The sequence below is a fragment of the Bacillus sp. HU-1818 genome, from assembly GCF_022695965.1.
Classification (GTDB): Bacteria; Bacillota; Bacilli; order Bacillales; family Bacillaceae; genus Bacillus; species Bacillus atrophaeus.
The window spans coordinates 115344-173014 of the sequence record NZ_JAAPBE010000005.1 but is presented as its reverse complement, the minus strand read 5'-3'; the positions used below and the strand labels follow the sequence as shown (position 1 = coordinate 173014).

Here is a 57671-nt window from a genome sequence, read left to right as displayed (position 1 = left end):
GCATACATCGAGTCGATTTATTTGTACGATAAGAACGGTACTGAGTATGCGGCCGGCAGCAGTTCAGCCGATCTTGGGAAGCAAAAAAGCGCCGTCTTTGAAAAAGCAAAAGCGAAGAAAGGAGCTAATCTGTGGCTGACACTTGGCGATTCACAGCCTCTTTTGATATCAGCCAGGCAAATTAGATCTTATCACCAGTTAAGCTTGGAGAATTTAGGCATGATCGTGATCCAGGTGAATTTGAAACAGATCATCCATGACCTGCCGAAGGATTGGGGCGACTCGGTCGGAGATATCGCCATTGCGGATCAGCGAAGCATCGTTTATTCAGTAAATTCCTCCGCCCTTATGAAAGATATCAAAAACCATATTCCCGCGCTTCCGGGTTATGAAATTAAGAAAGAGAATGGCAAGCGCTATTTTATCTCATCCCTTCCATCATCCTACCAAAATTGGAGCTATTACAATGTCATCCCGTTTGACGATATGTTCGCGAAAATCACTTTTATGAAAACGGTGCTTGGGATTTTCTTTCTGTTGTTTTTCAGTATAGTACTGCTTCTTGGCAGAAGAATCGCCAACAGCATCACAGGGCCGATTGAACAGCTTGTCTCGGCAATGAAGGCGGTGCAATCCGGCGGTCTTGAGGCGGGAGCATCTTTGGCGCTGCCTGAGGATACCCAGGATGAGGCGGGCATGCTGAATCGTCATTTTACGATGATGATGAAGCGGATTAATGAGTTAATCGAAGAAAATGTCGAGAAACAATTGATAATTAAAGAAACGGAATGCAAAGCGCTTCAAGCTCAAATCAATCCCCACTTTTTATACAACACGCTTGAGTCGATCAACTGGCTGGCAAAGGCTAACCAGCAGAAGCAAATATCAAAAATGGTGGAATCGCTCGGTTATTTGCTAAGGAACAGCATTAATATGAAAAAAGATACGGTCACGATTGAGGAGGAGGCAGAGATTGTTCTTCATTATATGACCATTCAGCGGTTCCGGTTTGAAGAGCGTTTGAACTTTACACTGGATATTGATGAGGAGGTAAAGCATTGCCTGATCCCCAAGCTCTCCCTCCAGCCTCTTATGGAAAATGCGATTCAGTATGCGCTTGAGCCCTTTACCCGTCCGTGCGCCATCCGGCTTCGTGCAAAACTGGAGGCGGGGCATGTGGTTTTGACTGTAGAAGACAACGGCCCGGGAATGGATAACCGCATTCTTGAAAAAACAGGCGGACGGGGGATCGGGCTTCAAAATATTCATGACCGGATCAGGCTGACATTTGGCGGCCAATACGGGCTGGCCATACAAAGCGGGGAAGGAAAGGGCACAACAATCCTTATAAAAATACCATGTCAAAGGGGGATGGCGTGATGTATAAGGTTCTTCTGGCAGATGATGAAAGAATCATTCTTGACGGAATCGCCGGCATTATCGAATGGGATTCCATCGGAACCTCTTTAATCGGCAAAGCGCAAAACGGGCTGGACGCCTATGACTTTATCATGCGGTATAAGCCTGATATCGTCATCAGTGATATTAAAATGCCCGGCATGAACGGGCTTGAATTGATCGAAAAAGTTTCATCTGAATGTCCGTCTGTTCAATTTATATTGCTGTCGGGTTTCGGCGAATTTGAATATGCGAAGCAAGCCATGAAGTACGGCGTCAAGCACTATTTAGTGAAGCCTTGCAATGAACAGCAAATTATCAGTTCGCTGAAGGAGATCATTGCCGAATTCAAACAGAAAGAGCGGCGGGAGAAGGCGGCCGAGTGTTTGAAAAACGAGCTTGAGCATATTCAGTCATACGCAGCCAATCAGTATTTGGAGGGCCTTTTAACAGGTGTGAAGAATCAAGCGCCTCCGCTTGCGGTGCAGGATAAGACAATCAATTTGATTCTCGTAAAAACAGACGCAGCCACACAAAGTTATCAAACGGCTAAAGAGGCGTTCGGTTCTGGTCTGACGGCTTTTTGCCATCTAGGGGACTATGCGATTTTGGCTGTGGAGACACAAGGAAACGAAGAGGTTTTGGAAAAAAAGCTGGCGGTGTGTTTTGAGGGCTGTCAGCTGACTATCAGCCGCGCGGGTGAGCTCCGTCATGCAAAGGACCTGTTTGAGGAAATAACGGACGCTTACAACGAGTCGAAGCATTCTGCCTTGATATCTAAAATGGTTAAGCTTGTGCGCGGTGAATTGGGCAATCCGCATCTTTCTCTGAAATGGGCGGCGAAGGAGATGCTTTATATGAATCCCGATTATCTCGGGAAATTATTTAAGCAGGAAACGGGCGAGAAATTTTCCGCTTACGTCACCAGAATCCGGATTGAACATGCGATGAAGCGGATGAAAAGCCGCAAAGATGTGAGTGTCTCTGACATAGCGGAAGAGATTGGCTTTGGGGATAATCCGAAGTATTTCAGTCTTGTGTTTAAAAAATATACCGGCTTGACGCCGTCAAAATATCGTAAAAAACAGAGAGGCGCTTCTGTCAGATAGCCATCTCTGTTTTTTTAACTTTTCTCACTGTTTTTTGAGTGTTTCGCTTGACCGGGACGCTTTACAATAAAATGTAAGCACTTACATAAAAGGGGGGATAGGGTTTGAAAAAGATTGCTATCGTTTTTCTTACAATTGTGTGCGCCTTTGTTTTCAGCGGATGCAGTTCAGCAGGTGAAGAGGCTTCAGGAAAAAAAGAAGACATTACACTCAGGATCGCTTGGTGGGGCGGCCAGCCGCGTCATGATTATACAACGAAGGTCATTGAATTGTATGAAAAAAAGAATCCGCATATCCATATTGAAGCGGAGTTTGCCAACTGGGATGATTATTGGAAAAAGCTTGCGCCGATGTCCGCAGCCGGCCAGCTTCCTGACGTGATTCAAATGGATACGGCTTATCTGTCCCAGTACGGCAAAAAGGGGCAGCTTGAGGATTTGACGCCATATACGAAGGACGGAACGATTGATGTCAGTTCGATCAAACAAAATAAGATGTCGGGCGGCATGTTAGACGGAAAGCTGTACGGATTTACGCTTGGGGTTAACGTCCTGTCGGTCATCGCCAATGACGAACTTTTGAAGAAAACGGGCGTTGAGATTGACAGTGAAAACTGGACATGGAGCGATTATGAAAAACTGGCTTATCAAGTGCAGGAAAAAACAGGCGTGTACGGGTCAAATGGCATGCATCCGCCGGATATTTTCTTCCCTTATTATTTACGAACAAAGGGCGAGCGTTTTTATAAAGAGGACGGCACGGGCCTCGCCTATCAGGATGATCAGCTATTTGTTGATTATTTTGAACGGCAGGTGAGGCTTGTCAATCAGAAAACCTCTCCGACACCGGATGAAAGCGCGCAGATTAAAGGGATGGAAGATGATTTTATTGTGAAAAACAAGTCGGCGGCAACATGGAATTATTCCAATCAATATGCGGCATTTGCCCAGTTGACTGACGCCCCGCTTTCACTCTATCTGCCGCCTGAGCAAATGAAGGAAAAGGCGCTGACGCTGAAGCCGAGTATGCTGTTTTCAGTACCGAAAAGTTCAGAGCATAAAAAAGAGGCCGCGAAATTCATTGATTTCTTTATTAATAGTGAAGAAGCAAACCTTCTGATCAAAGGGGAGCGGGGCGTTCCGGTGTCCGACAAGGTGGCAGAAGCGATTAAACCAAAGCTGAATGAAGAGGAGACAAAAATCGTGGAGTATGTCGAAGCCGCTTCGAAAAACATCAGCAAGGCGGACCCGCCGGAGCCTGTGGGGAGCGCTGAGGTCATTAAGCTGTTAAAGGATACGTCTGATCAGATTCTCTACCAAAAAGTGACGCCTGAAAAAGCGGCGAAGACATTCAGAAAGCAAGCAAACGACATTTTAAAGAGAAATAATTAACGGGGAATGGGGATGACGGCCATGACAAAAAGCCGGAGTATCAGAAAAGACAATCTGGCGGGATACGCGTTTATTTCTCCGTTTATTATTGGGTTCTTATGTTTTACGGTGATTCCGATGGGCGCGTCTTTGTTTCTGTCGTTTACAAGCTATGACTTGTTTACAACGCCGAAGTGGATTGGGCTCTCCAATTATAAAGAAATGTTCACAGGAGATGAAAAGTACTGGCAATCGCTGAAGGTCACCTTTACGTACGTGCTCGCCGGGGTTCCGCTCCGCCTCGGCTTCGCCCTCTTTATCGCCGTGATTTTAAACAATGCAGCGAAAGGGACGGCGGTGTACAGGACGCTCTTTTATCTGCCTTCGATCATCGGCGGAAGTGTTGCTGTTGCGATTATGTGGCGCAATATTTTTGGAAATGACGGGGTCATCAATGCGCTTCTGTTTTTTGTCGGTATTGATCAGAAAATTCTCTGGTATCAAGATCCGGCGAGCGCCTTATGGACGCTGATTCTGCTGTCCGTCTGGCAGTTCGGTTCCTCCATGCTGATCTTCTTAGCTGGGCTGAAGAACATTCCGCCTTCCTACTTGGAGGCGGCGAGTGTCGACGGGGCCAATCGGGTGCAGTGTTTTGTGAAAATCACGCTTCCCATGCTGACGCCGATTATTTTCTTTAACCTGGTGATGCAGACGATTTCTGCGTTTATGACCTTTACGCCAGCCTATATTATTTCAAAGGGCGAGGGCGGGCCGCTTGACGGGACGCTGCTGTATTCCCTGTATTTGTTCCAGCGGGCGTTTAACTATTTTCAAATGGGCTACGCTTCTGCCATGGCATGGGTCATGCTTCTCATTGTCGGGCTGATTACGCTCATTTTGTTCAAGACCTCTTCATATTGGGTGCATTACGAATCGAAGGAGGAATAACAGATGGAGCCGGTCAACCAGCCTGTCAAGAAAGCCCCGGCGTTGTATAAAAGAAAAAAATCCGGAGGCATCAGGCCCAAACGCATACTGTTCCATGTTTTCACGGCATCATTGGCGGTTGTATTGCTGTATCCCGTCATTTGGCTGTTTATCAGCTCATTTAAGGAAAGCTCCAGTATCTTTGCAACTTCTCATTCTCTCATTCCCGATCCTTTTATTCTCAGAAATTATGCAGAGGGGTGGAAGGGAATCGCCGGCCAGCCGTTTCTGACTTTTATTAAAAACTCGGCCATTCTTGTCGGGCTGTCAACGATCGGCGCCGTTTTGTCATCCGCTGTCATTGCGTACGGATTTGCGCGGATTCCGTTTAAAGGAAAAGCTTTTTGGTTTGCTTGCATGATGGGCACGTTAATGCTGCCCCATGAAGTGCTGATGATTCCGCAATATATTATGTTCGCGAAGCTTGATTGGCTGAATTCGTTTAAACCGATTGTTGTTCCCCAATTTTTCGGGCATGCGTTTTTTATCTTTTTAATGATTCAATTTATCAGGACGATTCCGAAGGAGCTTGATGAAGCCGCCCGTATTGACGGGTGCGGGCGGTTCGCTTGTTTTTGGAGGATCATTCTGCCGCTCATTGCCCCGGCGCTTGCAACGTCAGCGATTTTTTCTTTCTATTGGAAATGGGAGGAACTGATCCAGCCGCTGCTTTATTTGAATAAACCGGAGCTGTATCCCGTTTCTCTCGCTTTGAAACTCTTCTTAGATACTGAAACGGCTTCAAACTGGGGGGCGATGTTTGCGATGTCCGCCGTCTCGTTATTGCCCGTCATACTCGTATTCTTTCTGTTTCAAAAATATATCGTCCAAGGCATCAGCACAAGCGGATTAAAATAAAAGGGAGTGGAATTCATGGCACAGCTTATGTTTGATGAAGAAAGGGTAACATCTGTCATTGACCGGATCGTCAAGCGGACGTTTCAGATGGATTTCGGCTGGGATTGGCCCGGGGGCGTAGCTTTTTATGGAGTGGCGGAAGCTTATGAAGCCACTGAAAATGAGGAATATATTCATCTCTTAAAAACGTGGGTGGATGAACAGCTTGAGGATGGGCTGCCGCCGCTTTCGATCAACGGGGTGTCCATCGGCCACACGCTGCTGTTTCTGCATCAGGTGACAGGGGATGATGTGTATCTCGAAACGGCAAGTGAGATGGCTGAATATGTTCTCCATAAAGCACCGCGCTTTGGCGAAGGCATCCTTCAGCATACGGTCAACTCGGCGGATTATGTGTTTCCTGAGCAGGCGTGGGCGGATACGCTGATGATGGCGGGGCTGTTTATGCTGAGAATCGGCCGGGTGATGGAGAGGGAGGATTATTTTGAAGACGGCTTGCGCCAATTTCACGGGCATGAAGACGTGTTGCAGGACCCGCTGACAAATCTTTACTATCATGCTTGGGACAATAAGGCGAAAAACCACCTGTCCGGGATTTTTTGGGGCAGGGCGAACGGCTGGGCTGCGCTGACGATGGCAAAAGCGCTGTCGCTTATCGAAGTGACACATCCGTCATTTATGATCATTGACGGATCGCTGAGGGACCAGCTGAGCGCGCTTGTCAGGCTTCAGGATGATTCAGGATTATGGCATACGATCGTAAATGACCCGGATTCTTATTTGGAGGTATCGGCTTCCGCAGGTATTGCCTCCGCATTGTTATCAAGCGGAAAGTTATATACGAAATACATCCAAAAGTCGCTTGCGGCCATTCTTGATGCAGTGGAAGAGGACGGCCGGGTCGGCAGAGTATCCGCCGGAACGGCTGTCATGAAGGATGCCGGCGGGTACAAACAGGTGCCTTATAAGAGAATTCAAGGGTGGGGGCAGGGCCTTGCGCTGACGTTTCTCGCTGATGTTCTCAAAACGAAAAAGCACGCTTATCAGTAAAAGACGGCAGCGGGGGGACAGAGATGAAAAAGCAGCCTCAAAACAAAGAACAGGTTTCACGCTGGAAGGGATCATATTTTAAGAGAAACTTTGTTTTAATTTTGCTGATTGCATGTATTCCCGGATTGCTGACAGGCGGAGCCATTTACTTTTTATCCATCGCCAAGGTGGAAGATGAGCTGCAGCGTTCACATGAAGCGCAGGTGGTGCGTGAAGTGAACCGGATTGACGAGAAGCTGGAGGGGCTGGAACTGACGCTCACCCAGCTTGCTTTTGATTCAGCGCTTATGAACGGATTAACCGAAAAAGATGTAGAGAAAGATTTCAAGCTCTCCTATCAGCTAACGAAAAGACTGTTTCTCCTGCGGGATCAGCAGCCCTTGATCGAGCAGGCTTCTGTCTTTTTGAACAGCCCCCGGCCCCTTTTGCTGAACCCCGAATACAGCCGGATCACAGAAGCGGAGGCGCTTCGTGAGTATCGATCAGTGTTAGCCTCAGACAGCAATATTTATTGGAGGGACACAGGCGGCAATTTTGGTTCAGCTTCAAAAGCGATGCTAGTCCAGCTCATTCCGGGGTCAGCCGAAAAGCCGTTTGGCGCTGTGATGCTGACAGTGAATCCAAAAGAGATGAAGGCCATGCTGCAAAGTCTGTCTCCTTATCCCGACGGGCGGGCGCTCCTCTTGAATCAAAAAAATAACGTCTTATTCCAAGCAGGGAAAAAGGGAGCGGCAGATTTTAAAAACGCTTTAATACATGAGGTGAAAAATCAGCAAAAGGCGGACGGGAATTTTCAAATGAAATGGGACGGCACAGTATACTCTGTCTCCTATGGAAACATAAAGCGAATGCATCAGGAGTGGACATACGCATCAGCCGCTCCATTATCCTCTGTTACAGCTCCGATGGTTTTTTTATCAAAATTGATTATTGCAATGATCGTCATATGCCTTGGCTTGGCACTGTTTATGACGTGGTACGCTACTAAAAAAATTTATCACCCCGTTCAGCATCTGCTCAGCCTGTTTACAGGAGAAGAGAAAAAAGCGTGGAAAGCGGCTGAGCAGGATGAGTTCAAATGGCTCGAAAAAAGGTGGAATGATTTGTCTTCTGAAAGCCGGACGCTTCAGCAACGTATCTCTTTACAAACGCCTCAAATGAAAAAAAGCTTTTTACAGCAGCTCATCCAAGGCGATTTTTACTATCACACAGAAGAAAGCCTCAGGTCACGGATGGAAGACGCCGGGTGGGATATTAAAGATAAATTGTTTCACGTGCTGGATATTCAGATGACGGGGCTTGGAAGTCAGGAAAGCGAATTTTCCGCTGAAGATGAACATTTGGCCGCCTTTATGCTGGCCAACATAACGGAAGAACTGGCAGCCTCCCGATTTCCCCATTTTTCATTAATTGATATCGGACGGCTTTCATTAACCGTTCTTCTCGTGCGGGAACACGGGTCTTCTGTCCGGGATGATATCAGGCCGTTTGCTGGCGACCTGACAAAAGCTATCAATAGGGCAGGAGGATTAAAGGTAACCGGGACGATATCCAGGAAGGCCGGGCATGTGAAGGATATTCCCGCTCTGTATAAGGATGTAAAAATCGGCAAATCACACAGGCATTTCGCTAATCGCCATCAGATCATTGATTTGCATGACGAGAATCAGATGGCACAACACCCTGCGCCTTATTATCCTTTTGAGCTTGAAAAACAGATTCTGCAGGCAATCCGGCTTGAGAGAAAAGAGGAGGCGGCGCGGCTTATTAGCTTATTTATTGATGAACTGGAGGAAAAAGCGGTCAAAGATATGCACGTCCACCCAGCGCTGGCCCAGCTGTTTTCCCGTATTCAAGAGGATATCCTGCATTCAGGGCTGTATCCGTCCGAATTGTTCCCAAATAGAGATATGCTTCGTGACATTTCTGAATTGCGCCATCCGTCCCAGGCGGTCTCATGGCTCATGGAAACCGTGGTCAGCCCTTATTTGGCAAAGCTTGACGGCAGGAAAAACAGACAGCAGAAACAGCTGACTGAACATGTCATCGCGATGATTCATGATCAGTATATGGCTGATCTTTCTCTTGAAAGCTGTGCGGACGCTGCGGGTACCAATTCGTACACGTTAAGCAAGGCGTTTAAACAAGTGACTGGCACGAATTTTATTGATTATGTCACAGACATCAGAATTGAAAAGGCGAAAGAGCTGCTGGTCAGCACAAATAAAAAAATCCACGACGTTTCGGAAGAAGTCGGCTATCGGCACAACTATTTTAACCGGATTTTTAAAAAGCAGGTGGGCATGCCGCCCGGTGTCTATCGGCAAATGTATCAGGAAACGTCATGAAGGGAGAGGGATGAACGATGGAAAAGCAGATTCAAGTGTTTTTAGCGGGAGATTCCACAGTGAGCGATTGTCCGCCGCACGAAGCGCCGATGGCGGGCTGGGGGCAAGTCTTGGGCCGATTGTTTTCTCAGGATGTAAAGGTGCAAAATCATGCGAAAGGAGGCGCGAGTACGAATTCTTTTGTTGAGGAAGGCAGGCTGAAAGCGATTGCCGAGAAGATTTCACCGGGAGATTACTTGCTCGTTCAATTCGGCCACAATGACCAAAAACCGCGCGGCACAGAGCCGTATTCCACGTATCAGCAATACCTCAGGCAATTTGCGGAAACAGCGCGCGGTAAAGGGGCAGTGCCTGTTTTTGTTACCTCAGTCCAGCGCCGCCGGTTTGATGCGGACGGGCGAATCGAGCATACATTGGGCGAGTATCCGGAAGCAATGAAGGCTTTGGCGAGTGAATTAGATGTGCCGGTCATTGATCTGTTATTGAAAACAAAGGCACTTTATGAAGCATATGGAGTTGAAGAGTCAAAGCGTTTGTTCGTCTGGTTTGAGCCGAATGTACACCCGAATTATCCAGAGGGCATTCAGGACAATACGCATTTTTCGGAAGAAGGGGCCTTAGAGGTGGCAAAGCTTGTCGCAGAAGGCATCGCAGAATGTAAGCTTCCGCTGAGCCGCCACCTTTTGAGTGTGGAGGAAAACAGCGATGTATAAGGAAGGTGTTTGTCTGTACCGGAATCCTTTACGCACACCTGAGGATGTAAAAGACTGGCGGATGGAGGGCGGCGGAAGGCTTTCTTTTGAAAACGGCTCGTTGAACCTGTCACATGAAGACGACGGAGCGCATTTTGTTTTATGGTGTCCGGAAACATTTCCCGACGGCATCGTTGTGGAATGGAACTTTTACCCAATCGAACAGCCCGGCCTTTGTATGCTGTTTTTTGCGGCAGCGGGAGGTAAAGGGGAGGACCTCTTTGACAGCGGTTTGAACAAACGAACGGGAAGCTATCAAGAGTATCATTCAGGTGATATTAACGCGCTGCACTTGTCTTATTTTCGCAGAAAGTATGCGGAAGAAAGGGCGTTTCGCACCTGTAATTTAAGAAAAAGCCGGGGCTTCCATCTCGTCGCCATGGGAGCCGATCCGCTGCCCTCGCCGGAGGACGCCGATTCTCCATATCGCATGAAGCTTATAAAAGTGAAGGATTACGTGCATTTTTCAATCAATGATCTTCCCGTTATAGAATGGCGGGATGACGGCAAAACATACGGGCCTGTCTTACACGGCGGGAAAATCGGGCTGCGGCAGATGGCGCCAATGAAAGCCGCTTATCACGATCTGTCTGTGCATCAAGCGGTGAGAAGATGAAGACGAATGTGGCGGATGCTCTTTATGCAGGCTGCGAGGCTGTTGTGAAAATCGCGTGGCTGAACGGCTTGTGGCTTTTGTTTACACTGGCGGGCGGTATTGTTTTTGGGTGGGCGCCGAGCACAGCCGCCATGTTTGCCGTGATCAGAAAATGGCTGATGGGACAAAAGGATGTACCGGTTTTTGCGACCTTTCTTGGCGCATATAAAAAAGAGTTTCTAAAAGTAAATGTGATTGGTTTGACATTTATGGCCCTGTTATTTGTTTTGGCTGCCAATTATCATTATTTTTCAGCGAGTGCAGACTGGCTGTCGTTTATGATTACAAGCTGTACATTAATGGCAGGTCTCATTTATATGGTGGCGCTGATGTATGTCTTTCCCCTCTATGTTCATTATGAGCTGCCTTTATTGAAATATTTGTCCCAAGCCGTTTTGTTCGGCGTCATGCGCCCGCTGACCACGGCCTGCATGCTTTTAGGGAGTGCGTTTGTCCTTTATGTGTTATATACGCTTCCGGGGTTGATCCCCTTTTACGGTCCCAGTTTATTCGGGCTTGTGCTGATGTTTTTTGCTTATCGGGGGTTTGTAAAGACGGAAGCGCAACACCATCAGGCTCCATAAACAAAAAAGTGATAAAAACGCAAAAAAGTTCAGTCCCTCAATACCTCTTTTGCAAAAAAGTGCAATTGATGGCAGCACGCCCAGCGCATACAATCCAATTTGGGTAAGCGTTTACAACAAATGGGAAGGGGCTGTCTGATGAGTATGCAAAAGAAAAGCATGTTGTCCATTTTCACTGTATTGACACTGTTATTGATGATCGGTGCATCAGTATTTCCGGCTAAGGCCGAGGGGGCGGCAAGACAGATGGAGGCTTTGAACCGAGGGCTTGTGGCTGTAAAGACAGAGAGCGGAGTATTTATCAGTTGGAGGCTTCTGGGCACAGAGAATGCTTCTGTTTCGTTCAATGTGTACAGAAACGGGCAGAAACTGAATGCTTCACCCATTGCCTCAAGCACAAATTATTTGGATAAAGGCGGTTCAACGAGCGCTGTTTACCAGGTGAAGGCCGTTGTAAACGGAACCGAGCAGGCAGCGTCTGAAAAAGCGGCGGTATGGGGAAAGCAGTATCATTCTGTTCCTCTGAAAAAGCCGGCCGGCGGCCAGACGCCAAAAGGCGAATCGTACACATACAGCGCCAATGATGCAAGTGCAGGCGATGTGGATGGGGACGGAGAATATGAGCTGATTCTCAAGTGGGACCCATCCAATTCAAAAGACAATTCTCAGGACGGCTATACCGGTGAAGTTTTCATTGACGCATATAAGCTTGACGGGACATTGCTGTGGCGGATCGGGCTTGGAAAAAACATCAGAGCGGGCGCGCATTATACTCAATTTATGGTATATGACCTGGATGGTGACGGTAAAGCGGAAGTGGCCATGAAGACAGCAGACGGAACAAAGGACGGGACAGGAAAAGTGATTGGCGATGCAAATGCCGACTATCGCAATGAGCAAGGGCGCATCCTTTCCGGGCCGGAATATGTAACCGTGTTCAAAGGGGATACGGGAAAAGAGCTTGTCACCGCGAAATTTGAACCGGCGAGAGGGAATGTTTCCGATTGGGGCGACAGTTACGGAAACAGAGTCGATCGTTTTCTGGCTGGAGTAGCGTACCTCGACGGACAAAGGCCGAGCCTGATAATGACGAGAGGATATTATGCGAAAACGATGCTTGTCGCTTATAACTTCAGAGACGGAAAGCTGTCAAAACTTTGGACTTTTGATTCAACAAAGTCGGGAAATGAAACGTTTGCCGGGCAGGGCAACCACAATCTAAGCATAGCGGATGTCGACAATGATGGAAAAGATGAAATCATGTATGGCTCAATGGCTGTCGATCATGACGGAAAAGGGCTGTATTCCACAGGACTTGGGCACGGGGACGCGCTGCATACGGGCGATCTCGATCCAAGCCGTCCGGGCCTTGAAGTGTTTCAGGTTCATGAAGATAAAAACTCTCCTTATGGCTTATCCTTCCGAGACGCGGCAACAGGAAAAATCATATGGGGGGTGCATGCCGGCAAAGATGTAGGCCGGGGGATGGCCGCTGATATTGATCCGCGCTATCCGGGACAGGAGGTATGGGCAAACGGTTCGCTTTACACGGCAAAAGGCGTGAAGATCGGAAGCACTGTTCCTTCATCGACCAACTTCGGCATCTGGTGGGACGGAGATCTCCTGCGAGAACAGCTTGACAGTAACAGGATAGATAAATGGGATTACCAAAATGGCGTATCAAAAACATTGTTAACAGCCTCGGGCGCCGCTTCCAATAATTCCACGAAAGCGACGCCGAGTCTTCAGGCGGATTTGCTCGGCGACTGGAGGGAGGAAGCTGTATGGCGGAATGAAGACAGCAGCGAACTTCGGATCTATACAACGACAGATATCACGGAGCACCGTGTGTATACACTGATGCATGATTCCGTTTACCGCCTCGGGATCGCTTGGCAGAATGTCGCCTACAATCAGCCGCCTCATACAAGCTTCTTTTTAGGAAACGGGATGGCTTCACCGGAAAAGCCAAACATGTACACGCCCTAATGCGGAATGAAAGGGGGAAGGAACGGGCGTTTTCCACGCCCGTTCCAATCAAATGAAACAAAAAAAGAGACAGATGGAATATCTGACAAGAGGTCTCATCGCAGTGAAAACCGAAGGCGGCGTATTTGTCAGCTGGCGTTTTCTCGGCACCGATGATGAGGATACAGCTTTTCATCTTTACAGGAATGGGCAGCGGGTGAGTAAAAAGCCGATCACAGAGAGCACCAATTTTCTTGACCCGGCGGGAACGTTAGCTTCTGTTTATCGTGTATCGGTTGTGAAAAAGGGCTTTGAAATCAGCCGTACACCGAAAGCCGCGGTCTGGCCTGAACGGTTCCTTACGATTCCGCTCAAAAAACCGGAAGGCGGCACCACGCCGGACGGACAGCCGTACACCTACAGCGCAAACGATGCAAGTGTCGGGGATGTGGACGGTGACGGTGAATATGAAATCATCTTAAAATGGGACCCGTCAAATTCAAAAGACAACGCCCATAATGGCTATACAGGCGAGGTATTGATTGATGCATATAAACTGGACGGCACATTTTTATGGAGAATCAATCTCGGAAAAAACATCAGAGCAGGCGCCCATTACACCCAGTTCATGGTGTATGACCTTGACGGGGACGGGAAGGCCGAAATCGCGATGAAAACAGCGGACGGAACAACAGACGGGATAGGCAATATTATCGGAAATAAAGATGCTGATTTCAGGAACGAACAAGGCAGAATCTTATCCGGCCCCGAATATTTGACTGTGTTTAAGGGAGAAACCGGTGAAGCGCTCTCGACCGTTGATTATGATCCGCCCCGCGGCACACTTGAGGATTGGGGGGACGGATATGGAAACCGGATGGACCGTTTTCTGGCGGGAATCGCTTATCTCGACGGTGAGCGGCCGAGTCTTGTGATGGCACGCGGCTATTATACGAGAACGGTTCTTGCCGCATACAATTTTAGAAACGGCAGGCTGGAAAAACGGTGGATATTTGATTCGGATGTACCGGGACATGAACGGTACGCCGGACAGGGGAACCATAGCTTAAGCGTGGCGGATGTGGACGGTGACGGAAAGGATGAAATCATTTACGGCGCCATGGCTGTCGATCATGACGGCACCGGTCTGTATACAACGGGGCTTGGACACGGTGATGCGATGCATGTCGGCAATCTTGATCCCTCACGCAAAGGGCTGGAGGTTTTTCAAGTGCATGAAGATCATTATTCGCCGTATGGATTGTCCTTCCGGGATGCCAGAACCGGCGATATATTGTGGGGAGTCCATGCCGGCACAGACGTGGGGAGAGGCATGGCGGCCCACATTGACCCTCAGTATGAAGGCTCGCTCGTTTGGGGCATCGACCCGCCGGGGAACGAGGGAATTTCATATGGCCTGTTCACCAGTAAAGGAGAAAAGGTCAGTGACAAAGCGCCCGCATCAGCCAACTTTGCCATCTGGTGGGACGGCGACTTGGTACGAGAACTGCTGGATCACGACTGGAATGGAACGATCGGCCGGCCGAAAATTGATAAATGGGACGCTGAAAACCGATGCCTGAAGACGGTTTTTCAGCCGGAGGGAGTGCTGTCCAACAATGGAACAAAAGGAAACCCGGTACTCCAAGCTAACCTGTTCGGGGACTGGCGGGAAGAGGTCATTTGGAGAACGGAAGAAAGTGATGCGCTCCGCATCTATACAACGACCGACGTCACACGCCACCGCCTTTATACACTGATGCACGACCCGGTATACCGACTCGGGATTGCCTGGCAGAACACAGCTTATAATCAGCCGCCGCACACAGGCTACTATCTCGGCACGGGAATGAAAAAGCCGCCGAAGCCTGCGATATATCTGGCGGGCAACAAAGCACAAATGCCGCTTTAGGAGGGGAAGTATAAAATGTCCGCATGCTCCAATCACTGCCTTTTTCAGATGAAGAGCTTGCCGCTATTGAAGCGATTTTAATGAAACCATTAAGGGGGAATGATTGATGCCAAATCATATTTATCTTGCCGGTGATTCCACTGTTCAGACATACGGCCAAAGCACGAATCAAGGAGGCTGGGGTCAATTTCTCGGCGGACATGTGCCGGATCACATTCAGGTGATCAACAAAGCGATCGGCGGCAGAAGCTCGAAAACGTTTGTAGAGGAAGGAAGACTTCAAGCAATCTTGGATGTAATTGAACCGGACGATTGGCTGTTTGTCCAAATGGGCCATAATGACGCGTCCAAGGATAAGCCGGAACGCTACACAGAACCATATACAACTTATAAACAATACCTGAAGCAATATGTCACAGGCGCGCGGGAAAAAGGCGCCCACCCGCTTCTGATCACACCGGTGGCCCGGTTCCATTATCAAAATGGCGTATTTTTAAATGATTTCCCTGATTATTGCACCGCAATGAAACAAACGGCTGCTGAGGAGAACGTACGGCTGATTGATTTAATGGAGAAAAGCCTGGCCTTCTTTACAGCGCAAGGCGAGGAAACGGTTTATTCCTACTTTATGGTGTCAGAAGGGGTCAATGATTACACGCATTTCACCAAAACAGGCGCAAATGAGATGGCGAAACTCGTTGCAGAAGGCATAAAAGAACTGGGTCTTCCCTTAACGGAATCGACTTTAAAAAAAGGATGAGATGACATGGCAAAAAAGCTATACCACGGCGCGTGCTACTATCCGGAACTATGGGATGAGGAAACGATTCAGCAGGACATTTCTATTATGCGTGAAACAGGCATTAACGTCGTTCGAATCGGCGAGTTCGCCTGGTCTGTCATGGAGCCTGAAGAAGGAAATATAAATGTCAATTTTTTTAAAGAAATCATCGGCCGTCTGTACGAAAACGGCATCGAAACCATCATGTGCACGCCGACGCCGACACCGCCCATTTGGCTCTCGCATGGCCGCCCGGAGCGAATGTATGTAAATGAAAACGGAGCGATCATGGGGCACGGATCGCGTCAGCACGCTTGTACCAATCACCCTTATTTCAGAAAAAAAGCAGCGCTGATCACGACAAGTCTCGCGAAGGAATTGGGGAGGCTGCCCGGCGTGATCGGCTGGCAGCTCGATAATGAGTTTAAATGCCATGTGGGAGAATGCATGTGTGAAACATGTTTGGGGCTGTGGCATGAATGGCTCAAGAATCGCTATGGTATGATTGACCGTTTGAATGAAGCGTGGGGGACTGATGTGTGGAGCGAAACGTATCAATCGTTCGAACAAGTGCCGCAGCCGGGCCCGGCTCCATTTTTGCACCACGCTTCTCTGCGCACGATGTATCAGCTGTTTTCTATGGAAAAGATTGCTGCATTTGCTGATGAGCAGGCAAGAATCATCAGAATCTATTCAGATGCGCCGATTTCCCATAACAGCACCGTCATGTTCAGTGTTGACAATGAACGGCTGTTTCAGGGGCTGGATGTCGCGTCATTCGATACGTACGCTACACAGGAAAACGCCTCCGCGTTCTTATTCAATTGTGATTTGTGGAGACATTTCAAAAAAGACCGGCCCTTCTGGATATTGGAAACAAGCCCTTCTTACGCCGCATCGCTTGAAAGCTACGCCTTGCCGCACGCAGACGGCTATTTAAAAGCGGAAGCGGTATCCTCTTACGCGTTAGGCGGCGAAGCGTTTTGCTATTGGCTGTGGAGACAGCAGCGTTCAGGCAGCGAGATTCCTCACGGTTCTGTTCTCAGCGCTTGGGGAGAGAAAACGATCGGCTATAAGAACGTGCTTGACGTTGAGCGGGCAAGGAAGGAAATCGAGCCGTTCATCATTTCGACCGTGCCGGCACAGGCGGAAGCAGCAATGACATACTCCGACAGAGCGAAAGCGTTTTTCAGAACGGAGCCTCATCGAGAACTGGATCATCGCTCTTTGGTTACCTCTTTTTACGAACGGATTCTGAAAGCCGGCATTCATCGGGATGTGATTCCCGAACATCATCCGCTAGACGGCTACAAGCTGCTTTTTACGCCGTATGTGCCTTACCTTTCTTCTGACTATATCAAAAAAGCTTCAGCGTTTGCCGAAGCGGGAGGGATTTGGATCGCGGGGCCGATGACGGGCGGACGTACAAAAGAGCATACGATCCATACGGATTACGCGCTGGGCGAGCTTGAAAAAACGGCGGGTATCAAAACGCTTTTCACCTTCCCTATGGATGAAGACACCGATTCCGGAAGAGCATTTGGCGTTTCTGCACCGCTTGGCTTATGGAGCGCGGTTTTTGATGCAAATTCAGGAGAAACCGTCGGCATCATTGAAAAGGGCCCGGCCTCAGGCAAGGCGTTTTTGACGGAACAAAAGCACGGGGCGGGCAAAATTGTCTTGCTCGGATCAACGCCTTCCGGAAAAGACGGAGAGGTTATGCTTGAAGCGCTTATTGCCCATTATGCCGAAGAAGCCGGTCTTACCTTCCGAACGAATGTTACACCAGGAACCATTGTGGCGCCAAGAATAGGCGACACCGGTTTGATATGGGTGATCGTAAATATGGATGGAAAAGGGGGGAGCGTCACACTCCCGGAAGCGGGAACTGACATGCTGTCAGCGCTTGCTGTTGATGCGGGAAGTTTGTCCATTGGCGAGTATGAGTACCGAATCATTCAGTTTGACAGACCATAGCTGATTCTTGACGGAGTCAGCTTTTTTAAATGGAAGGAGCGGACAAATGGCGAAACTGAAATGGCTGAGCAAACAGCCCCCGATGGCGGGCGGAGTGACCTGGGGGATGCCTTGGAAAAAAGGAGGCTTAAAAAAAGGAGAGTCTCTGACACTTTTGGATTCACAGGGAAATAGCTTATGTACGCAAAGCGAACCGTCGGCCTATTGGCCGGACGGGAGCGTCAAATGGACAAAGCATGCGGCTGTGTTCAGCGGACAGGCGGACTGCTGTTACGTTCTGCAAAAAGGCGAAGCTGCGGCACCCGACCAAACTGTCACTGTAAACGAGTCAGCGGATGTGATTAAGGCGGATACCGGACCGCTTACATGCACCATCCATACATCGGGGCAGGAGATATTTCAATCACTGGCCATTCACGGAAAGACAATTGCCGCGGGCGGGCGGCTGACTGCGATAAAAGAAACGAGAAGCGGGACAGAAGAAAGAATGATCCATGAGTATGAAAGCTCAGGCAGTTTCATCAAACAAGCAGCAGTTGAAACTAGCGGGCCTGTTAAAGCGGTTATTAAACTGGAGGGCGTCCATCTGAATAGGAGCACAAAAGAAGAGCGGCTCCCTTTTATCCTCAGGCTGACTTTTTACGCGGGCGTTTCCGAGGTTAACATCAAACACACGCTGCTGATTGACCGTCAATTTAAAGCGGAATTTTTGAAAGGAATCGGTATGGAATTCGACCTGTTTTTACAGGGAGAACCGTACAACCGCCATTTTCGTTTTGCAGGAGACACCGGTATTTATAAAGAACCGGCCCAGCTGTTTGCGACGCGTGCATTCAATGAACACAATGCCCTTTATCAGCGGCAGATCAACGGAGAAACGCTTACTCCTGAAGAAAAACACCAGAAACTGTTCTGCCACGGAAGACAGAACGCGGTCTGGAATGATGTGAAGCTCGTTCAGAATTCCTCCGATCATTACAGTCTGTATAAACGGACCGGAAAGGACTTTGCGTGGGTGAACATATTGCACGGAAAACGGTCTAAGGGGCTTTTTTATGCGGGCGGCGAGAATGGCGGCATGGCGGCCGGGCTGCGGCACTTTTTTGAAAAATATCCTTCAGCATTGGAAATCAGCGGCCTGGGCAGCAGCGATACAAAAATGACTGTCTGGCTGTGGCCGCCGGACGCCGAAGCGATGGATTTCCGCCATTATTCAAAAGGTACTCACGTTGTCAGCGCTTATGAAGGATTTGCGGAAATGAGGTCAGATCCGACTGGAATCGCAAATACAAATGAGATAAATCTGGCTTGCTTTTCACAAACGCCTGCGGATGCTGAGCTGAATCAGTTAACCGACCAATGGCAGTCTCCGCCGCTGCTCGTGTGTGAACCGAAGCATTATTACAGTTCACGGGCGCTTGGCGTCTGGAGCTTACAAAACACGGCCAATCCGTTAAAAAAAGAGCTGGAAGAACAGCTCAACGCCGCTTTTATGTTTTACAAACAAGAAGTGGAGCAGCGCAAATGGTACGGTTTCTGGAATTACGGGGATGTGATGCACACGTATGATCCGATCCGGCACATGTGGCGGTATGATCTTGGCGGATACGCGTGGCAAAACAATGAGCTTGTTCCTACTTTGTGGCTGTGGCAGGCGTTTTTTCGCTCGGGAAGAGAAGACATTTTTCGAATGGCCGAAGCTATGACCCGCCACACAAGCGAGACCGACTGCTTTCATCTCGGTGACTACGCGGGACTGGGATCAAGGCATAACGTCGTCCATTGGGGCTGCGGCTGCAAGGAAGCGAGAATCAGCATGGCGGGGCTTTATAAATGGTATTACTTTCTGACAGGCGATGAGCGTATGGGAGATGTGCTGACAGAGGTGAAAGATGCGGACTTTGCCCTCGTAAAAACAGATCCGATGAGAGAATTTTATTCGAAAGGAGAGCACCCGACGCACGTCAGAACAGGACCGGATTGGGCGGCTTTTTGCTCCAACTGGCTCGCGGAATGGGAACGAACGGGAAATCCTGATTATTTGAAAAAAATCACCACGGGCATCAGCTGTCTGAAACGCCTGCCGCTCCGTTTATTATCCGGTCCGACATTCGAGTACGATCCGGCGGCCTCGATGCTTCATCATATGGGCGACGGCACGGCTGGCGGCTATCACATGATTATCGCGTTCGGCGCGCCGCAAGTCTGGATGGAGCTGGCCGAGCTTCTTGAGGATGCGGAATGGGAGGAAATGCTGAGTGAATTCGGTGAATTTTACATGCTGACAGATGAAGAAAAACGGCAAAAAAGCGGAGACGCGCTCCATGACGGGCATTTTCATTGGCCGATGTTCGCCGCCTCGATGACAGCCTACGCTGCAAGAAAAAAACAAGACAAACAGCTGGCGGCCAAAGCATGGAATCTTTTGCTTGATCACCGAATGAGCCATACCCCGCTGCCGATCCAACCATCTCAGATCAACACATGGACACAGCTTGAGGAGCTCCCCTGGGTGACGACGAACACCGTATCTCAATGGTGTTTAAATGTCATGGCGGCACTGGAATTGATCGGAGATGAGCTGCCTGCAAGAAAAGAGAAACCCGGCAAAAAAGGATAACAGACAGAAAATCATAGGATAAAGGGAGCAAAAAATGAAGATTGCAAGATTTTATGTAAGCGCTTTATATTGAATAGGCAAAGGGAAAATCAAGCAGCAAAATGATAAAAAGGGGGACTTCGCGCATCATGAAACAATACGAGAAAAAAAGATTGCGAAAAAAATGGCTGGCCGTTCCGCTCGCTGTTTCCATCATAGCCGGATGCAGCCATTCAGAGACATCCAATCCTGAAAACAGCTCCAAAGACACGATCAACATTATGGCTCCTCTGCTTTCGCCGGAAAGCCCAGGCAGTAAAAGCCCGTCACTAAAAGCGCTGGAGACCTATACAGATGAAAACATTAATGTAACATGGGTGCCGGACTCGTCCTATAATGACAAATTCAATATCGTCATGGCTTCCGGAGACCTCCCGCAAGCGATTGTCATCAAAGATAAATCAGCCGGTTTCATTAAATCTGTTAAAGCGGGGGCGTTTTGGGAGCTGTCTCCCTATTTAAAAGACTACAAGAATTTAAGCCAGGCAGATGAAAAGATTGTCAATAACAGCTCTGTCAACGGAGAGGTTTACGGCATTTACCGATCCAGAGACCTCATCCGTGCCTGCATGATCATCCGGACGGATTGGCTTGAGAAAGTAGGACTTGATATGCCGGAAACGCTTGATGATTTCTATGAAGTGCTGAAGGCGTTTAAAGAAAAAGACCCTGACGGAAACGGCAAAGATGATACGTACGGCATGGTGGTGCCGAAATGGCTCGGACTCGGCAACGGAAGCCCGTGGGATATCCTCCAAATTTGGTTCGGAGCGCCAAACCGCTACGGCATCGAGAACGGAAAGCTCGTCCCTGACTTTACAACGAAGGAATACATGGACGCTCTGACCTTTTTTAAGAAGCTTTATGATGAAGGGCTGATCAACAAGGACTTTGCCGTCATGGATTCGGCGAAGTGGAATGATCCGGTGGTCAAAGGAAAAGCGGGTGTCATCGTCGATACAGGGTCAAGGGCGTCACAGATTCAAAGCGCGATGGAAGAGTCGGATGAGTCGGCGAAAGAGATCATTGATATTATCGGCACAGTCGAAGGCCCCAAAGGCAAGAGGACGTTTCCGACCTCAGGCTATTCCGGCATGATCGCCATTCCGAAATCAGGCGTTAAAACAGAGAAAGAGCTGAAGAGGGTGCTGACCTTCCTCGATAAGCTGAATGATAAAGAGGCGCAGATATTAACGAACAACGGAGTAGAAGGCCGCAATTACGAGCTGAAAGACGGCAAGTTCACCTCTCTCGAAAAAAACAACAAGGCTCTTCTCTATGAGCACGAAGGTCTCGCCCAGTTCAGCATGTCCATCCCTAAGAGCGAGTATTATATCGAAGAACAAAAAACGAAGCTTTTCCAGCACCGGAAAGATATCATTACTGCGGGCGAAAAAATAGCTGTATTCAACCCGGCGGAATCCTTGGTATCCGATGTTTATACCCAAAAGGGAGCACAGCTTGACAATATTATTCTTGATGCAAGAACGCAGTTTATCATCGGAGAAATCGACGAAAAAGGATTCCGGGATGCTGTCCGGCTTTGGGAGAACAGCGGCGGGACTGAACTTTTGAAAGACTTGAACAAACTGTATAAAGCATCATCCAAATAAACCAAGGCGCCTGTCTAAAACGGCGGGCGCCCTGTGTAAAGAAAGGAGAGCGGAGATGGAAACAGTGCCAAAGAGCAGGAAAAACCCCGTTCTTCATGCTGCCAATAAAACGGGCTGGCAGGCGGCCTTTAAAAGAGACAAGTGGCTTTATATTCTTCTTGTTCCCGGTATTTTATATTTTTTGATCTTCAAATATTTGCCGATGTGGGGTGTGTTAATCGCTTTTAAAGATTATTCTCCCTACCTTGGATTTTGGAAAAGCGAATGGGTCGGTTTGGAGTATTTTAAAGATTTTTTTATGAATCCAGATTTCTTCCGCCTCTTGCGGAATACGCTGATGCTGGCAAGCCTTGATTTGATTTTTGCCTTTCCCACGCCTCTTATTTTGGCATTGCTGTTAAACGAGCTGAGAAAAGCAGTTTATAAACGATGCATTCAGACGTTTATTTACGTGCCGCACTTTGTATCATGGACAATCGTTGTCAGCATTACCTTTGTCTTCTTTACGGTAGATACGGGGGTAATCAATAAGATTACTGAAAGCATTACGGGGCAGCAAATCTCGTTTTTGTCTGATGCCGATTGGTTCCGTCCGATGATTGTGATGCAAAGCATCTGGAAGGAAACGGGCTGGGGAACGATTTTATTTTTGGCCGCGCTGGCGACAGTCGATCAGGAGCAGTATGAAGCGGCCATCATGGACGGAGCGGGCCGGTTCAAACGCATATGGCATATTACGCTCCCGGCCATCAGAAGCACCATTATTGTCCTGTTGATATTACGAATCGGCAGCTTCTTAAATATCGGTTTTGAACAGGTGTTTTTGATGACGAATTCCCTGAACCGCAGCGTCGCCGATATATTCGACACCTACGTTTATATGGTGGGGATTACCCAGGGCGCTTATAGTTACAGCACTGCGGTCGGTCTTTTTAAATCTGTTGTCGGGATTATTTTGATTTTCGGAGCGAACTACATTGCGAAAAAATTCGATCAGGAAGGCTTGTTTTAAGAACAGAGAGAAGGAGGGGATTTCGCGTGGCTGATATCCAATCAAAGCACAATACAAAGGCCGGACGGGTGTTTGACGTATGCAATATTCTTTTTCTGGGCGGCGTCGGAGCCATCACGATTTTGCCTTTTTTGTATATTATCGCGGGCTCATTTGCAACTGAAGCGGAGCTTGCGCAGCGGAGTTTTTTTATTTTTCCGAAAACCTTTACGCTGGATGCGTATCGGTACGTGTTTTCAACGCCGACATTTATCAGAAGCATGGGCGTGTCAATCTTCATCACGATTGTCGGAACAGCGGTTCAATTGTTTTTCACCTTCACGATGGCTTATCCGCTTGCCAAACGGCATGTAAAGGGACGAAACCTTTTATTAAATCTCGTCATTTTTTCGATGCTGTTTTCCGGCGGAATGATTCCGACATACATTGTGGTGAAATCGCTCGGACTGCTTGATTCCTATTGGGCCCTGATTTTGCCGATGGCGATTAATCCATTTAACCTGATCATTATTAAGAACTTCTTTCAGCAGCTTCCGCGTGAGCTTGAAGAATCTGCGAAAATTGACGGCTGTTCAGAAATCGGCGTCTTTTGGCGGATTGCGCTCCCGCTTTCAAAACCGGTCATCGCGACCTTTGCGCTGTTTTACGCAGTCGGAATTTGGAATGATTTCTTCCACGCGCTCTTATATATCAATGACAGTGCAAAATGGCCGCTGCAAATGGTTCTCCGCCAAGTGACGATTTTGTCGGACTTAACGGCGGCAAACGGTGATATGGTGCAAAACACGGTGCCGCCGGAGCAAGGCATTAAGCTTGCCGTCATTGTCATTGCCACGATACCGATTTTAGCGGTTTATCCATTTTTGCAAAAGCATTTCGCAAAAGGAATACTAATAGGCTCTGTGAAAGGCTGACGAAAAGGAGTGTTCAATATCGAAACGGTAAAACAGATAAAAATCGCTTATATCGGCGGCGGTTCCAAAGGGTGGGCCAGAAGCTTGATGAGCGATCTGGCTCTTGATGAACGCATGTCAGGCATGGTTGCCCTGTATGATCTTGATTTTGAAGCGGCTCTGCAAAATGAAGCGATCGGCAATCTCAGCGGAAACGGAAAATGGAGATATGAAGCCGTTTCTTCTTTGAAAAAAGCATTATCAGGAGCGGATGTGACCGTCATCTCAATCCTGCCGGGACCGTTAGACCATATGGAAATGGATGTCCATTTGCCCGAACAGTTCGGCATTTATCAATCAGTGGGTGACACAGTCGGACCGGGCGGAATCATTAGAGGTCTGCGGGCTGCGCCGATGTTTGCGGATATCGCCTGTGCGATCAGAGACTATGCCCCGGACTCATGGGTCATGAATTATACAAACCCGATGTCTGTCTGTACGAGGATGCTGTATAAAGTGTTTCCCGATATTAAGGCATTCGGCTGCTGTCATGAGGTATTCGGCACACAAAAGCTGCTTTGTGAAATGGTAAAAGAAAGACTGGGATTGGATGTGAAACAGCGGGAAGATATCAAAGTCAATGTGCTCGGCATTAACCACTTTACATGGGTGACGGAAGCCTCGTTCCGTCACATTGATTTGGTTCCCGCTTTTCAAGAGTTTGCGGCGCAATACGCCGAGACGGGGTATGAATCCTCGGGGGAGAGCTGGCGGGACAGCGTATTTCATTCCGCTCACCGTGTGGCCTTTCATTTATTTGAAACGTACGGCGCGATCCCGGCCGCGGGCGACCGCCATCTTGCGGAATTTTTCCCCACCTTTTATTTGAAAGATCCGGAGAAATGGAAGTTTCATCTGACCTCCGTCGGCTATCGGAAACAAGAATCGGTAAGGAGAAAAAAAGAAACCGCCCATATGATAAAACAAAAACAAGGTCCCGCGCTGAAAGCATCGGGTGAAGAAGGAGTCAATATAATTGCGGCCTTGCTGGGACTGGGTGATCTGATGACAAATGTGAACCTCCCCAATGAAGGCCAGGCAGCCAATCTGCCTATGAGGGCAATTGTGGAAACGAACGCGTATATCACCCGCAACAGGGTGCAGCCGATCTTTTCAGGAACATTGCCGAAGCGTTTGGAAATGCTGGCAAACAGGCACATATCAAATCAGGAGGCGGTGGCGGAAGCCGGTTTCACTCAGGATGACAGTCTTGCTTTTCAAGCATTCATCAACGATCCTCTCATCACGCTAGACCGAGCAGATGCCGAGCGTCTCTTTCGTGAAATGCTGTCCTGCAATCAAATAGGGGCACGATAACAAGCAGCCTGCATATAAGGGCTGTTTTTTCTTACGGTGAAATCTTGATAACGCAGTATATAAAAGGTTTGATTGACAATAATGGTAGTGACTTTGAAGAAGTAGGTGCTAATGTATATGGAACATTATCTGGCAGTGGCGGTTGAACTGATTTGCGGACTTGGTATATTATTTCTCATTTTAAAATGTTTGGGAAAAACACAATTCTCACAAATTACTCCGTTTGACTTCATATCTGCCTTAATATTGGGGGAATTGGTCGGAAACGCGGTGTACGATCATGAAGTTAGGATAAAAGAGATTATTTTTTCCTCTCTATTATGGGGGCTGCTGATCTATATCATAGAATTTATCACTCAAAAGCTGAAAGGAACGAGAAAGTTTTTAGAGGGCGAACCGAATATTGTAATTCAAAAAGGGATATTAAAATATGAAGTGCTGAAGAAGAATAAGCTGGACATCAATCAATTGCAAAGCCTTTTAAGACAGCAGGGCTGCTTTTCTATTAAGGAGGCGGAATACGCGATACTAGAAACCAACGGGATGATCAGTGTCCTGCTGAAATCCAAATATGACACTCCGAAAATGCAGGATGTAGAGCTGACGCCAAAACAGGTTTATCTGCCGATTACACTTATTCTTGATGGCGAAGTCGTATATGATAATCTCCAAGAGGCGGGAGTGGATGAAGAATGGCTGAAACAAGAGCTGGCGTCCCAGGGAGTAAATGAATGCAAGGAGGTGCTGTTTGCAGAATGGCATGCAGGCCAGCCGCTGTTTTTCATCAAGTATGACAGCGGATCAGATGAATGATAAAAAAAGTGCTTTTGCGTAATGAAGTGCCTCAAAATTTTAACATTTGAGGGTCACTTCATAACCGCGAGGCTCTTTTTTATTCTTGAATACCTTTTTTCACAGCTTTTACATGATACATACTGACTTCCGTGCCGAGCATATAATCAGGCTGGGCTTTGCCTTTGTTTGCTTTATGGGCGGCAATGTGTGCGTCGCTCTTCTCCCACTGCTTCCAATGGTCCTCTGATTCCCAGCGAATCATCACGACTACCTCTTCATCTCCGCGGCGGACTCTTTTCTCAAGAACCGTTACGTCAATTAAGCCTTCCTGTTTTTCAATGATGCCTTCCGCGCTGAACCGTTCGATCACTTTATCCGCGTGGCCTTCTTTTACCGTCATTTTTCTTAATTGTACAAACATGTGCACCTCTCCAATCAATATGTCTCTTCTTTCATATTAAATGATAATGATTATCAAAGTCAAAGAATAAAGATAGCAGATTTAATCCTGAATCTGCCTTCACGTTATCCCTTCAATAAAAACTCGTTGCCGTCCTCATCCTTAAATTGAACAAACGTGCCCCAATGCATCTCATTAGGCTCACTTAAAAATTCCACACCGTTCGTTTTCATTTTTTCATAGGTGCCAAATAAGTCTTCACATTCAAACACGATGGATGCTTTCATATGCTCCGAGCCCTGCATCATGGACTTTGGATAGATGACCAAACGTGTTTGCGCTCCGCTTGGCGCGACTTCAAGCCAGCTGGCATCCGGACCCATCGGACGTTCCGCGGTTACCTCGAACCCCGCTTTTTCTGTCCAAAAAAGTTTCGCTTTTTGTTGATCTTCTGCATATACGGCTACCGTGGCGATCTGTTTAATCATAGGGGGAAACCTCCATTTACGATAAGATAGCTCTATTTTATCCTGCTATCATGAAAAATAACATTAAAATACATATGCTGTTAAAAGAGATCCAGCCTGCTGTGTCTCGCGGCTTTTTGACGATGAAGAGAAATCACACCTTTTTCTCTATTCCCCGGCTACTAAACAATTTATAATAGAGAGGCTTCCATCATAAAAAAGGAGACCCGTAGCGTGAATAAAGATCAATTATTATATGAATATATTATAGAGCACTCAAGCGATATTACCGAAAAATGGTTCAGTCTGAGATACGAATTGAAAGGAGAATTTTATTCCTCCGATCAGTTAAGCGCAGAGATGAAAAAACTTTTGGCGGAACAGCACACCCTTACAAATAAAACGATCGCAAGCTCATTTTTGGAAGATCAAAACGTCTTTGAAGAAAACGTGTCAGAATGGGCAGTGACTGTGGCGAAAAATAGGGTGGAACAAGACGCGAAAATTCATGAGGTTGTGGAAGCGATCTCAAACTCAAGAGTGACATTTTGGGACGCGGTTATTCAGTTCAGCAAAGAACAAGAAAACATGGTGACAAATGAGGATATCCATCGCTGGAACCGGATTGTAAACCAAGCGTTTGATAAGCTAATCACCGAGTTTTGCAAGCAATATCAAAAATTTATGCTGCTTCGATTGACTTCCCAGCAGGAATTAATTGGCGAATTAGGCTGCCCGGTGATTTCAATTGCAGATGAAATCGGCATATTGCCGCTCATCGGTTCAATTGATACAAGGCGCGCGCAGGTGATGTTAGAATCGGTGCCCGCAAAGTGTATTAAACTGCAAATCACCAGCCTTGTCATAGATTTATCCGGTGTTCCGATTGTGGACACAATGGTTGCTAGGCAATTATTCAACCTGTCTCAAACGCTGTACTTGTTAGGAGTCAAAGCTGTGTTTTCCGGCATTCGTCCGGATGTGGCGCAAACTTCAATCCAGTTGGGGCTTGATTTTGATGATTACGAAACGTACGGCTCCCTGAAGCAGGCTTTGGCTCGCATGGGTGTCCAATGTATTATTGAAGAGAACATTCAGCCATAACATCAGCTCCCGCCTTTATAGCGGGGGCTTTTTTTAATTGATAACAAATATGAAAGAGTGAATTTTCGATATTTCAGAAATATACAAAAGTTATTGATTTATTGAATAAAAGGTAATATTATAATGTTATATTTCCTATAGGATTAGTAAGGATTGTATTTGGTAATCCAAGTGTATTCGTGATGAAAAGACTCCAGCGCTTGAAAAGAGTAAAGGGGGGAGAATGTCATTGACTTCCAAAGCAACCGTTGATCCAGAGGTGCTCAAAAAAATTATCAGTGCGCTAGAAACATTAGATTTTGGAACCGTGCAAATCACCGTCCACAATTCACAAGTCACCCAAATTGATAAAGTTGAAAAATACCGCTTTTCACTGCAAAGCAAGGAACCCAAATCTAAACCTTAAAACAGCCTGTAAAACCAATGTTAGGAGACATCGATTATGCAAACCACACCATATCCGCATCATTCACTGGCCGAAAGAAATCACCTGAATTTTCCTGAAGCACGTTTCTCCATTGGTGCCGCAATCAATATGGATTAAATAAAGGGGTGCTGAATACGATTGATAATTGGTTTTACGATTCGGGCATCATCAATATCGCCAGCCGCCGGATTCATGTATTGGCTTTTTTGGAATTTGCAAAAGCTTCCGGAATGAAATCTGACAAACACAAATTTATGAAATTCGGAAACGGCGGACTGGCCAGAAAGCTTTCTAAATTTATGGAGTCACAGGAAAAAGTCTGTTCCTAATCCCTAAAATGAAAAATTACCTTAAAATCCTCTTGCGTATATACAAATTCTCCTAAATTTTTATATAATAGAATTTTAATATCAATTTCTGGGAGGATTTTTGACATGCAAGCTACGGTTCATGAAAATAAGCATTCTATCATGCAGCGCATCCTAACGGTCTTTGTTTTCACTTTGCTGGTCGCGACCATCGGGCTTTGTGCCGGCCAATTTGTGCCTGCGGCCTTGATGCTGCCCCTGTCCATCGTGGAAGTGGGGATGATTATCGCGGCGTTTTGGCTGCGGAGAAAAAAAGCGGTGGGATATGCGTTTGTTTATGCGTTTGCCTTTATCTCCGGGATTACCCTTTTTCCGGTCGTCAGCTACTACGCTTCAACCGCCGGAGCTTATGTTGTTCTTGAAGCATTCGGTTCAACATTTTTGATTTTTGCGGTTCTCGGAACAATCGGAGCGAAAATGAAGAAAGATCTTTCGTTTTTGGCCTCATTCCTTTTGGTTGCGCTGATCGCATTAATCGCGGTAGGCATTTTCAGCATCTTCAGCCCGCTGAATTCAGCTGCCATGCTGGCATATTCTGTGATCGGAACGATTGTGTTTTCACTCTACATTTTATATGATTTGAATCAAATCAAGCATCGGCATATCACGGAAGACTTAATTCCGGTTATGGCTTTGTCACTGTATCTTGATTTTATTAACCTGTTTATTAATTTGCTGCGCTTCTTCGGAATTTTGAGCAGTGATGATTAAATGAATTAGGCGCCTATCCATGTAATGGGCGCTTTTTTATTGTTATTAACACCATGATTTTCTCTTGAAGCGGATCTGTAATCATCCTGAGGCAGCTTGGGACGGAGACGCTGATTGGTGAATGTTATGCTTTGTTAAAGGAAGCCTGCTAATCTAAAAAAGTCCAGAAAAATAGATTCTGGACTTTTTGTCATTCCTGTTCTGTTTTCTGGCGTATTCGCTCAATCACCTCATGCAGCCCCTCAGGCTTATGAAACTCAACAGGTGAACTTCCCTTCTCAAAAGAAATCGTATCGGCTTCAACAAGAACAACATATCTGCCATTCACCTTTGCAAGATGAATAGAATCCCCAAAGTCAGCAAGCATTCCCTTAATCTCGGTTTCTCCGACTTTCATCTTCAGCCCGGCTTCAGGTGTGTGCTCGATGATTTGCGCGGAGGCTTCGATCACTTGGTGGGTGTCGAGCCGTTCTTGGATTTCCCGCTTTTCGCTCGCTTCCCAGATTTCAATGTCTTGCTCGAACTGCTGAAGCTCTTCGCTGTTTTCTTCATATGTTTCATATACATGCTCCTGGACCATGTTCATGACTTGCGATTTCATGATTTCCGGCATGGATTCTCCATACTCAACAAACTTCAAAAAATCCTCGAAGTAGCGGGCGTGTGACGCCTGGTGGATTTTCAGCTCGCCTTCTTCGACCATTCCTTCCTCTGGCATGAATGGATATTGAATGCTTTTCATGTTTTTCGTCGTGATCGCCATTTCGACTTTTTTAATGAGGGAAGACGTGTCTGATATGCGGGCGACCTTTGGCTCAAAATCACATTTCATAATGAAGACGAAGGAATCGTCAAAGTATTTGCGCGGCACTGCGGAAGCAACTAAGAAAACGCCGCCGCGAACAGCACTCGTATCAAGATACGTGCTGACGAATTGCTCGCCCAGCTCGTTAAAATCCTCTTTTGTTTCCGCCAGGCGTGCGCGGTTGAACATGTTGTAGTTCGGATTGGAATCAAGCTCATGCCCCGGTTCGACGATAAAATGGCCGATTTTGGTTGGCACCTGCTCGGACTGGGGGTGGCGTTCTGCTTTCCGTTTGACGATTTTTTTCAGCTCGCCGTCGAGAAAATCCTTCAGCTCGCTTTCTTCAAATTCTTCGGTGTTCAGCGTCTGGAAGTGCTTAAATGTCTTATTCGCCTGCTCGTCCTTGCCTTCCACCTGTATGACATAAAAGGATAAAAACTTGATTTCAAACTCCATATGAACTCACCTTATTTGCGTATTTTACAGCTTCTCAAGTATAGAAAAAACAGTGATCATACGTCAATTGGAGAGTGGAGGGATGTTTGTCACACAAAACGGATAATTGCTGCCTTTAAAGGGCATTGTAGTTTAGAGATAGAAGGCATCGAATGCAGAAAGGATGTTTTTATGAAGAAAACAAGCCCGATTCCTCAGCCGAAAACGTTTGGGCCGCTCGGCAATCTTCCTTTAATTGATAAAGACAGGCCGACTCTGTCGCTTAGCAAATTGGCGGATGAGTATGGCCCCATTTTTCAATTGAATACGCCTGCGGGCACCACGATCATTGTTTCTGGCCATGAGTTAGTAGAAGAGATTTGCGATGAGTCCCGCTTTGATAAAAGCATTGAAGGCGCTTTAGAAAAAGTCCGTGCTTTTTCCGGAGACGGATTATTTACAAGCTGGACGCATGAGCCTAACTGGAGAAAAGCGCACAATATTCTAATGCCGACTTTCAGCCAGCGGGCCATGAAAGAGTATCACTCCATGATGGTCGATATCGCCGTCCAGCTGATTCAAAAATGGGCCAGGCTTAACCCTAACGAAGCAGTTGATGTGCCGGGAGATATGACTCGGCTTACATTGGACACGATTGGTTTGTGCGGGTTTAACTATCGTTTTAACAGCTACTATAGAGAAACGCCCCATCCGTTTATTAACAGTATGGTTCGCGCGCTTGATGAAGCCATGCATCAAATGCAGCGGCTGGATTTTCAAGACAAACTTATGGTCAGGACAAAACGCCAATTCCACCATGATATTCAAAACATGTTTTCTTTAGTAGACAGTATTATTGCTGAACGCAAGGCAGATGGAGATCAAGACGAAAAGGATTTGCTTGCCCGTATGCTGAATGTGGAAGACCCGGAAACAGGGGAGAAATTGGATGATGAAAATATTCGTTTTCAAATCATTACATTTTTAATTGCGGGGCATGAAACAACGAGCGGTTTATTGTCCTTTGCGATTTACTTTTTATTGAAAAACCCCGATAAAATGAAAAAAGCGTATGAAGAGGTCGATCAGGTGTTAACGGGTCCAACTCCTACATACAAACAAGTGCTGCAGCTTTCATATATCCGGATGATTTTAAACGAATCATTACGTTTATGGCCCACAGCTCCGGCTTTTAGCCTTTATGCAAAAGAAGACACAGTGATTGGAGGAAAATATCCGATCACGACAAAAGATAGAATTTCCGTTCTGATTCCTCAGCTTCACCGTGACAAAGAGGCTTGGGGAGAGAACGCGGAAGAATTCCATCCTGAGCGGTTTGAAAATCCGGATCAAGTGCCGCATCATGCCTACAAACCGTTTGGGAATGGACAGCGGGCATGTATCGGCATGCAGTTTGCCCTTCATGAGGCGACTCTCGTGCTGGGGATGATTCTCCAATATTTTAAATTAATTGATCATACAAATTATGAACTGGACATCAAACAAACGTTAACACTTAAACCGGGTGATTTTAAAATCCGGGTTCAATCCCGAAATCAGGAGGACATGAATTCAGCTGTTCTGACATCTGATGAAAAAGCCCCGGATGATCAAAAGGAGAAACAGGAAACAAAGAGCGCTTCAATCGTAGGTGTCAATAATCGTCCTTTGCTTGTCCTTTACGGCTCTGACACGGGGACCGCAGAGGGTGTGGCGCGGGAACTCGCGGATACGGCCAGTATGCACGGTGTCCGGACTGAGGTAGCGGCTCTTAATGATCAGATTGGCAAATTGCCGAGAGAAGGAGCCGTTCTGATCGTCACCTCCTCTTATAATGGTAAGCCGCCAAGCAATGCGGGACAATTCGTACAATGGCTTGAAGAAATCAAACCAGGTGAGCTTACAGGTGTTCAATATGCTGTGTTTGGGTGCGGAGATCATAACTGGGCCAGTACGTACCAGGATGTCCCGCGATATATTGATGAGCAGCTTGCCCAAAAAGGGGCAGCACGGTTCTCAGCACGAGGCGAGGGCGATGTAAGCGGTGATTTTGAGGGACAGCTTGACCAATGGAAACAAACCATGTGGTCGGACGCGATGAACACATTCGGGCTGAAGCTCAACGAAAATGCGGAGAAGGAACGAAGTACACTAAGCCTTGAGTTTGTCAGGGGGCTTGGCGGATCTCCTTTGGCCCGGTCGTATGAAGCCGTTCACGCAGCCGTTACGGAAAATCGCGAACTTCAGTCTGCGGACAGCGATCGAAGCACCCGGCATATTGAAATCGCTTTACCGCCGGGAGTGACGTATCAGGAAGGAGACCACCTTGGCGTGCTGCCAAGTAACAGTCAGGAAAAAGTCAATCGAATTCTCCGAAGATTTGGCTTGAAAGGAAATGATCAAGTCACACTGACTGCAAGCGGACGCAGCGCAGCCCATCTGCCTTTGGACCGGCCTGTCAGTTTACATGATCTTCTTAGCTACAGTGTTGATGTACAAGAAGCAGCGACCAGGGCACAAATACGGGAGCTCGCGGCATTTACAGTCTGCCCGCCGCATAAACGTGAATTGGAAGATTTGGCAGAAGAGGGTGTCTACCAGGAGAAAATATTGCAGAAACGCATTTCCATGCTGGATCTTCTCGAAAAGTACGAGGCATGTGAAATGCCGTTTGAACGGTTTTTGGAGCTTTTACGTCCGCTTAAACCGCGATATTATTCCATTTCAAGTTCTCCGCGGGTGAATCCGGAACAAGCTGCCATTACCGTCGGCGTGGTCCGAAGTCCTGCTTGGAGCGGGCATGGCGAATATCGCGGAGTAGCTTCGAATTACTTGGCGGACCGTAAGCCGGGAGATGATATTGACATGTTTGTTCGAACACCGGAATCTCGGTTCCAGCTTCCGGAAGATCCCGAAAAACCGATCATCATGGTCGGCCCGGGGACCGGTGTCGCCCCATTTCGCGGTTTCTTGCAGGCGCGCGCGGCATTGAAGCAGGAGGGGAAAACGCTGGGCGAGGCTCACTTGTATTTCGGATGCAGAAACGATAACGATTTTATCTATCGGGGCGAGCTTGAGGCATATGAAAAAGAAGGAATTGTAACGCTCCATACGGCTTTCTCCCGAAAAGAGGGCATTCCAAAAACGTATGTACAGCACTTAATGGCGGAGAATGCCGAGGAATTAATTTCTATCCTTGACCAGGGAGGACGCCTTTACGTATGCGGCGACGGCAGTAAAATGGCGCCGGATGTAGAGGCGACGCTGCAAAAAGCGTATCAGTCCGTACATGGAGTGGAAGAGCAGGAAGCACAAAAATGGCTGGGACATCTGCAAACAAACGGTATGTATGCGAAAGATGTCTGGGCTGGAATTTAAAAAGCATTCATATGAGGACTGGAGGTATCCAGTCCTCAGCTTGTAGAGAAAACGATGTTTTTTCTACAAGCTTTTTTGTTTTGTGCTGTTTCATCTAGATATTGATCGGATTTCAGATACAGAAAAAGAGCTCCCACATACCTAGCCTTGCTTGGTTTTTCTTTTTTGTAAAATGGAGAAATACCTTTGTTTGCAGAGGCGGAAAAAAGCGTTCACCTATTCTGCTGCATCATAGAAGCGTACTTGATGTTTATCTTTTGATTCTCAAAAAAAGTGATCATCCGGAAGGTTCATGCATACAATAACCACAGTCCGCCAGAAGGCGTCTGTCCGTATGCCCATTTTTCGTTTTTGCTAGTTTATGTTATTCTTATATTTATATCTGTTTCCTTCTTGGATAGGTAAAGGGGTATCAGACCCCACAGCACTGGGTTTTGCAAGTTTTTTTCTTTTTTTTGAAACGGAAAGAAGAGTTCTTTCGTCTAGTGTTTGGTGTTGAAATAGCTGTTATAAAAATGGTATGGTACAAACCGTAAATAGGATCGGCATGTTTATTTGTTGTGTGATGCCTTGATTTTGTTAGGAAAGAAGGAATTGGATTAAAGAATAAAGATAAACATTCAAAAGAAGATTATAAGTGTTTAAGAAAGTAGAGGTTGACATGAAGAAACTTTTTTCTTACAAACTTAGCTTTTTTGTGCTGGCTGTTATTCTGTTTTGGGCAAAAACGTATTTATCTTATCAGACAGAATTCAACCTTGGAGTAAAGGGCACAACACAGGAAATTCTATTATTGATTAACCCGTTCTCAAGCGCCATCGTCTTTTTAGGACTGGCTTTGTTTGCGAAAGGGCGTAAATCGGCCATTATTATGCTGATTATTGATTTTGTGATGACATTCATCTTATATGCAAATATCCTATTCTATCGTTTCTTTGATGACTTCTTGACGTTCCCGAACATTAAGCAGTCAGGCAACGTCGGAAACATGGGAGACGGGATTTTCAGCATTATGGCCGCTCATGATATTTTCTATTTTGTCGATTTTATCATTTTGATTGCCGTACTGATCTGGAGACCTGAACTGAAGGGCTACAAGATGAAAAAACGCTTTACATCGTTAGTGATTGTAGCGGGTATCGCGTTGTTCTTCATCAACTTGGCTGTCGCTGAAAAGGATCGCCCGCAGCTGTTGACAAGAACGTTTGACCGCAATTATATCGTAAAATACCTGGGTCTATACAATTACACGATTTATGACGGTGTGCAGACCGCACAAACGGAATCGCAAAGAGCTTACGCAAGCAGCGATGATTTGACAAGCGTCGAGAACTATACGACGTCTCATTACGCAAAACCAAATGCAGAGTACTTTGGCGCTGCAAAAGGCAAAAACATTATTAAGATTCACTTAGAAAGTTTCCAATCGTTCCTGATCGATTATAAGCTGAACGGTGAAGAAGTCACGCCGTTTTTAAATAAGCTTGCGCACGGCGGAGATAACATGACTTATTTCGATAACTTCTTCCACCAGACAGGCCAGGGAAAAACAGCGGATGCCGAGCTGATCATGGATAACAGTATTTTCGGCCTTCCTGAAGGTTCGGCCTTTGTGACAAAAGGTGAAAATACGTATCAATCGCTGCCTGCGATATTAGATCAGAAAGAAGGCTACACAAGCGCTGTTTTACACGGTGATTACAAGTCCTTCTGGAATCGCGACCAGATTTATAAACATATCGGTTATGATAACTTCTTTGATGCAAGCACCTATGACATGTCAGATGAAAATGTCGTCAATATGGGGCTGAAGGATAAGCCGTTCTTTACGGAATCCACATCGAAACTTAAATCGATGCAGCAGCCGTTCTACGCGCATTTAATCACGCTGACAAACCATTATCCGTTCAACTTGGATGAAAAAGATGCGACGATTGATAAAGCAACGACCGGCGATAACACGGTTGATAGTTATTTCCAAACAGCCCGTTATCTTGATGAAGCGCTCGAGCAATTCTTTAAAGAGCTGAAAGAATCCGGTCTCTATGATAACTCTGTCGTGATGCTCTACGGAGACCATAACGGCATATCTGAAAACCATAACCGTGCAATGAAAGAAATTCTCGGAAAAGAGATTACGTCTTATCAAAACACGCAGAACCAGCGTGTGCCTCTTATGATTCATGTTCCCGGCAAAAAAGGCGGAGTGAATCATACGTACGGCGGTGAGATCGATGTTATGCCGACACTGCTTCATTTGCAAGGCATTGATTCTGAGAACTATATCAATTTCGGTACAGATCTATTCTCTAAAGAACATGATGATACCGTAACGTTTAGAAACGGTGACTTCGTGACGCCGAAGTATACGTCCGTCGATAATATCATCTATGATACGAAGACAGGGAAAGAACTAGAAGCGAATGAAGAAACAAAGAACCTGAAAACGAGAGTGACACAGCAGCTGAAACTTTCAGACAGTGTTCTTTACAAAGACTTGCTGAGATTCCATAAGCTAAGTGATTTTAAAGCGGTTGATCCGTCTGACTATCATTACGGCAAGGAACAGGAAACAAGCAAATAATAGGTAAAAGAGCCTTAAGCGGCAGCATCATATCCGCTTAAGGCTTTTTTTTTGTGGTTTTTAACCAACTTGAAAAAATAGATTCTAATTGGTCACAAAGCGCTCCGTTCTCTCATATCATTACAGTAGAATTTGAAACCGAGATGGAGATTCGGACAAATTATCGAGGACGTTTACCTTGATAGATTGTGAGGACTGTTATGTTTCGAAAGGTTTCGATTTCAATTTTCATAGAGATGAGGGGTAGAGATGAAAGCGGTCATTCTCTGCGGCGGAAAAGGAACGAGAATGAGTGAGATCACTAATGAGCTTCCTAAGCCGCTCGCCATGATAGGCGGCAAACCGATTCTATGGCATATTATGAAACTCTATCAGTACTATGGAGTGAACGAATTCATTCTGCTTTTAGGCTACAAAGGAGAGAAAATTAAGGAATATTTTTTAGATTACGATTGGAAGCACCACAGCATGACGCTGGATAGCTCGACAGGAGAGGTGCGGATGCTTGGGGAGCCTGAAACGTGGAAAATTACGTTTTTGGAAACAGGAGAGGATACGCTGACGGCGGGACGGATTTTGCAGGCAAAAGAGTACATTGGCGATGAAACCTTTATGCTGACGTACGGGGACGGACTTGCCAATATTAATCTGTTCCATCTGATCAGCTATCATCAAACAAAAGGCGCGGCTGCGACGGTTACAGGCATTGATAGAACGACGCAATTCGGCACCTTGACCGTTGACGGGGGAATGGCGAAAACATTTTCTGAAAAGACATCCAGCGACGGGATCATTAATGGCGGATTCTTTGTGCTGAGTCCTAAAGTGTTTGATTATCTGCCCGAAGACCGGGATGTCATGTTCGAAGATGAACCGCTCCGGAATCTGGTGAAGGACGGTGAGCTTGCGGTTTATCGCCATCACGGTTTTTGGACGGCGATTGATACGTATAAGAACCTTTTGGAAGTCAATAAGATGTGGGATCAAGGACAACATGTATGGAAGGTATGGTGATTTGCGTTGAGCTTTTGGAAAAATAAAAATGTATTTGTCACAGGGTGTACAGGTCTTTTGGGAAGTTATCTGGTAAAAGAGCTTGTCGATCAGGGAGCCAATGTGACGGGGCTTATCCGTGATGCTGTGCCGAAGTCCAACCTTTACCAAGGAGAGTACGTTCAAAAAATAAATATCGTGCAAGGCGCACTTGAGGATCTGCCTGTGATTGAACGCGCACTTGGGGAGTATGAAATCGACACGGTTTTCCACCTCGCCGCGCAAGCCATTGTCGGGGTCGCAAACCGCAATCCAATTTCAACCTTTGAAGCGAATATTCTCGGTACATGGAATATTCTTGAGGCCTGCAGAAAGCATCCGTTAATCAAGCGTGTCATCGTCGCCTCCAGTGATAAAGCGTACGGAGATCAAGAAAACCTCCCGTATGACGAAAATATGCCGCTCCAAGGAAACCATCCGTATGATGTCTCAAAAAGCTGTGCGGATCTGATCAGCCACACGTATTTTCACACATACGGTCTTCCGGTCTGTATCACACGCTGCGGAAACCTGTATGGCGGCGGTGATTTGAACTTTAACCGCATCATTCCGCAAACTATTCAGCTTGTGCTGAACGGCGAAGCGCCGGAAATCCGCAGTGACGGCACCTTTGTCCGCGATTATTTTTATATTGAGGATGCTGTACAGGCATATCTCCTTCTTGCGGAAAAAATGGAGGAGAACAATCTGGCGGGTGAAGCTTTTAACTTCAGCAATGAAATCCAATTGACGGTGCTTGAACTTGTGGAGAAAATTCTGAAGGCCATGAACAGCAATCTGAAGCCTAACGTACTGAACCGAGGCAGCAACGAAATCAAGCACCAATATTTATCCGCTGAAAAAGCGAGAAAGCTGCTGAACTGGACACCTGCCTACACGATTGATGAAGGACTTGAAAAAACAATTAAATGGTACACCGAATTCTTTAAAAAGTAGCACGTATGGAGGTGAGAAAAAAACATGGCCAGCGCGTATTGTACCGTTTTATCAAAAGGAAGATTGTATCAGGCTGTCGCGTTATTCGGTTCCTTGGAGAGGGTCCAAGAGAGCTGCTCCATTTTTACTCTTTGTATGGATGATGACACTTATCGGGTCCTGCAAAAAATGAATCTGAAGCATGTCACGCTTGTTCCGGTCACGGCGCTTGAAAATGACGCCCTGCTGAAACTGAAGGACACGAGGGACAAAAGCGAGTACTGCTGGACACTGAAGCCGATTTTTCTTCAAGCCGTGCTCAACAGCAATCCTCACTTAGAACGAGTAACGTATATTGACGCTGATTTGTGTTTTTACTCTGATCCGAGCCGCATTTTTGAGAATCAGCCCGACTGTTCTGTTTTACTCTCTCGCGGCGACATTGTGATCCCCTCGTTTGAACAAGAGCAGATTGACATGCTCCAGCGTCTGTTAGGCCGGTATAATTCGGGTTTTCTAAGCTTCAAAAATGATCAAGCGGGCAATGACTGCCTGAAGTGGTGGATGGAGCGATGTCTTGAGGAGTGTAAGAACGCGCCGGGTGAAGGGAAGTTCGGAGACCAAGGCTACTTGGACTATATGCCGGATCTGTTTCCGAATGTTTGCGACATTACGACACCGGGTGTAAATATCGGCCACTGGAATTACGGGAAGCATACCCTTTCGCAGCAGGATGGACGAATTCTCTTGGATGACGGGAATCCGTTGATTTTTTACCATTTCAGCGGGTATCGGATCGTCAGTATTGACGAAATCAAACAAATTCATGAAACAACCCGGACGGATCTGCCCTTTGTGCATGAGCTGTATCAAAAGATGCTGCCGCATGTCATCCGTACGGTGGAAAAGATTGATCCTGTTTTCAACGGCTTTGCATCAAAAGACGATAACAAATAAACGAATCAAATACAGGAAGTGAACAAAGTGAAGGCAAGCGTTATTATTCCTGCATATAATTCAAAAGAACGGCTCTACAACAGCCTGCTGACGTTAAATGAACAGGAGTGCGAGGAAGAATTTGAAGTCATTGTGGCGGATAATGGCTCTGAGGACGGGACGCTTTCCATGCTCGAATCCTTCAAAGCGGAATTTCCGTTGATCTTTGTACGGATTGAACAGAACAGAGGAATTGCGTACGGACGAAATCAGGCGGTCCGCAATGCAAGAGGAGAGATTCTGATTTTTCATGACAGCGATATGCTTGCCGAAAAACATCTTGTGGCAAAGCATATTAAAGCCCATGAAAACGAAGAGAATCTTGTCGTGTGCGGTTTGTTCTGGAAAAGGATCTACAGCTTTTATTATGATCGCTTTGAAAAGGAACATAAGGAGCGTCTCGCAAAGATTTATGAAGATATGCCGGCCAAAAATAAACAGGCGCTGTTAACTGAAAAAGAGGTGAAGGACGGAAGCTTCCAGAAGAAAAGCTTTGATCTGGATACCGATTTTATTGACGCGCTGAAGAGCATTTTAGACGAGTATGGAGATGACTTGGCGGGCTACCATCTGCCTTGGCGGTTTTTTATTACGAATAACTCGTCAGTCAAACGCCGCCACGTGGCCGATATCGGTTTGTTTGATGAAGGCATTGTGAGGTACGGCTTTGAAGATTATGACCTTGGCATCCGGCTTCATCAAGCGGGGCTTTCTTTTAAGCTGCGGCGCGACATCATGAGCGTCCATCAGGAGCACCCGAGCAATTGCGCCTCTGTGGATGATATCAGAACAAACATTGCCTATATGTGTGACAAGTACAACAATATCCATTCGCTTGGCGTGCATCTCGCCTTTAACGGGCCATTTAACGCCTCCTTAACAAACGGCATTATGGAGGATATCACCAAGCTGCTGGAATATGAAAAATATGAAGAGCTGCTGAACCTGTTCCTTGAGCTGCTCCATGTAGTGAAGGATCGCAATCTCGATCCAGACTGGCGGCAGAAAAGCCCGAGGGTGACAGCGAAAAGCTTTGATTTGCAGCACATAAAAAAGCTTCTTGTTAAAGCGGAAAAGAAATTGGGCGTGCATGACTTTGCCAATGCGCTATATGCGCTGATCGCTGATTTATTATTCGTGGATCTTAGATAAATGGATGTGGTATGGTGAGTAAATTTCATTTTACAACGATCGTTTCAAGAACCCATATTTTTAAGCTGATGCCGATGATTCATTCTCTCCATGAGCATTGCAGCGACTTTCACTTGCATGTGCTGTGCATCGACCAGGAAGCGTATCAATTGCTTCGTCACGTGCCATGGGAGCATGTCACGCTTACGCAGCTGCATGAAATGGAGGACCCAGATCTGTTAGAGGCAAAGGGCAACAGGACGTTTCACGAATACTGCTGGACGCTGAAACCCGCTTTCTTATTTTACGTGATGAATAAGCGGCGTGACGCGGAGTACTTTGCCCACATGGATACGGATCTGTATTTCTTTTCTGATCCGGGGCAAATATTTGCTGAAAATCCAGAGGCCTCTCTGTTTTTGACTGACCATCGCAATTCTGAACGGTTTATGTCATATTATGAGCGGACGGGGCAATTCAACACCGGATTTGTAGGCAGCAGAAATGTGAAAGAGGCTTATGAAGCGGTGTGGCAGTGGAGACAGGATTGCATCGCTCATTGTACAGTGGACATGGACGAGGAGCGAAAGACGTACGGCGACCAAAGGTATGTCGAAAAGTGGCCACGGCAGTTCAAAAATGTCCATGTGGTAACATCCATCGGTGCTAACGCAGCACTGTGGAATATAGAAAATTATAAGGTGACGCTGGAGAATGATAACGTGTATCTCAATGGAACACCGCTGATGTTTTACCATTTCTCAGGATTCACTCTTATTACGGAAAAGGAGTTTAACCTGTGCTGGTATTACCATATTGACGATAAAGCGGTGATTGATTTTATTTATCTCCCCTATACCTTAAACCTGGCAAGATGGATAGAAGAAATACAGCGTGCGTTTCCGAATTTTAAAGCCGGATTTATTCCGAAATACGCGGTTCCGGATACCCACTTTTATAAAATAGAATAACGAAATAAACCCCTGTTCTGTGCGGACAGGGGTTTTTAGATGATCAGTTATGCCATTCTCTCAGCTTTTGATCACTCGGCAGCAGGACAGCCAAAATGCCTAAAATCGGCAGAAAAGCGATGGCAATCATGGTTGGCGTCAGCCCGGCTGAGTCGATAAGAGCTCCCAGCGCGACAGCTCCGATCGCTCCCATTCCGAAGGCGAGTCCGACAGTCAGTCCTGACATCGTGCCGATTTTTCCTGGGACAAGCTCTTGAGCGTAGACAACAGTGACTGAAAAGCTTGACATGAGAATGACTCCGATCAGCGCGAGCACCCCATAGGCAAGGACAGGTCCGGCGAATGGGAGCAGAATCGCAAGCGGCGCTGACACAAGCAGAGAAAAGATAATGACAGTCCGTTTTCCGAAACGGTCTGCAAGCGGGCCTCCGAGAAACGTGCCGACAGCGCCAAACAGGAGAAAAACAAAAATATAGCTTTGCGCCTGCCGGATGCTTACGTGATACGTATCCATCGCATAAAACGTATAGAAGTTGCCGATGGCGCTGACATACCAAGATCGCGCGAAAATAAGAAAAATAATAATGATAAGAGCGACAGTAATTGACTTCGAAATAGACGTGTTTTTCGTCTCTGTTTGCGCTTTTTTAGCCGGCCGCTGCTGCAGGTCGCCGAGCCGCGACGTGTACCATTTGGCGATATAAATTAAAAACAGAACGGCGAGCGCGGCAACAAGCGTAAACCATACGGCGCCAAATTGTCCGAGCGGGACGAGAATCAATGCCGTGATCAGCGGAGCCATCGCCTGCCCGGAGTTTCCTCCGACTTGATAAATTGACTGAGCCAGACCGCGCTTTGAGCCTGCTGCCATGTAGGCGACGCGTGAGCCCTCCGGATGAAAGACGGCGGAGCCCAGGCCGATGAAGAACACACAGCATAAAACGGTCAAAAACGATGGGGCGAAGGCTAGCCCTAAAATGCCCAGCATGCTTGATGTCAGTCCGAGCGGCAGGGCGTACGGCATCGGCCGTTTATCGGCATACCAGCCAATGACGGGCTGCATGACGGATGAGACCATGTTTAAGGTGAACGCAATGATGCCGAGCTGTGTGAACGTCAGGCTCATGGAACGTTCCAAAATAGGAAACATCGCGGGAATCACAGCTTGCAGTGAGTCATTCAGCAAATGGCAGACCCCGATGATAACTAAAATAGAATACACCGTGGTTCCGGATTTTTGGACAGGTTTCTCTTTCAATGGGGCGGCAATAGCCAACAGATTCTCCTCCTAACATATGTAACAAAGAACATACAACATATTATTCATAAGGTGAAGGATTTATCAAGAGGAAAAAAGACTCTTCTTTAGGAAAGCGAAAGAAGAGTCTTTTGTGGTCAGTTGTTTAGCTGGCTGTGTTTTTTTGAATAAAGGAAATAGACGACAGCTCCGACAGCAATCCAGATGACAAACGACAGCCATGTCACGCCGGGAAGGCTGGACGCGAGATAAAGGCATAATCCGGCGCTGATGATGGGAACGACCGGAACAAATGGAACTCTGAAGGAAGCCGTAACGTCAGGATGCTTCTTTCTTAACACAATGACGGCGATCGAGATGACCGTAAATGCAGCGAGCGTCCCCATATTCACAAGGTGGGCGAGCGTCCCCAAATTAATAAACCCTGCGATTCCGGCCGCCACGATGCCTGTCAGCCAAGTGTTTTGAAAAGGCGTTTTAAATGTTGGATGGACTTTTGCGAACAGCGACGGAAGCAGGCCGTCTCTGCTCATGGCGAAAGTTAAACGGACCTGTGCGTAAAGCAAAGCGAGCATAACAGTCGTAATCCCAACGATGGCGCCGACGGAAATGATGCCGGCCAATTGATTCTGTCCGACAAACTTCAGCGCGAAGGACACCGGATCTCCGACATTTAATTGTGTATAAGGCATCATGCCCGTCAGGACGAGCGATACCGCGATATAAAGAATGGTACAGATCGCCAAGGCTCCGATAATGCCGATTGGCATATTTTTTTGCGGATTTTTGACTTCTTCCGAAGCGTTAGATACCGCGTCAAAACCGAGATAAGCAAAGAAAACAGTCGCGGCGCTGGCAATCACGCCGTTTATACCGAACGGCATAAACGGCGACCAGTTGTCCGGCTTCACATAGCCGATTCCGACAATGATAAATAATAAAATAATCGCGATTTTCATAAGCACGATCACGTTGTTAAAGCGTGTGCTTTCTTTGACGCCTCTGCCGACAATCGCAGTGATGATCAAGATAATGACAGCCGCCGGAAGATTGAATACGGCTCCGGGAGAGCTTCCGGGAGCTCCAGTCAATGCTGGCGGAATGTGCAGATGAAAGCCGGCGAGCAGCGATTGAAAGTATGAAGACCAACCAGTTGCAACCGCAGCAAGCGCGATCACATATTCAAGCATTAAATCCCATCCGATTAAAAAGGCGAGCAATTCCCCAAGGGTTGCGTATGAGTACGTATACACACTTCCGGAAACCGGAATAGAAGATGAAAATTCAGCATAGCAAAAGGCTGCAAGCGCACAAGCAAACCCAGCTAAAATAAACGATAAAATAAGAGCGGGCCCCGCGCCTGTAGCGGCTACTGTCCCCGTGATGACAAAGATGCCGGTGCCGATCACACAGCCGATGCCTAACAAAACGAGGTCAAAAGCGCTTAAAGAACGGGGAAGGCTCTTTGATTTGCTTTGGGCGAGCAATGTATCAAGCGGTTTTTTCCGAAATAATGAACCCATGAAGTTCCTCCTGTTAAATACTCATAATATTCTTTCAATTATATACATTGACGGTAGTATTATATTGTTGAAATTTTAGATAGTCAATAAAATATTTTTCCGCTTTAAAAGAATGAAGCATAAAAGCGGTGTGGTATAACAGGATAGTAATTTTTGCTAATAAAATTGAAAATAGAATTGAATTTTTTTAAATAAAACCGATAGAAAAAGTATATTCATCAAATTTCGACAATATCTTGGGTAAGGAGTTGCTGATATGTTTCAATATGAAGAATTAAACAAACAGTTTATTGGGGGAAAATGGCGTGAGGGCGCCGGTTCAAGTCTTCTGGAAGATAAGAACCCGTATACCCAAAAAAATATCACAACATTCCGTAAAGCAAATACGGATGACGTAGATGAAGCATACAAGTCAGCCGCACAAGCAAAGAAAAAATGGGACGCGGTAAATCCATTTGAAAAAAGAACGATTCTTGAAAAAGCCGTGGCCTATATTGAAGAAAATGAAGAAGCCATTATTTATCTGATTATGGAGGAGCTCGGCGGAACAAGGCTGAAAGCCGCGTTCGAAATCGGCCTGGTGAAAAATATCATAAAAGAAGCAGCGACATTTCCGGTGCGCATGGAAGGCAAAATTCTCCCATCCACCATTGACGGCAAAGAAAACAGATTGTATAGAGTGCCTGCCGGTGTGGTCGGCGTCATCAGTCCGTTTAACTTTCCTTTCTTCCTATCTGTGAAATCCGTCGCCCCCGCGCTGGGAGCCGGAAATGGAGTCGTGCTGAAGCCGCATGAAGAAACTCCGATTTGCGGCGGTACTTTGATCGCGAAGATTTTTGAAGCGGCCGGCATTCCTGAAGGGCTTTTGAACGTAGTCGTCACTGATATCGCAGAAATCGGCGACAGTTTTGTGGAGCATCCTGTGCCGCGTATTATCTCGTTTACGGGCTCTACAAAAGTGGGCAGCTATATCGGCCAGCTGGCGATGAAGCATTTCAAAAAACCTTTGCTTGAGCTTGGCGGAAACAGCGCGCTTATCGTGCTTGAGGACGCTGATCTTGAATATGCGGTCAATGCGGCGGTGTTCAGCCGGTTTACGCATCAGGGGCAAATTTGTATGTCCGCAAACCGCATCTTGGTTCATTCTTCTATCCATGACAGATTTCTGGAGATGTATCAGGCGAAAGTGGCGTCACTTAAAGTCGGAGACCCGATGGACCCTGATACGATTATCGGCCCGTTAATCAACAGCAGACAAACTGATGCGTTAATGAAATCTGTTGAAAAAGCGATTGAAGAAGGAGCGGTTCCGGTTACACTCGGCGGATTTGCGGGAACAGTCGTGGAGCCGACGATTTTAAAAGACGTCAAACCTTCCATGAGCATTGCCCATGAAGAATTGTTCGGACCGGTGGTGTCAGTGATGAAGTTTGATTCGGAAGACGAAGCGGTTGATATTGCGAATGATACGCCGTTTGGTTTAAGCGGAGCGGTTCATACGGCCAATGTTGAACGCGGCGTCGCATTTGCGAAACGAATTGAGACCGGAATGATCCACGTCAATGATACGACGATCAACGATGAGCCGAACGTAGCCTTCGGCGGAGAAAAACAATCAGGCCTCGGCCGATTAAACGGCGAATGGAGCCTTGAAGAATTTACAACGATGAAATGGATTTCCGTTCAGCATGAAAAACGCAATTTCCCATACTAAAATAGGAGTGGATAAACTTTGACCATAAACACGGAGAATGACACCCAGGAACTTCTGGAGGCGTTTGTGAAAGTCGCGCCCTATTTAAACAGCCTGATTCAAGACGATATTACAATCGGTATCTATGATACAGAAAAATTAATCGTCAATATCCCGGCGAAAACCTTTTCTCTTAATGTAAAAGCAGGCGACCCGCTGCAAGAGGGGGATATTATCACCGACGCGATCCGCCGCAACCAGAAGAAAACAAGCATGGTGCCAAAAGAACTGTTTGGTTTTCCGCTGATCGCCCGGGCGATCCCACTTCATGATAAAAACGGCAGAGTCATAGGCGGAGTCGGCGTCGGCACAAGCCTTGAGGGATCGTCCAAGCTTCATGATGTGGCGGAGAGCCTGTCTGCAGTCGTAGAACAAACCGCATCAGCCATCCAGGATATTTCTGATTCCATTAACGGTTTTTCAACCCAAATGTCAGGCATCTCTTCCCAAGCGAAGAAAGTCAGTGAAAGCGCCGGAGAAATTGCTGATATTTCCGTCACGGTTAAGGGAATTTCCGACCAAAGCAACCTGCTTGGCTTAAACGCCGCGATTGAAGCGGCAAGAGCGGGAGAGTCGGGGAAAGGCTTTTCCGTCGTGGCGGATGAGATCAGAAAGCTCGCCACCCATTCGAAAGAAAATGTGGGACAGATCGACCATATCACGAAAAAAATCCACAGCCTGCTTAAGGGGCTGGAGGAATCCATTGAATCCATCAACCAGCATACAGACGGTCAGGCGGCGGCTGTCGAACAGATTTCAGCAACAATGCAGGAAATCTCAGGAAGCGCGCAGCACCTTGCGAAAATGGCCGAAAAGGCGCTGGAAGAAGCTTAAAAGATCAAGGGCTGTGCCCTTGATCTTTTTTTAATGCTTTCATTCTGATTGTTCGGCGAATATGTTTTTATTAAACAAGACGCTTGGATGGGTCGGATGGAAGGAGGCGGCAAGATCATTGTGCTGTTTTGCTGTCTCCTTGTCGCCGAGCTGCCAGTAACAGACGCAAAGCTGCAAATGCGGATACCAGGTGGAATATTCCACTTGTGTAAATCCTGAATCGCTTCTTTTTGCGGAAAGGGCGAGCTCATACCAAAAGGCGCCTTCCCGGTATTTTTGTTTTTCTTTAAAATAGTCACCGAGCCGGCAGCAAAACTCCGGTCTCGGCTGATCAAATAGAAAGGACTTTAACAGCGAGTGTAAGGCCGCTTCTTCATGGCCGAGCGCCCGGTAGCAGTCAGATAAATATTGGCAGGTTCTGATTTCGTCTTCGATCCAGCACTGTTTTGTAGCTAAAAAATGATGGTAATACGTAATGGCGCGGTTGTATTGCTTGTGGTCCTTCAGTTCATTGGCAAAATAAAATAAATCACGCGGCGTCAGCGTTTGATTGCCCTCGACCATTTTCTCATAGATTTTTAAGTTGCGGTCTGAAGGAGGGGCTGCGGTTTTATGATGTTTACGATGTGTGACGGCGATATCGGTTTCTAAAATATTGCCGTATACCTCCAGATATTCATGGACCGCTCCGATCCAGCGAAACCCTTTTTCCCGCTTCACAAGCCGATTTCTCCGGTATTTAAAATTAACTTCGCCTCTCTCATCAAATCCGACGTGATAATACATCGACACGGCATCAATATCGGGACTGAGGCTTATTTTTAAATCGGCGAGCTTTTTTCTGTCTTCAACCGTCAGCACGTCATCGGCGTCCATCCAGAGGATATAATCCTTTGACGCTTTAGAAAAAGCAAAATTGCGGGCGTCGGCAAAATGGTCAGTCCATTCAAAATCATAAATCATATCCGTATAGCGGGCAGCAACTTCTTTTGTCGCATCCGCTGATCCTGTATCAATAATGATAAACTCATCGGCGATCCCCTTGACTGAATCAAGGCAGCCTGCCAGCACTTCTTCCTCATTTTTTACAATCATACACAAACTGATGCTGATCATATCATCACCTCTCCTTTTCCAGTTTATAAAGGAGAAGGCGGAAACATGCTTCAGTCAAGCACTGTAAATAGCCGAATCATCATCGGACGGAATTTGTTAGCTGGTATATGGTACGATAAAGGACGCCTTACCACGCGATATGATCTTTTACTAGTTTTATTCCATCACCTGATTTACAATGAATTCATGAACTTACGTGAGGATTGATAGGAACCATGAGCATACTAAAAGCGGAACATCTATATAAAACATACGGAGATAAAACGTTATTTAATCATATTTCCTTCCATATAGAAGAGAATGAAAGAATTGGCCTGATCGGACCGAACGGCACCGGCAAATCTACATTGTTAAAAGTGATTGCCGGCCTTGAATCAACAGAGGAGGGGGACATCGTAAAATCCGGCAGCGTTCATGTTGAATTTTTGCATCAGGACCCTGAACTTCCTGCCGGGCAGACGGTGCTGGAACACATTTACTCTGGCGACTCGGCCGTGATGAGAACATTGCGGGAATACGAAAAAGCGCTTCAGGACCTGAATGAAGCGCCTGAAAATGCGGTATTGCAGAAAAATCTGCTCACAGCCCAAGGGAAAATGGATACAAATCATGCGTGGGACGCAAACACCTTGGCGAAAACCGTTCTCTCAAAGCTCGGTGTCAATGATGTGACAAAACCTGTCCACGAGCTGTCGGGCGGACAGAAAAAACGGGTCGCCATTGCGAAAAACCTAATTCAGCCTGCTGATCTGTTGATTTTAGACGAGCCGACGAACCATTTGGATAATGAAACGATCGAATGGCTGGAAGGCTACCTGGCACAGTATCCGGGCGCGGTCATGCTGGTGACGCATGACCGGTATTTCTTAAACCGTGTGACGAACCGGATTTATGAGCTGGAAAATGGCAGCCTGTACACATATCAAGGAAATTACGAGGTCTTTTTGGAAAAGCGGGCAGAACGGGAAGCGCAGGCAGAGCAAAAAGAAACAAAGCGCCAGAATTTGCTTAGACGTGAATTGGCTTGGCTCAGACGAGGAGCAAAAGCACGGTCAACAAAACAAAAAGCGCGAATCGACAGAGTCGAGGCGCTGAAGGAGCAAGACGGGCCTTCCTCTTCAGGCGCACTCGATTTTGCGATTGGCTCACACCGCCTCGGCAAACAGGTGATTGAAGCCGAGCAAGTGACGATTTCATACGGCGGGAATACATTGGTGGACAGCTTCAGCGAATTGATCATCCCTGGTGAGCGAATCGGTATCATCGGACCAAACGGCATCGGGAAAACAACGCTTTTAAACAGCCTTGCCGGACGGGTGGTACCGGATATGGGTGAGATTACAATCGGCCAAACGGTTCGGATCGGTTATTATACGCAAGACCACAGTGAAATGAACGGCGAGCTGAAAGTCATTGATTATATAAAAGAAACAGCGGAAATCGTCAAAACAACTGAAGGCGATGTCATTACAGCGGAGCAAATGCTGGAGCGTTTCTTGTTCCCTCGCCATATGCAGCGCACATTTATCCGCAAGCTGTCCGGCGGGGAAAAACGCCGTTTGTACTTGCTGCATGTACTGATGCAGGAACCGAATGTCCTGTTTTTGGATGAGCCGACCAATGATCTGGATACAGAAACACTGGGCGTATTGGAAGACTATTTAGACCAATTTCCCGGCGTTGTCATCACGGTATCCCATGACCGGTATTTTCTTGACAGAGTTGTGGACCGGCTGATTGTGTTTGAAGGAAACGGCGTGATTTCACGCTTCCAAGGCTCTTACAGTGAGTACATGGAAAAAGCGAAGACCAAGAAATCAGCAGAAAAACACCCGGCAGAAGAGAAACGCACTGAAGCAGAGCCGAAGAAAAAGCGGAAGAAGCTTTCATACAAGGATCAGCTGGAATGGGATGGCATTGAAGACAAAATCGCAAAGCTGGAAGAGAAGCACGAACAGCTTGAGGCAGAAATCGCCGGCGCGGGAAGTGATTTTGGAAAAATTCAAGACCTGATGGCTGAGCAGGCAAAAACAGCGGAAGAGCTGGAAGCAGCCATGGATCGCTGGACGGAATTGTCGCTTATGATTGAAGAGCTTGAGCAATAAGAAGAAAAAAGGGAGACCGCGTGACGCGGTTTTTTCTTTTTGTCGAAAAGTTTACGTTTACGTTAAGGTTCAAAAGGTGTATAATAAGATCAGATACAGCAAAGGGGGAGTAACCTTGGAATGGATGAAGATTGATCAGGTGGCCAAAAGAAGCGGGCTGACAAAGCGGACCATCCGATTTTATGAGGAGATCGGTTTAATTCCTGCGCCGAAACGGACAGAAGGCGGAGTTCGGCTTTATTCGGAAGACGATATGGAAGAGTTGGAGAAGGTGATCAATACCAAAGAAGTGCTTGGCTTTTCACTTCAGGAGCTTCAGCATTTCATGGAAACAAGCCGCCAGCTTGAATTAAAGAAAGAAGGCTATTTGCTGTCGCTTGATCCAAAGGAGCGTAAAGAGAAATTGGAAGAGATTCAGGAAACATTGAATCATCAGCTTACGATGATTGATGAAAAGATACGCACGTTCCAAAGCTTCAAAGAGCGGCTGAACGGAATGAAAGACAAAGCGGAACACGCTATTCAGTCAATCGAATGATTTTAGTAAAAACGCTATGGATGTAGCGTTTCTTTTAATGTATCAAGATGGAGGTCAGGTCATATGGATAACAATACACAAGTGAATCAGAAAACAGGATTGCTGAGCCAGCCGAAAGCGGTGTGGGCTGTTGCATTTGCCTGTGTCATTTCCTTTATGGGAATCGGGCTGGTCGATCCTATTCTTCCGGCGATTGCAGCACAATTACATGCTTCACCTAGTGAAGTATCACTGTTATTTACAAGTTATTTGCTCGTGACAGGTTTTATGATGTTTTTTTCTGGAGCGATTTCAAGCAGGATCGGTGCAAAATGGACATTGATTCTCGGTCTTATTTTTATTATTATTTTCGCCGGACTTGGCGGAAGCTCAGGTTCTATTGCACAGCTTGTCGGCTATCGGGGCGGCTGGGGCTTAGGGAACGCCCTGTTTATTTCAACAGCGCTCGCGGTTATCGTCGGAGTATCTGTCGGCGGAAGCGCCAAAGCGATTATTCTGTATGAAGCTGCGCTTGGACTCGGGATTTCAGTCGGTCCTCTTTTAGGCGGCGAGCTGGGAAGCATCTCATGGCGTGCGCCGTTCTTTGGTGTGTCTGTCCTGATGTTTGTCGCTTTATGCGCGATTTCAATCATGCTTCCGAACATTGCAAAACCGGCGAAACGTGTTGGTATGTTTGACGCTATGAAGGCGCTGAAATACAAAGGGCTGCTGACAATGGCGGTATCTGCATTCTTATACAACTTTGGATTTTTTATTTTACTCGCCTATTCGCCGTTTGTTCTTGATTTGGATGAACACGGACTTGGTTACGTCTTTTTCGGCTGGGGGCTTCTGTTAGCCATCACGTCGGTCTTTACTGCGCCGGCACTTCACAAAGCGCTTGGCACTGTGCGCTCCCTGGTTCTTTTGTTTATCGCGTTTGCCCTAATTTTATTCATTATGGGCATCTGGACGGAGCATATGGTTCTTGTGATTACATGTATCGTTATCGCGGGAGCGGTTCTCGGAATGGTCAATACCATTATGACAACCGCCGTCATGGGCTCTGCGCCTGTCGAACGTTCCATTGCCTCTTCTGCTTACAGCTCTGTCCGCTTTATCGGCGGTGCGATCGCGCCGTGGATTGCGGGAATGCTGTCTGAACATTTTACAGCCCATACTCCGTACACGGTTGGCGGAATTGTTGTTCTTGTGGGTATGCTGGTGCTGCTTGCGGGACGCAAACATTTGGCCGGGATTAAGGCTGGACATTAAAAAAGAAAGACACTGCCGAGATGCAGTGTCTTTCTTTTATAGGGCTAATGTATGCAGGAAATAGAGCCAAAGATTGATATGAATTGATGGATTCCAATGTCTAATTTCAGTATCGGGGCAGATTAAAGGTTTTTATATCTTTCCTATCGAAATAGATAAATGAATTACTATTTTTGATTGGAGAGAATCAAATGGATATTAAAACCGATAGGCTGGTAATACGTAAATTTAAATGCGAAGATTGGCAAGATGTCTATGAATACACATCAAGTCCTCATGTTATGAAATATATACCAGAAGGTGTGTTTACTGAAGAGGATGCCAAGAAGTTTGTGAATGAAAATACTGGTGAAAATGCTGAAAAGTTTCCTGTGGTATTAAAGGAAGAAAAAATTGTAATCGGTCACATTGCTTTTTTTAAGTATTTTGGTGAGCATACTTATGAAATTGGGTGGGTATTTAATCCGAAGTATTATAATAAAGGGTATGCCTCAGAAGCTGCACAAGCTATATTAGAATTTGGTTTTACAAACATGAAATTACATCGGATTATCGCAACCTGTCAGCCGCAGAATATCGCTTCCTATCGAGTGATGGAGAAGATCGGAATGAGAAGAGAAGGCTATTTTAAAAAATGTATTCCAAATGGGGAGCAATGGTGGGATGAGTATTATTACGCTATTTTGGAAGAGGAGTGGACAAGGCGTTAGTATATACCGAGAAAAAGTAGCAGCAACAAAATAAACCCGCCCTTAAAGGAGGCGGGTTTTTATTTTGATTAAAGCACTTTCGTCGTCCAAGATTCACAGTTCCATGTTTCTGTCGCAATGTCCATATAAAATTCAGGCTCGTGGGAAATCAACAGGATGGAGCCTTTGTATTCCTTAAGCGCGCGTTTGAGTTCTTCCTTGGCATCGACATCCAAGTGGTTTGTCGGCTCATCGAGTACAAGCAGGTTCGTTTCTGAGTTGATCAGCTTGCACAGTCTGACTTTCGCTTTTTCGCCTCCGCTTAACACGGAGACGCGGCTTTCAATGTGCTTCGTGGTCAGCCCGCATTTCGCCAGCGCGGCACGGATTTCGTACTGCGTATAGGAAGGGAATTCACTCCATACCTCTTCGATACATGTGTTGTTGTTCGTTTCCTTAACCTCTTGCTCGAAATATCCAGTAAACAGATGCTCACCGCGCTCGACTGAGCCTTCAAGCGGCTGGATTTCACCAAGCAGACTTTTAAGCAATGTCGTTTTACCGATGCCGTTTGCGCCGTAAAGGGCGATTTTTTGTCCGCGTTCCATCCGGAGATTCAAAGGACGGGAGAGCGGTGTATCATAACCGATGACAAGGTCTTTCGTTTCAAAAATCAGCTTGCCTGATGTTCTGGCCGGCTTGAAGTGAAATTCAGGTTTCGGTTTTTCTGCGGCAAGCTCAATCATATCCATCTTATCAAGCTTTTTCTGGCGGGACATCGCCATGTTCCGCGTGCTGACCCGGGCTTTGTTGCGCGCAACGAAATCCTTCAGCTCAGCGACTTCCTGCTGCTGCTTTTTATAGGCTGCTTCCAACTGCTGCTTCTTCACTGCATAGACTTCCATAAACTGATTATAATCGCCGACATAGCGGGTCAATTCTTGATTTTCTACGTGGTAAATCAGATTGATGACGCTATTTAAAAACGGAATGTCATGAGAGATCAGAATGAACGCGTTCTCGTACTCCTGCAAGTAGCGCTTCAGCCATTCGATGTGCTGTTCGTCAAGATAGTTGGTCGGCTCATCAAGAAGCAGGATTTCCGGCTTCTCAAGGAGAAGCTTGGCAAGGAGCACCTTTGTACGCTGTCCGCCGCTTAGATCCGTAACGTCACGATCAAGTCCGATATCACTTAAGCCGAGGCCGCGGGCAATTTCTTCCACTTTGGAATCAATAATATAAAAATCATTATTAGTGAGAGCGTCCTGAATGACGCCGACATCCTCAAGAAGTTTCTCAAGCTCATCAGGATCGGCTTCTCCCATTTTGTTATAAATGCCGTTCATTTCTTCTTCCATCGCGAACAGATAATGAAACGCGTCTTTCAGCGCATCGCGGATGGTTTTTCCCTTCTCCAGCACCGTATGCTGATCAAGGTAGCCGACACGGACGTTTTTTGACCATTCCACTTTTCCTTCATCAGGTTCAAGCTTTCCGGTAATAATATTCATGAAGGTTGATTTCCCTTCGCCGTTCGCGCCGATCAGTCCGACGTGTTCTCCCTTTAGGAGACGGAAGGACACATTGTTGAAAATGGCCCGGTCGCCGAAGCCATGGCTTAAATCTTTCACTGATAAAATACTCATATTTACACCTCTGTCTATAATCAAACACGCTTCTTGCGTGTAGTTCTCATGTTTGATTATAACGGACTATCCGAATTGTTAAAAGACTCGAAAGCGAAAAGAAAAATTGCGTTCCGGCTCTCATTTTGAGATACTATGGAATAGATTTGAAGAATTGAGGAGAAAAAAATGACGCAAACATGGCCATTTTTACATAACGCAAAGACTTTTATTAAAGAAAACTGGGAGACATCAGGCTTCACGAAACCGACTGCCGTACAGGAGCAAACGGCTGAACTCATTATGGAAGGAAAGGATGTCATCGCTGAATCGCCAACGGGAACGGGCAAGACGCTTGCTTATGCGCTGCCGGTTCTGGAACGGATACAGCCTGAGCAAAAACACGCTCAAGCCGTCATCTTAGCTCCATCACGCGAGCTTGTGATGCAGATTTTTCAAGTGATTCAGGATTGGAAATCGGGTTCTGAATTGCGGGCTGTATCTATCATCGGAGGCGCGAACGTCAAAAAGCAGGTGGAAAAGCTGAAAAAACACCCGCATATCATTGTCGGTACACCGGGAAGAGTGTCTGAATTAATTAAGATGAAGAAGCTGAAAATGCATGAAGTCAAGACCATTGTCCTTGATGAAGCGGATCAGCTCATTTTACCGGAGCATCGCGAAACAATGAAGCAAATTATCAAAACGACGCTTAAGGACCGGCAGCTGCTTTGTTTCTCAGCGACTTTAAAGCAGGAAACGGAACAGGTGCTGCGTGAAATGACGCAAGAGCCTGAAGTGCTGAAGGTGGAGCGCAGCCAACACGATGCTGGTAAAGTGAAGCATCAATACTTGGTCTGTGATCAGCGGGATAAAGTGAAGCTTTTACAAAAGCTTTCAAGGCTTCAAGGCATGCAGGCGCTCGTATTCGTCAGAGATATCGGCAATTTAAGCGTCTATGCGGAAAAGCTTGCGTATCACCATGTCGATCTTGGCATCTTACACAGTGAAGCGAAAAAGATGGAGCGTGCGAAGATACTGGCAGCTTTTGAAAACGGCGAATTTCCGCTGCTTTTGGCGACGGACATTGCGGCGCGCGGCTTAGACATCGAGAATCTGCCTTATGTGATTCATGCTGATATTCCTGATGAGGATGGATATATTCACAGATCGGGGAGAACCGGAAGAGCGGGAAAAGAAGGAACCGTGATCAGCCTTGTCACTCCAATGGAGGAATCAAAGCTGAAAAAAATGGCGAAGAGAATTGGACTGACTTTACAGCAGGTTGTTTATGCTAAAGGCCAATTGGCAGATAAATAAAAAAAAGGCGGGGAGATCCCCGCCTTTTTTATTTTTGCACACTTGGTTCACTGACTTTTATCAGCTGTTTTCCTTTGTTTTTTCCTTGAAAGAGTCCGAGGAAAGCGTCAGGAATTTTGTCAAAGCCTTCTGTAATGGTTTCCTCATAATGAAGCTTTCCATCCTTCAGCCATTCCGCCAGATGTTTTGCCCCTTCAGGAAAACGCTCAGAATAGTCACTGACGATAAACCCTTGCATCAGCGCCTTTGTTTTAATCAACTTGGACTGCACACGAGGCCCCATATCATCCTTCTCGCTTTCTGCATTGTAGGATGAAATCGCGCCGCACACAGGTATGCGGGCAAACTCATTCAGCAGGTTCATAACAGAGTCTGAAATCGGGCCGCCGACATTGTCAAAATAGACATCGACACCATCCGGGCAAGCTTCAGAAAGCGCTTTTTGAATGTCATCTTCGGTTTTGTAGTTAATGGCTTCATCGAATTGCAGCTCATCCTTCAAATAAGCTATCTTTTCATCAGACCCCGCAATCCCTACAACGCGCGCGCCTTTAATTTTGGCGATCTGTCCGACAGTTGAGCCGACTGCTCCCGCAGCTCCTGAAACGACAACGGTTTCGCCTTGTTTTGGGCGTCCGATGTCCATAAGACCGAAGTATGCGGTTAAGCCGGTCATTCCCAATATACCGAGATAAGCTGAAGCCGGAGCGATGCTTGTATCAATTTTCCGCAGGGCGGACTCGCTGGCAGCGGAATATTCCTGCCAGTTTAAGTTGCCGATGACGATATCGCCTTTTTTAAACTGACCGTCACCGTCTGAAACAACCTCAGCTATCACCCCGCCTGATAAAGCCTCGTTCAAGGCAAACGGCTCCACATATGACTTCGTATTCTGCATCCGGCCGCGCATATACGGATCGACCGATACATAAAGCGTTTTAACAAGCACTTCACCTTGTTTTGGTTCAGGGACAGAAATCGTTTCAAAACGGAAATCTTCATGATTGGGAACCCCTTGAGGGCGTCTGGCTAATTGTATTTGCTGTTGAGATTCTGGCATGCTGATCCTCCTATCATATTGATTTACACCAATGTAACACGGACAGGTTGAGGAACACAAAAGTAACGCGGGGGAAAAGTGTGCTGAGGAAATATAAAAAAGGAGGGGATCAGCCCTCCTTTTTGTTTCAAGCACGTAATTTCGGACATAGCCCCGTCGGCAGGCACATCGGCTTCTGATCAATCGGGCTTCTCATAATGCAGCATTCCAGTCCGAAGACTTCTCGGAAAAATGGCTGGGTAAACACGTCTTCAGGTGTTCCGGCATTATATATTTTTCCGTCCAGCACGCTGATGAGATAGTCCGCATATTGAGCGGCCTGATTTAAATCATGAAGCACCATGACGACTGTGCGACCATGGTCGCGGTTCAGCGTTTTCAATAGTTCGAGCACTTCAATCTGATGTGAAATATCTAAATAAGTGGTCGGTTCATCAAGCAAAAGCAGATCAGTGCCTTGTGCGAGCGCCATAGAGATCCATGCTCGCTGCCTTTGGCCGCCTGACAGCGCATCAAGTGTCCGATCCTTCAGCTCGTTCATCCCCGTTGCTTCCAGCGCCCACTCCACCATTTCGTGGTCCTCTTGAGTATGCTTGGATAACAGCTTCTTATGGGGATGTCTGCCGAAATAACATAATTCCTGTACTGTCAATCCTTCAGGCGCCTGAGGGGATTGCGGCAGGATCGCCAATTTTTTTGCCACTTCTTTTGACGGCTGGCGGTGAATATCTTTTCCTTCTAAAAGAACAGAAC

At 46.7% G+C, this 57671-nt stretch carries 45 protein-coding genes and 2 pseudogenes (2 of these 47 cut by a window edge); 38 read left to right on the top strand and 9 right to left on the bottom strand.

Features of this window, described 5'->3' with window-relative positions:
- The 20 genes and pseudogenes from GXP75_RS18040 to GXP75_RS17945 form a co-directional block, all read left to right on the top strand.
- On the top strand, positions 1-1380 hold the 3' portion of the coding sequence (locus tag GXP75_RS18040) for a cache domain-containing sensor histidine kinase (protein ID WP_277990790.1). Its footprint begins 348 nt before the window's first position; only the last 1380 of its 1728 coding nucleotides appear in the window; the start codon falls outside the window, past its left edge; it ends in the stop codon at positions 1378-1380.
- Entirely contained in the window at positions 1380-2507 is a 1128-nt protein-coding gene (locus GXP75_RS18035; protein WP_242557473.1) for a response regulator transcription factor, read from the top strand. The genes GXP75_RS18040 and GXP75_RS18035 overlap by 1 nt, the downstream gene beginning before the upstream one ends.
- Before the next feature lie 104 nt (positions 2508-2611).
- The gene (locus tag GXP75_RS18030; protein ID WP_150224811.1) at positions 2612-3898 is read left to right on the top strand and encodes an ABC transporter substrate-binding protein; all 1287 of its coding nucleotides are present in this window, start codon (positions 2612-2614) and stop codon (positions 3896-3898) included.
- Positions 3895-4825, top strand: a pseudogene (locus GXP75_RS18025) (carbohydrate ABC transporter permease); the annotation flags it as partial. The gene GXP75_RS18030 and the pseudogene GXP75_RS18025, both read left to right, overlap by 4 nt.
- A 3-nt stretch (positions 4826-4828) precedes the next feature.
- Positions 4829-5722: a carbohydrate ABC transporter permease gene (locus GXP75_RS18020; RefSeq protein WP_061573284.1), complete on the top strand. Its 894-nt coding sequence runs from the start codon at positions 4829-4831 to the stop codon at positions 5720-5722.
- 15 nt (positions 5723-5737) lie between these two features.
- Entirely contained in the window at positions 5738-6772 is a 1035-nt protein-coding gene (locus GXP75_RS18015; protein WP_214916842.1) for a glycoside hydrolase family 88/105 protein, read from the top strand.
- 23 nt (positions 6773-6795) lie between these two features.
- Positions 6796-9120 carry a helix-turn-helix domain-containing protein gene (locus GXP75_RS18010; RefSeq protein ID WP_242557472.1) on the top strand — a complete coding sequence of 775 codons (2325 nt, stop codon included), beginning with the start codon at positions 6796-6798 and terminating at the stop codon, positions 9118-9120.
- Positions 9121-9137: 17 nt separating this feature from the next.
- Positions 9138-9833: a rhamnogalacturonan acetylesterase gene (locus GXP75_RS18005; protein WP_242557471.1), complete on the top strand. Its 696-nt coding sequence runs from the start codon at positions 9138-9140 to the stop codon at positions 9831-9833.
- Positions 9826-10488 carry a DUF1961 family protein gene (locus tag GXP75_RS18000; protein WP_242557470.1) on the top strand — a complete coding sequence of 221 codons (663 nt, stop codon included), beginning with the start codon at positions 9826-9828 and terminating at the stop codon, positions 10486-10488. Before GXP75_RS18005 ends, GXP75_RS18000 begins: the two co-directional genes overlap by 8 nt.
- Entirely contained in the window at positions 10485-11111 is a 627-nt protein-coding gene (locus GXP75_RS17995; RefSeq protein ID WP_242557469.1) for a YesL family protein, read from the top strand. The genes GXP75_RS18000 and GXP75_RS17995 overlap by 4 nt, the downstream gene beginning before the upstream one ends.
- A 138-nt stretch (positions 11112-11249) precedes the next feature.
- Positions 11250-13100: a rhamnogalacturonan lyase gene (locus tag GXP75_RS17990; RefSeq protein WP_459539032.1), complete on the top strand. Its 1851-nt coding sequence runs from the start codon at positions 11250-11252 to the stop codon at positions 13098-13100.
- A 52-nt stretch (positions 13101-13152) separates the two neighbouring features.
- The gene (locus GXP75_RS17985; RefSeq protein WP_242557468.1) at positions 13153-14991 is read left to right on the top strand and encodes a rhamnogalacturonan lyase; all 1839 of its coding nucleotides are present in this window, start codon (positions 13153-13155) and stop codon (positions 14989-14991) included.
- Between the two features lie 106 nt (positions 14992-15097).
- Positions 15098-15751 (top strand): rhamnogalacturonan acetylesterase, encoded by a 654-nt coding sequence (locus GXP75_RS17980; protein WP_214916855.1) that lies wholly within the window; start codon positions 15098-15100, stop codon positions 15749-15751.
- A 6-nt stretch (positions 15752-15757) separates the two neighbouring features.
- Positions 15758-17749 (top strand): beta-galactosidase, encoded by a 1992-nt coding sequence (locus GXP75_RS17975; RefSeq protein ID WP_242557467.1) that lies wholly within the window; start codon positions 15758-15760, stop codon positions 17747-17749.
- A 46-nt stretch (positions 17750-17795) separates the two neighbouring features.
- Positions 17796-20369 carry an exo-rhamnogalacturonan lyase family protein gene (locus GXP75_RS17970; protein ID WP_242557466.1) on the top strand — a complete coding sequence of 858 codons (2574 nt, stop codon included), beginning with the start codon at positions 17796-17798 and terminating at the stop codon, positions 20367-20369.
- 128 nt (positions 20370-20497) lie between these two features.
- Positions 20498-22021, top strand: a complete 1524-nt coding sequence (locus GXP75_RS17965) for an extracellular solute-binding protein (RefSeq protein ID WP_242557465.1) — start codon at positions 20498-20500, stop codon at positions 22019-22021.
- A 55-nt stretch (positions 22022-22076) separates the two neighbouring features.
- Positions 22077-23033 (top strand): ABC transporter permease, encoded by a 957-nt coding sequence (locus GXP75_RS17960; protein ID WP_242557464.1) that lies wholly within the window; start codon positions 22077-22079, stop codon positions 23031-23033.
- A 26-nt stretch (positions 23034-23059) separates the two neighbouring features.
- Entirely contained in the window at positions 23060-23947 is an 888-nt protein-coding gene (locus tag GXP75_RS17955; protein WP_214916869.1) for a carbohydrate ABC transporter permease, read from the top strand.
- A 9-nt stretch (positions 23948-23956) separates the two neighbouring features.
- Positions 23957-25303 (top strand): family 4 glycosyl hydrolase, encoded by a 1347-nt coding sequence (locus tag GXP75_RS17950; protein WP_242557463.1) that lies wholly within the window; start codon positions 23957-23959, stop codon positions 25301-25303.
- Between the two features lie 117 nt (positions 25304-25420).
- Entirely contained in the window at positions 25421-26116 is a 696-nt protein-coding gene (locus tag GXP75_RS17945) for a DUF421 domain-containing protein (RefSeq protein WP_214916873.1), read from the top strand.
- A 79-nt stretch (positions 26117-26195) separates the two neighbouring features.
- Here the strand turns inward: GXP75_RS17945 and hmoA are convergent, their stop codons facing one another.
- A complete protein-coding gene (gene hmoA, locus GXP75_RS17940) occupies positions 26196-26519 on the bottom strand; it encodes a heme-degrading oxygenase HmoA (RefSeq protein ID WP_088116707.1) in 324 nt (107 codons plus the stop codon).
- A gap of 104 nt (positions 26520-26623) precedes the next feature.
- On the bottom strand, positions 26624-26986 hold the full coding sequence (locus GXP75_RS17935; protein WP_003328377.1) for a VOC family protein: 363 nt from the start codon (positions 26984-26986) through the stop codon (positions 26624-26626).
- 213 nt (positions 26987-27199) lie between these two features.
- On the opposite strand from GXP75_RS17935, the gene GXP75_RS17930 reads away from it, so the two are divergent.
- The 4 genes from GXP75_RS17930 to GXP75_RS17915 all read left to right on the top strand — a co-directional run bounded on the left by GXP75_RS17930 (position 27200) and on the right by GXP75_RS17915 (position 29575).
- The gene (locus GXP75_RS17930) at positions 27200-28069 is read left to right on the top strand and encodes an STAS domain-containing protein (RefSeq protein WP_242557462.1); all 870 of its coding nucleotides are present in this window, start codon (positions 27200-27202) and stop codon (positions 28067-28069) included.
- 229 nt (positions 28070-28298) lie between these two features.
- Positions 28299-28475, top strand: a complete 177-nt coding sequence (locus tag GXP75_RS17925) for a YezD family protein (protein ID WP_064505214.1) — start codon at positions 28299-28301, stop codon at positions 28473-28475.
- 146 nt (positions 28476-28621) lie between these two features.
- Complete coding sequence (locus GXP75_RS17920) at positions 28622-28825, top strand: hypothetical protein (protein ID WP_242557461.1); 204 nt, start codon at positions 28622-28624, stop codon at positions 28823-28825.
- 105 nt (positions 28826-28930) lie between these two features.
- Entirely contained in the window at positions 28931-29575 is a 645-nt protein-coding gene (locus GXP75_RS17915; protein ID WP_010787895.1) for a Bax inhibitor-1/YccA family protein, read from the top strand.
- A gap of 190 nt (positions 29576-29765) precedes the next feature.
- Here the strand turns inward: GXP75_RS17915 and GXP75_RS17910 are convergent, their stop codons facing one another.
- A complete protein-coding gene (locus tag GXP75_RS17910; RefSeq protein ID WP_214916880.1) occupies positions 29766-30836 on the bottom strand; it encodes a DUF3900 domain-containing protein in 1071 nt (356 codons plus the stop codon).
- Between the two features lie 171 nt (positions 30837-31007).
- Between GXP75_RS17910 and GXP75_RS17905 the strand changes: the two genes are divergently transcribed.
- The 7 genes from GXP75_RS17905 (at position 31008) to GXP75_RS17875 (ending at position 41843) form a co-directional block, all read left to right on the top strand.
- Entirely contained in the window at positions 31008-34193 is a 3186-nt protein-coding gene (locus GXP75_RS17905; RefSeq protein WP_242557460.1) for a bifunctional cytochrome P450/NADPH--P450 reductase, read from the top strand.
- Positions 34194-34854: 661 nt separating this feature from the next.
- Positions 34855-36777 carry a lipoteichoic acid synthase gene (ltaS, locus tag GXP75_RS17900; protein ID WP_242557459.1) on the top strand — a complete coding sequence of 641 codons (1923 nt, stop codon included), beginning with the start codon at positions 34855-34857 and terminating at the stop codon, positions 36775-36777.
- Between the two features lie 249 nt (positions 36778-37026).
- Positions 37027-37791 (top strand): glucose-1-phosphate cytidylyltransferase, encoded by a 765-nt coding sequence (locus GXP75_RS17895; protein WP_242557458.1) that lies wholly within the window; start codon positions 37027-37029, stop codon positions 37789-37791.
- Positions 37792-37797: 6 nt separating this feature from the next.
- Positions 37798-38766 (top strand): GDP-mannose 4,6-dehydratase, encoded by a 969-nt coding sequence (locus GXP75_RS17890; protein ID WP_242557457.1) that lies wholly within the window; start codon positions 37798-37800, stop codon positions 38764-38766.
- A gap of 24 nt (positions 38767-38790) precedes the next feature.
- Positions 38791-39702, top strand: a complete 912-nt coding sequence (locus tag GXP75_RS17885) for a putative nucleotide-diphospho-sugar transferase (protein ID WP_242557456.1) — start codon at positions 38791-38793, stop codon at positions 39700-39702.
- Between the two features lie 27 nt (positions 39703-39729).
- Complete coding sequence (locus tag GXP75_RS17880; protein WP_242557573.1) at positions 39730-40893, top strand: glycosyltransferase family 2 protein; 1164 nt, start codon at positions 39730-39732, stop codon at positions 40891-40893.
- A gap of 14 nt (positions 40894-40907) precedes the next feature.
- Positions 40908-41843: a putative nucleotide-diphospho-sugar transferase gene (locus tag GXP75_RS17875; protein ID WP_106045946.1), complete on the top strand. Its 936-nt coding sequence runs from the start codon at positions 40908-40910 to the stop codon at positions 41841-41843.
- Between the two features lie 43 nt (positions 41844-41886).
- Here the strand turns inward: GXP75_RS17875 and GXP75_RS17870 are convergent, their stop codons facing one another.
- Complete coding sequence (locus GXP75_RS17870) at positions 41887-43119, bottom strand: MFS transporter (RefSeq protein WP_242557455.1); 1233 nt, start codon at positions 43117-43119, stop codon at positions 41887-41889.
- A 119-nt stretch (positions 43120-43238) separates the two neighbouring features.
- Positions 43239-44624, bottom strand: coding sequence for a branched-chain amino acid transporter BcaP (gene bcaP, locus GXP75_RS17865; RefSeq protein WP_242557454.1), 1386 nt, complete (start codon positions 44622-44624; stop codon positions 43239-43241).
- Positions 44625-44880: 256 nt separating this feature from the next.
- Here bcaP and yfmT point away from each other — a divergent pair, with 256 nt between their 5' ends.
- Both yfmT and GXP75_RS21665 read left to right on the top strand, forming a co-directional pair.
- Positions 44881-46338 carry a benzaldehyde dehydrogenase gene (gene yfmT, locus GXP75_RS17860; protein WP_242557453.1) on the top strand — a complete coding sequence of 486 codons (1458 nt, stop codon included), beginning with the start codon at positions 44881-44883 and terminating at the stop codon, positions 46336-46338.
- A 507-nt stretch (positions 46339-46845) separates the two neighbouring features.
- Positions 46846-47211, top strand: a pseudogene (locus tag GXP75_RS21665) (methyl-accepting chemotaxis protein); the annotation flags it as partial.
- A 39-nt stretch (positions 47212-47250) separates the two neighbouring features.
- On the opposite strand, the gene GXP75_RS17850 reads toward GXP75_RS21665, so the two are convergent.
- Entirely contained in the window at positions 47251-48327 is a 1077-nt protein-coding gene (locus tag GXP75_RS17850; protein ID WP_242557452.1) for a tetratricopeptide repeat-containing glycosyltransferase family 2 protein, read from the bottom strand.
- A 215-nt stretch (positions 48328-48542) separates the two neighbouring features.
- On the opposite strand from GXP75_RS17850, the gene GXP75_RS17845 reads away from it, so the two are divergent.
- The 4 genes from GXP75_RS17845 to GXP75_RS17830 all read left to right on the top strand — a co-directional run bounded on the left by GXP75_RS17845 (position 48543) and on the right by GXP75_RS17830 (position 52934).
- Positions 48543-50432: an ABC-F family ATP-binding cassette domain-containing protein gene (locus tag GXP75_RS17845; protein WP_242557451.1), complete on the top strand. Its 1890-nt coding sequence runs from the start codon at positions 48543-48545 to the stop codon at positions 50430-50432.
- 115 nt (positions 50433-50547) lie between these two features.
- Positions 50548-50970: a MerR family transcriptional regulator gene (locus GXP75_RS17840; RefSeq protein ID WP_003328348.1), complete on the top strand. Its 423-nt coding sequence runs from the start codon at positions 50548-50550 to the stop codon at positions 50968-50970.
- Positions 50971-51033: 63 nt separating this feature from the next.
- Complete coding sequence (locus GXP75_RS17835) at positions 51034-52224, top strand: MFS transporter (RefSeq protein ID WP_242557450.1); 1191 nt, start codon at positions 51034-51036, stop codon at positions 52222-52224.
- Positions 52225-52415: 191 nt separating this feature from the next.
- Positions 52416-52934: a GNAT family N-acetyltransferase gene (locus GXP75_RS17830; RefSeq protein ID WP_242557449.1), complete on the top strand. Its 519-nt coding sequence runs from the start codon at positions 52416-52418 to the stop codon at positions 52932-52934.
- A gap of 68 nt (positions 52935-53002) precedes the next feature.
- Here the strand turns inward: GXP75_RS17830 and GXP75_RS17825 are convergent, their stop codons facing one another.
- Positions 53003-54559: an ABC-F family ATP-binding cassette domain-containing protein gene (locus GXP75_RS17825; protein ID WP_010787914.1), complete on the bottom strand. Its 1557-nt coding sequence runs from the start codon at positions 54557-54559 to the stop codon at positions 53003-53005.
- A 168-nt stretch (positions 54560-54727) separates the two neighbouring features.
- Here GXP75_RS17825 and GXP75_RS17820 point away from each other — a divergent pair, with 168 nt between their 5' ends.
- Entirely contained in the window at positions 54728-55858 is a 1131-nt protein-coding gene (locus GXP75_RS17820; protein ID WP_242557448.1) for a DEAD/DEAH box helicase, read from the top strand.
- Positions 55859-55886: 28 nt separating this feature from the next.
- On the opposite strand, the gene GXP75_RS17815 is transcribed toward GXP75_RS17820, so the two are convergent.
- Positions 55887-56918 (bottom strand): NADP-dependent oxidoreductase, encoded by a 1032-nt coding sequence (locus GXP75_RS17815; RefSeq protein ID WP_242557447.1) that lies wholly within the window; start codon positions 56916-56918, stop codon positions 55887-55889.
- Between the two features lie 127 nt (positions 56919-57045).
- On the bottom strand, positions 57046-57671 hold the 3' portion of the coding sequence (yfmF, locus tag GXP75_RS17810) for a Fe(3+)-citrate ABC transporter ATP-binding protein YfmF (RefSeq protein ID WP_106045892.1). Its footprint extends 172 nt past the window's final position; only the last 626 of its 798 coding nucleotides appear in the window; the start codon falls outside the window, past its right edge; its stop codon occupies positions 57046-57048.

What these genes read in the sequence shown, in the direction of transcription:
- GXP75_RS18035 (WP_242557473.1), top strand. Translation starts at nt 1,380, where the DNA reads ATGTATAAGGTTCTTCTGGCAGATGATGAAAGAATCATTCTTGACGGA.
- GXP75_RS18020 (WP_061573284.1), top strand. Translation starts at nt 4,829, where the DNA reads ATGGAGCCGGTCAACCAGCCTGTCAAGAAAGCCCCGGCGTTGTATAAA.
- GXP75_RS18015 (WP_214916842.1), top strand. Translation starts at nt 5,738, where the DNA reads ATGGCACAGCTTATGTTTGATGAAGAAAGGGTAACATCTGTCATTGAC.
- GXP75_RS18010 (WP_242557472.1), top strand. Translation starts at nt 6,796, where the DNA reads ATGAAAAAGCAGCCTCAAAACAAAGAACAGGTTTCACGCTGGAAGGGA.
- GXP75_RS18005 (WP_242557471.1), top strand. Translation starts at nt 9,138, where the DNA reads ATGGAAAAGCAGATTCAAGTGTTTTTAGCGGGAGATTCCACAGTGAGC.
- GXP75_RS18000 (WP_242557470.1), top strand. Translation starts at nt 9,826, where the DNA reads ATGTATAAGGAAGGTGTTTGTCTGTACCGGAATCCTTTACGCACACCT.
- GXP75_RS17995 (WP_242557469.1), top strand. Translation starts at nt 10,485, where the DNA reads ATGAAGACGAATGTGGCGGATGCTCTTTATGCAGGCTGCGAGGCTGTT.
- GXP75_RS17990 (WP_459539032.1), top strand. Translation starts at nt 11,250, where the DNA reads ATGAGTATGCAAAAGAAAAGCATGTTGTCCATTTTCACTGTATTGACA.
- GXP75_RS17985 (WP_242557468.1), top strand. Translation starts at nt 13,153, where the DNA reads ATGAAACAAAAAAAGAGACAGATGGAATATCTGACAAGAGGTCTCATC.
- GXP75_RS17980 (WP_214916855.1), top strand. Translation starts at nt 15,098, where the DNA reads ATGCCAAATCATATTTATCTTGCCGGTGATTCCACTGTTCAGACATAC.
- GXP75_RS17975 (WP_242557467.1), top strand. Translation starts at nt 15,758, where the DNA reads ATGGCAAAAAAGCTATACCACGGCGCGTGCTACTATCCGGAACTATGG.
- GXP75_RS17970 (WP_242557466.1), top strand. Translation starts at nt 17,796, where the DNA reads ATGGCGAAACTGAAATGGCTGAGCAAACAGCCCCCGATGGCGGGCGGA.
- GXP75_RS17965 (WP_242557465.1), top strand. Translation starts at nt 20,498, where the DNA reads ATGAAACAATACGAGAAAAAAAGATTGCGAAAAAAATGGCTGGCCGTT.
- GXP75_RS17960 (WP_242557464.1), top strand. Translation starts at nt 22,077, where the DNA reads ATGGAAACAGTGCCAAAGAGCAGGAAAAACCCCGTTCTTCATGCTGCC.
- GXP75_RS17945 (WP_214916873.1), top strand. Translation starts at nt 25,421, where the DNA reads ATGGAACATTATCTGGCAGTGGCGGTTGAACTGATTTGCGGACTTGGT.
- hmoA (WP_088116707.1), bottom strand. Translation starts at nt 26,519, where the DNA reads ATGTTTGTACAATTAAGAAAAATGACGGTAAAAGAAGGCCACGCGGAT.
- GXP75_RS17935 (WP_003328377.1), bottom strand. Translation starts at nt 26,986, where the DNA reads ATGATTAAACAGATCGCCACGGTAGCCGTATATGCAGAAGATCAACAA.
- GXP75_RS17915 (WP_010787895.1), top strand. Translation starts at nt 28,931, where the DNA reads ATGCAAGCTACGGTTCATGAAAATAAGCATTCTATCATGCAGCGCATC.
- GXP75_RS17910 (WP_214916880.1), bottom strand. Translation starts at nt 30,836, where the DNA reads ATGGAGTTTGAAATCAAGTTTTTATCCTTTTATGTCATACAGGTGGAA.
- GXP75_RS17905 (WP_242557460.1), top strand. Translation starts at nt 31,008, where the DNA reads ATGAAGAAAACAAGCCCGATTCCTCAGCCGAAAACGTTTGGGCCGCTC.
- ltaS (WP_242557459.1), top strand. Translation starts at nt 34,855, where the DNA reads ATGAAGAAACTTTTTTCTTACAAACTTAGCTTTTTTGTGCTGGCTGTT.
- GXP75_RS17895 (WP_242557458.1), top strand. Translation starts at nt 37,027, where the DNA reads ATGAAAGCGGTCATTCTCTGCGGCGGAAAAGGAACGAGAATGAGTGAG.
- GXP75_RS17885 (WP_242557456.1), top strand. Translation starts at nt 38,791, where the DNA reads ATGGCCAGCGCGTATTGTACCGTTTTATCAAAAGGAAGATTGTATCAG.
- bcaP (WP_242557454.1), bottom strand. Translation starts at nt 44,624, where the DNA reads ATGGGTTCATTATTTCGGAAAAAACCGCTTGATACATTGCTCGCCCAA.
- yfmT (WP_242557453.1), top strand. Translation starts at nt 44,881, where the DNA reads ATGTTTCAATATGAAGAATTAAACAAACAGTTTATTGGGGGAAAATGG.
- GXP75_RS17850 (WP_242557452.1), bottom strand. Translation starts at nt 48,327, where the DNA reads ATGATCAGCATCAGTTTGTGTATGATTGTAAAAAATGAGGAAGAAGTG.
- GXP75_RS17845 (WP_242557451.1), top strand. Translation starts at nt 48,543, where the DNA reads ATGAGCATACTAAAAGCGGAACATCTATATAAAACATACGGAGATAAA.
- GXP75_RS17835 (WP_242557450.1), top strand. Translation starts at nt 51,034, where the DNA reads ATGGATAACAATACACAAGTGAATCAGAAAACAGGATTGCTGAGCCAG.
- GXP75_RS17830 (WP_242557449.1), top strand. Translation starts at nt 52,416, where the DNA reads ATGGATATTAAAACCGATAGGCTGGTAATACGTAAATTTAAATGCGAA.
- GXP75_RS17825 (WP_010787914.1), bottom strand. Translation starts at nt 54,559, where the DNA reads ATGAGTATTTTATCAGTGAAAGATTTAAGCCATGGCTTCGGCGACCGG.
- GXP75_RS17820 (WP_242557448.1), top strand. Translation starts at nt 54,728, where the DNA reads ATGACGCAAACATGGCCATTTTTACATAACGCAAAGACTTTTATTAAA.
- GXP75_RS17815 (WP_242557447.1), bottom strand. Translation starts at nt 56,918, where the DNA reads ATGCCAGAATCTCAACAGCAAATACAATTAGCCAGACGCCCTCAAGGG.